The sequence below is a fragment of the Erwinia sp. 2186 genome (assembly GCF_057812255.1).
This window is the reverse complement of the sequence record NZ_CM173824.1, coordinates 917712-973322: the sequence shown is the minus strand read 5'-3', so window position 1 is coordinate 973322 and position 55611 is coordinate 917712. Positions and strand designations below refer to the sequence as shown.

58 protein-coding genes and 1 other RNA gene (2 of these 59 running past the window's edge) are annotated in these 55611 nt (G+C 55.7%); 27 read left to right on the top strand and 32 right to left on the bottom strand.

Annotation, left to right across the window (positions count from 1 at the left end; genetic code table 11):
* On the bottom strand, nt 1-144 hold the 5' portion of the coding sequence (xerD, locus tag ACXKZG_RS04530; RefSeq protein ID WP_151036640.1) for a site-specific tyrosine recombinase XerD. 750 nt of this gene lie to the left of the window's left edge; only the first 144 of its 894 coding nucleotides appear in the window; the start codon lies at nt 142-144; the stop codon falls past the left edge of the window.
* A 98-nt stretch (nt 145-242) separates the two neighbouring features.
* Between xerD and fldB the strand changes: the two genes are divergently transcribed.
* Nucleotides 243-761 (top strand): flavodoxin FldB, encoded by a 519-nt coding sequence (fldB, locus tag ACXKZG_RS04525; RefSeq protein WP_151036639.1) that lies wholly within the window; start codon nt 243-245, stop codon nt 759-761.
* A 106-nt stretch (nt 762-867) separates the two neighbouring features.
* Here fldB and ACXKZG_RS04520 read toward each other — a convergent pair whose 3' ends face one another.
* The 3 genes from ACXKZG_RS04520 to ACXKZG_RS04510 are packed head-to-tail and all read right to left on the bottom strand — an operon-like array spanning nt 868 to nt 1706.
* Nucleotides 868-1266, bottom strand: coding sequence for a protein YgfX (locus ACXKZG_RS04520; protein WP_053143651.1), 399 nt, complete (start codon nt 1264-1266; stop codon nt 868-870).
* Nucleotides 1247-1513 (bottom strand): FAD assembly factor SdhE, encoded by a 267-nt coding sequence (gene sdhE, locus ACXKZG_RS04515; protein ID WP_013203646.1) that lies wholly within the window; start codon nt 1511-1513, stop codon nt 1247-1249. The genes ACXKZG_RS04520 and sdhE overlap by 20 nt, the downstream gene beginning before the upstream one ends.
* A 19-nt stretch (nt 1514-1532) precedes the next feature.
* Nucleotides 1533-1706, bottom strand: a complete 174-nt coding sequence (locus tag ACXKZG_RS04510) for a hypothetical protein (protein ID WP_157868033.1) — start codon at nt 1704-1706, stop codon at nt 1533-1535.
* 24 nt (nt 1707-1730) lie between these two features.
* On the opposite strand from ACXKZG_RS04510, the gene ygfZ reads away from it, so the two are divergent.
* Entirely contained in the window at nt 1731-2714 is a 984-nt protein-coding gene (gene ygfZ, locus ACXKZG_RS04505) for a tRNA-modifying protein YgfZ (RefSeq protein WP_053143646.1), read from the top strand.
* Between the two features lie 40 nt (nt 2715-2754).
* On the opposite strand, the gene trhA is transcribed toward ygfZ, so the two are convergent.
* A complete protein-coding gene (trhA, locus tag ACXKZG_RS04500; RefSeq protein ID WP_013203648.1) occupies nt 2755-3408 on the bottom strand; it encodes a PAQR family membrane homeostasis protein TrhA in 654 nt (217 codons plus the stop codon).
* 261 nt (nt 3409-3669) lie between these two features.
* Here trhA and ACXKZG_RS04495 point away from each other — a divergent pair, with 261 nt between their 5' ends.
* The 4 genes from ACXKZG_RS04495 to ACXKZG_RS04480 all read left to right on the top strand — a co-directional run bounded on the left by ACXKZG_RS04495 (nt 3670) and on the right by ACXKZG_RS04480 (nt 8159).
* Nucleotides 3670-4278 carry an HD domain-containing protein gene (locus ACXKZG_RS04495; RefSeq protein ID WP_013203650.1) on the top strand — a complete coding sequence of 203 codons (609 nt, stop codon included), beginning with the start codon at nt 3670-3672 and terminating at the stop codon, nt 4276-4278.
* Nucleotides 4278-5006, top strand: coding sequence for a MurR/RpiR family transcriptional regulator (locus ACXKZG_RS04490; RefSeq protein ID WP_013203651.1), 729 nt, complete (start codon nt 4278-4280; stop codon nt 5004-5006). The genes ACXKZG_RS04495 and ACXKZG_RS04490 overlap by 1 nt, the downstream gene beginning before the upstream one ends.
* Before the next feature lie 148 nt (nt 5007-5154).
* Nucleotides 5155-6663 (top strand): PTS transporter subunit EIIC, encoded by a 1509-nt coding sequence (locus ACXKZG_RS04485; RefSeq protein WP_488875773.1) that lies wholly within the window; start codon nt 5155-5157, stop codon nt 6661-6663.
* 56 nt (nt 6664-6719) lie between these two features.
* Nucleotides 6720-8159: a 6-phospho-beta-glucosidase gene (locus ACXKZG_RS04480; protein ID WP_134822671.1), complete on the top strand. Its 1440-nt coding sequence runs from the start codon at nt 6720-6722 to the stop codon at nt 8157-8159.
* A 47-nt stretch (nt 8160-8206) separates the two neighbouring features.
* On the opposite strand, the gene ACXKZG_RS04475 is transcribed toward ACXKZG_RS04480, so the two are convergent.
* The 8 genes from ACXKZG_RS04475 to ACXKZG_RS04440 all read right to left on the bottom strand — a co-directional run bounded on the left by ACXKZG_RS04475 (nt 8207) and on the right by ACXKZG_RS04440 (nt 18276).
* Complete coding sequence (locus ACXKZG_RS04475) at nt 8207-8950, bottom strand: SDR family oxidoreductase (protein WP_013203654.1); 744 nt, start codon at nt 8948-8950, stop codon at nt 8207-8209.
* A gap of 66 nt (nt 8951-9016) precedes the next feature.
* Nucleotides 9017-11890, bottom strand: a complete 2874-nt coding sequence (gcvP, locus tag ACXKZG_RS04470) for an aminomethyl-transferring glycine dehydrogenase (RefSeq protein WP_488875772.1) — start codon at nt 11888-11890, stop codon at nt 9017-9019.
* A 71-nt stretch (nt 11891-11961) separates the two neighbouring features.
* The gene (gene gcvH / locus ACXKZG_RS04465; RefSeq protein WP_013203656.1) at nt 11962-12348 is read right to left on the bottom strand and encodes a glycine cleavage system protein GcvH; all 387 of its coding nucleotides are present in this window, start codon (nt 12346-12348) and stop codon (nt 11962-11964) included.
* 29 nt (nt 12349-12377) lie between these two features.
* On the bottom strand, nt 12378-13472 hold the full coding sequence (gene gcvT / locus ACXKZG_RS04460; RefSeq protein WP_346567083.1) for a glycine cleavage system aminomethyltransferase GcvT: 1095 nt from the start codon (nt 13470-13472) through the stop codon (nt 12378-12380).
* Nucleotides 13473-13964: 492 nt separating this feature from the next.
* Nucleotides 13965-15167, bottom strand: a complete 1203-nt coding sequence (ubiI, locus tag ACXKZG_RS04455; RefSeq protein WP_105760116.1) for an FAD-dependent 2-octaprenylphenol hydroxylase — start codon at nt 15165-15167, stop codon at nt 13965-13967.
* 13 nt (nt 15168-15180) lie between these two features.
* The gene (gene ubiH, locus ACXKZG_RS04450; protein ID WP_488875771.1) at nt 15181-16359 is read right to left on the bottom strand and encodes a 2-octaprenyl-6-methoxyphenyl hydroxylase; all 1179 of its coding nucleotides are present in this window, start codon (nt 16357-16359) and stop codon (nt 15181-15183) included.
* Nucleotides 16359-17672, bottom strand: coding sequence for a Xaa-Pro aminopeptidase (pepP, locus tag ACXKZG_RS04445; RefSeq protein ID WP_488875770.1), 1314 nt, complete (start codon nt 17670-17672; stop codon nt 16359-16361). The genes ubiH and pepP overlap by 1 nt, the downstream gene beginning before the upstream one ends.
* Nucleotides 17673-17697: 25 nt before the next feature.
* On the bottom strand, nt 17698-18276 hold the full coding sequence (locus ACXKZG_RS04440) for a YecA/YgfB family protein (RefSeq protein ID WP_013203661.1): 579 nt from the start codon (nt 18274-18276) through the stop codon (nt 17698-17700).
* A gap of 171 nt (nt 18277-18447) precedes the next feature.
* On the opposite strand from ACXKZG_RS04440, the gene zapA reads away from it, so the two are divergent.
* The 3 genes from zapA (at nt 18448) to ACXKZG_RS04425 (ending at nt 19688) form a co-directional block, all read left to right on the top strand.
* Nucleotides 18448-18777 carry a cell division protein ZapA gene (gene zapA / locus ACXKZG_RS04435; RefSeq protein WP_013203662.1) on the top strand — a complete coding sequence of 110 codons (330 nt, stop codon included), beginning with the start codon at nt 18448-18450 and terminating at the stop codon, nt 18775-18777.
* Between the two features lie 42 nt (nt 18778-18819).
* Nucleotides 18820-19003: non-coding RNA, 6S RNA (ssrS, locus tag ACXKZG_RS04430), on the top strand.
* 97 nt (nt 19004-19100) lie between these two features.
* Nucleotides 19101-19688 carry a 5-formyltetrahydrofolate cyclo-ligase gene (locus tag ACXKZG_RS04425; protein ID WP_013203663.1) on the top strand — a complete coding sequence of 196 codons (588 nt, stop codon included), beginning with the start codon at nt 19101-19103 and terminating at the stop codon, nt 19686-19688.
* 89 nt (nt 19689-19777) lie between these two features.
* On the opposite strand, the gene serA is transcribed toward ACXKZG_RS04425, so the two are convergent.
* A complete protein-coding gene (gene serA, locus ACXKZG_RS04420; RefSeq protein WP_013203664.1) occupies nt 19778-21013 on the bottom strand; it encodes a phosphoglycerate dehydrogenase in 1236 nt (411 codons plus the stop codon).
* Between the two features lie 303 nt (nt 21014-21316).
* The gene (gene rpiA, locus ACXKZG_RS04415) at nt 21317-21976 is read right to left on the bottom strand and encodes a ribose-5-phosphate isomerase RpiA (protein WP_013203666.1); all 660 of its coding nucleotides are present in this window, start codon (nt 21974-21976) and stop codon (nt 21317-21319) included.
* A 204-nt stretch (nt 21977-22180) separates the two neighbouring features.
* Here rpiA and ACXKZG_RS04410 point away from each other — a divergent pair, with 204 nt between their 5' ends.
* Nucleotides 22181-23077 carry a LysR family transcriptional regulator ArgP gene (locus ACXKZG_RS04410; protein WP_013203667.1) on the top strand — a complete coding sequence of 299 codons (897 nt, stop codon included), beginning with the start codon at nt 22181-22183 and terminating at the stop codon, nt 23075-23077.
* A 79-nt stretch (nt 23078-23156) separates the two neighbouring features.
* Here the strand turns inward: ACXKZG_RS04410 and ACXKZG_RS04405 are convergent, their stop codons facing one another.
* The 7 genes from ACXKZG_RS04405 to tkt form a co-directional block, all read right to left on the bottom strand.
* A complete protein-coding gene (locus ACXKZG_RS04405; protein WP_013203668.1) occupies nt 23157-23882 on the bottom strand; it encodes an oxidative stress defense protein in 726 nt (241 codons plus the stop codon).
* Nucleotides 23883-24068: 186 nt separating this feature from the next.
* Nucleotides 24069-24689: an arginine exporter ArgO gene (argO, locus tag ACXKZG_RS04400; RefSeq protein ID WP_013203669.1), complete on the bottom strand. Its 621-nt coding sequence runs from the start codon at nt 24687-24689 to the stop codon at nt 24069-24071.
* Between the two features lie 144 nt (nt 24690-24833).
* The gene (gene mscS / locus ACXKZG_RS04395) at nt 24834-25748 is read right to left on the bottom strand and encodes a small-conductance mechanosensitive channel MscS (protein ID WP_134822678.1); all 915 of its coding nucleotides are present in this window, start codon (nt 25746-25748) and stop codon (nt 24834-24836) included.
* A 197-nt stretch (nt 25749-25945) separates the two neighbouring features.
* Nucleotides 25946-27025 (bottom strand): class II fructose-bisphosphate aldolase, encoded by a 1080-nt coding sequence (fbaA, locus tag ACXKZG_RS04390; protein ID WP_488875769.1) that lies wholly within the window; start codon nt 27023-27025, stop codon nt 25946-25948.
* 94 nt (nt 27026-27119) lie between these two features.
* Nucleotides 27120-28280 carry a phosphoglycerate kinase gene (gene pgk, locus ACXKZG_RS04385; RefSeq protein WP_013203672.1) on the bottom strand — a complete coding sequence of 387 codons (1161 nt, stop codon included), beginning with the start codon at nt 28278-28280 and terminating at the stop codon, nt 27120-27122.
* 50 nt (nt 28281-28330) lie between these two features.
* Nucleotides 28331-29350 carry an erythrose-4-phosphate dehydrogenase gene (gene epd, locus ACXKZG_RS04380; RefSeq protein ID WP_013203673.1) on the bottom strand — a complete coding sequence of 340 codons (1020 nt, stop codon included), beginning with the start codon at nt 29348-29350 and terminating at the stop codon, nt 28331-28333.
* A 293-nt stretch (nt 29351-29643) separates the two neighbouring features.
* Nucleotides 29644-31635, bottom strand: a complete 1992-nt coding sequence (gene tkt, locus ACXKZG_RS04375) for a transketolase (protein WP_346599086.1) — start codon at nt 31633-31635, stop codon at nt 29644-29646.
* Between the two features lie 284 nt (nt 31636-31919).
* On the opposite strand from tkt, the gene loiP reads away from it, so the two are divergent.
* Complete coding sequence (gene loiP, locus ACXKZG_RS04370; protein WP_013203675.1) at nt 31920-32672, top strand: metalloprotease LoiP; 753 nt, start codon at nt 31920-31922, stop codon at nt 32670-32672.
* A gap of 63 nt (nt 32673-32735) precedes the next feature.
* On the opposite strand, the gene speB is transcribed toward loiP, so the two are convergent.
* The 3 genes from speB to ACXKZG_RS04355 form a co-directional block, all read right to left on the bottom strand.
* Nucleotides 32736-33656: an agmatinase gene (gene speB, locus ACXKZG_RS04365; protein WP_151036622.1), complete on the bottom strand. Its 921-nt coding sequence runs from the start codon at nt 33654-33656 to the stop codon at nt 32736-32738.
* Between the two features lie 160 nt (nt 33657-33816).
* Nucleotides 33817-35793 carry a biosynthetic arginine decarboxylase gene (gene speA, locus ACXKZG_RS04360; RefSeq protein ID WP_053143608.1) on the bottom strand — a complete coding sequence of 659 codons (1977 nt, stop codon included), beginning with the start codon at nt 35791-35793 and terminating at the stop codon, nt 33817-33819.
* Entirely contained in the window at nt 35786-35887 is a 102-nt protein-coding gene (locus ACXKZG_RS04355) for a virulence promoting factor (protein WP_225309839.1), read from the bottom strand. The genes speA and ACXKZG_RS04355 overlap by 8 nt, the downstream gene beginning before the upstream one ends.
* Nucleotides 35888-36224: 337 nt before the next feature.
* Here ACXKZG_RS04355 and metK point away from each other — a divergent pair, with 337 nt between their 5' ends.
* The 8 genes from metK to ruvX all read left to right on the top strand — a co-directional run bounded on the left by metK (nt 36225) and on the right by ruvX (nt 43473).
* A complete protein-coding gene (gene metK / locus ACXKZG_RS04350) occupies nt 36225-37379 on the top strand; it encodes a methionine adenosyltransferase (RefSeq protein WP_013203678.1) in 1155 nt (384 codons plus the stop codon).
* A gap of 413 nt (nt 37380-37792) precedes the next feature.
* Nucleotides 37793-39190: a sugar porter family MFS transporter gene (locus ACXKZG_RS04345; RefSeq protein WP_013203679.1), complete on the top strand. Its 1398-nt coding sequence runs from the start codon at nt 37793-37795 to the stop codon at nt 39188-39190.
* A gap of 69 nt (nt 39191-39259) precedes the next feature.
* Nucleotides 39260-39784, top strand: coding sequence for a SprT family zinc-dependent metalloprotease (locus tag ACXKZG_RS04340; RefSeq protein ID WP_013203680.1), 525 nt, complete (start codon nt 39260-39262; stop codon nt 39782-39784).
* A 105-nt stretch (nt 39785-39889) separates the two neighbouring features.
* Nucleotides 39890-40603: a deoxyribonuclease I gene (gene endA, locus ACXKZG_RS04335; RefSeq protein ID WP_134822683.1), complete on the top strand. Its 714-nt coding sequence runs from the start codon at nt 39890-39892 to the stop codon at nt 40601-40603.
* A gap of 74 nt (nt 40604-40677) precedes the next feature.
* Nucleotides 40678-41409, top strand: coding sequence for a 16S rRNA (uracil(1498)-N(3))-methyltransferase (rsmE, locus tag ACXKZG_RS04330; protein ID WP_013203682.1), 732 nt, complete (start codon nt 40678-40680; stop codon nt 41407-41409).
* 39 nt (nt 41410-41448) lie between these two features.
* On the top strand, nt 41449-42393 hold the full coding sequence (gene gshB, locus ACXKZG_RS04325) for a glutathione synthase (protein WP_013203683.1): 945 nt from the start codon (nt 41449-41451) through the stop codon (nt 42391-42393).
* A gap of 94 nt (nt 42394-42487) precedes the next feature.
* Nucleotides 42488-43051, top strand: a complete 564-nt coding sequence (locus ACXKZG_RS04320) for a YqgE/AlgH family protein (protein WP_013203684.1) — start codon at nt 42488-42490, stop codon at nt 43049-43051.
* Complete coding sequence (gene ruvX / locus ACXKZG_RS04315) at nt 43051-43473, top strand: Holliday junction resolvase RuvX (protein ID WP_013203685.1); 423 nt, start codon at nt 43051-43053, stop codon at nt 43471-43473. Before ACXKZG_RS04320 ends, ruvX begins: the two co-directional genes overlap by 1 nt.
* Nucleotides 43474-43490: 17 nt before the next feature.
* On the opposite strand, the gene ACXKZG_RS04310 is transcribed toward ruvX, so the two are convergent.
* Nucleotides 43491-44498, bottom strand: a complete 1008-nt coding sequence (locus tag ACXKZG_RS04310; protein ID WP_488875768.1) for a type IV pilus twitching motility protein PilT — start codon at nt 44496-44498, stop codon at nt 43491-43493.
* Between the two features lie 16 nt (nt 44499-44514).
* Between ACXKZG_RS04310 and ACXKZG_RS04305 the strand changes: the two genes are divergently transcribed.
* The 4 genes from ACXKZG_RS04305 to hemW are packed head-to-tail and all read left to right on the top strand — an operon-like array spanning nt 44515 to nt 47541.
* Complete coding sequence (locus tag ACXKZG_RS04305; protein WP_346595759.1) at nt 44515-45222, top strand: YggS family pyridoxal phosphate-dependent enzyme; 708 nt, start codon at nt 44515-44517, stop codon at nt 45220-45222.
* A gap of 8 nt (nt 45223-45230) precedes the next feature.
* The gene (locus ACXKZG_RS04300) at nt 45231-45785 is read left to right on the top strand and encodes a YggT family protein (protein ID WP_013203688.1); all 555 of its coding nucleotides are present in this window, start codon (nt 45231-45233) and stop codon (nt 45783-45785) included.
* Between the two features lie 21 nt (nt 45786-45806).
* Nucleotides 45807-46400 (top strand): XTP/dITP diphosphatase, encoded by a 594-nt coding sequence (locus tag ACXKZG_RS04295; protein WP_134822686.1) that lies wholly within the window; start codon nt 45807-45809, stop codon nt 46398-46400.
* On the top strand, nt 46393-47541 hold the full coding sequence (gene hemW, locus ACXKZG_RS04290) for a radical SAM family heme chaperone HemW (RefSeq protein ID WP_105760128.1): 1149 nt from the start codon (nt 46393-46395) through the stop codon (nt 47539-47541). The genes ACXKZG_RS04295 and hemW overlap by 8 nt, the downstream gene beginning before the upstream one ends.
* Before the next feature lie 55 nt (nt 47542-47596).
* Here hemW and ACXKZG_RS04285 read toward each other — a convergent pair whose 3' ends face one another.
* From ACXKZG_RS04285 to trmB, 3 genes are all read right to left on the bottom strand, one after another.
* Nucleotides 47597-48310, bottom strand: coding sequence for a YggN family protein (locus ACXKZG_RS04285; protein ID WP_013203691.1), 714 nt, complete (start codon nt 48308-48310; stop codon nt 47597-47599).
* Between the two features lie 97 nt (nt 48311-48407).
* On the bottom strand, nt 48408-48734 hold the full coding sequence (locus ACXKZG_RS04280; protein ID WP_013203692.1) for a YggL family protein: 327 nt from the start codon (nt 48732-48734) through the stop codon (nt 48408-48410).
* Nucleotides 48734-49453: a tRNA (guanosine(46)-N7)-methyltransferase TrmB gene (gene trmB, locus ACXKZG_RS04275; RefSeq protein ID WP_013203693.1), complete on the bottom strand. Its 720-nt coding sequence runs from the start codon at nt 49451-49453 to the stop codon at nt 48734-48736. Before trmB ends, ACXKZG_RS04280 begins: the two co-directional genes overlap by 1 nt.
* Nucleotides 49454-49604: 151 nt before the next feature.
* On the opposite strand from trmB, the gene mutY reads away from it, so the two are divergent.
* The 3 genes from mutY to mltC are packed head-to-tail and all read left to right on the top strand — an operon-like array spanning nt 49605 to nt 52096.
* Nucleotides 49605-50693, top strand: a complete 1089-nt coding sequence (gene mutY / locus ACXKZG_RS04270; protein ID WP_488875767.1) for an A/G-specific adenine glycosylase — start codon at nt 49605-49607, stop codon at nt 50691-50693.
* Nucleotides 50693-50965 (top strand): oxidative damage protection protein, encoded by a 273-nt coding sequence (locus ACXKZG_RS04265; protein WP_013203695.1) that lies wholly within the window; start codon nt 50693-50695, stop codon nt 50963-50965. The genes mutY and ACXKZG_RS04265 overlap by 1 nt, the downstream gene beginning before the upstream one ends.
* A gap of 51 nt (nt 50966-51016) precedes the next feature.
* Complete coding sequence (mltC, locus tag ACXKZG_RS04260) at nt 51017-52096, top strand: membrane-bound lytic murein transglycosylase MltC (protein WP_053143936.1); 1080 nt, start codon at nt 51017-51019, stop codon at nt 52094-52096.
* Between the two features lie 76 nt (nt 52097-52172).
* Here mltC and ACXKZG_RS04255 read toward each other — a convergent pair whose 3' ends face one another.
* Complete coding sequence (locus ACXKZG_RS04255; protein ID WP_013203698.1) at nt 52173-53000, bottom strand: phosphoenolpyruvate hydrolase family protein; 828 nt, start codon at nt 52998-53000, stop codon at nt 52173-52175.
* Between the two features lie 2 nt (nt 53001-53002).
* Nucleotides 53003-54217 (bottom strand): Tm-1-like ATP-binding domain-containing protein, encoded by a 1215-nt coding sequence (locus tag ACXKZG_RS04250; protein ID WP_488875766.1) that lies wholly within the window; start codon nt 54215-54217, stop codon nt 53003-53005.
* Nucleotides 54218-54530: 313 nt separating this feature from the next.
* Between ACXKZG_RS04250 and ACXKZG_RS04245 the strand changes: the two genes are divergently transcribed.
* Entirely contained in the window at nt 54531-55142 is a 612-nt protein-coding gene (locus ACXKZG_RS04245; protein WP_206403555.1) for a TetR/AcrR family transcriptional regulator, read from the top strand.
* A 63-nt stretch (nt 55143-55205) separates the two neighbouring features.
* Here the strand turns inward: ACXKZG_RS04245 and ACXKZG_RS04240 are convergent, their stop codons facing one another.
* Nucleotides 55206-55611 carry the 3' end of an ornithine decarboxylase gene (locus ACXKZG_RS04240; protein ID WP_488875765.1) on the bottom strand. 1745 nt of this gene lie beyond the right edge of the window, so the window shows 406 of its 2151 coding nt (coding positions 1746-2151); its start codon lies off the right edge, out of view; its stop codon occupies nt 55206-55208.

Sequence of the window (55611 nt, the reverse complement as noted above, 5' to 3'; positions counted from 1 at the left end):
CCGCAGCAAATTTGATTCATTGTGCTGTAGCCACCCCGCCAGAGACATTAAATCCAGCCGGTAAGACGCCACGGTATTCTCAGCCAGATTGCGCTCTATCCACAAGGCATCCAGAAATTGCTCAATCAGATCGCTGTCCTGCACCTCTTCCCCTTTTGCTGGCTGCGGTTGCTGACTGCGCCGCAGAGGCTCAATTCTGATATAATCTGCGCCATTGCACCAAGTAAATTGAGTTATCAGATATGAATATCGGGCTTTTTTATGGTTCCAGCACCTGTTACACCGAAATGGCAGCTGAGAAGATCCGCGATTTTATTGGCGAAGACCTTGTTACCCTGCACAATCTGAAGGATGACGCTCCGCAGCTGATGGAGCAGTACGATATGCTGATCCTCGGCATCCCAACCTGGGACTTCGGCGAGTTGCAGGAAGACTGGGAGGCGATCTGGACCGAGCTGCCTGCGCTGAATCTGCAGGGCAAAGTCGTGGCGCTTTATGGAATGGGCGATCAGGGCGAATACAGCGAGTGGTTCCTTGATGCGCTGGGCATGCTGCATGACGTGCTGATGCCATCAGGCGTGAAGTTTGTTGGGTACTGGCCGAATGAAGGCTATGAGTTCACCAGCAAAAAACCGCTGACCTCAGACGGCAGCCACTTTGTCGGGCTGGCGCTCGATGACATCAATCAGTTTGATGCCACCGAAGAACGCATTGCCCAGTGGTGCGAGCAAATCCTGACCGAAATGGCCGAATCGCTGTAAAGGCCGGATCGCTGTAATGGCCGAATAGCTACAAAGGCCGGAGCGTTGTAATGGTCGAATCGCTATAATGGCCGGATCGCCGTAATGGTCGAACAGCTATAGTCTGTTAGCCCGGCGTCAGCAACTGCTGACGCAATGCCCGCCAGTCGTCTTCATCCATGCTGTCGCGGCACAACCACAGTTTTTCCTTCTCGCCTTTCGCTGAGCTTAATTTCAGGAAAATCGCCTGGCGGGTCATCCACGGGCGGCCACAAATCTGCCAGCGCTTCTGCCGCCACTGCATTTGCTGATGCTCAAGCAGCGAAATCACGCCTTCACGACTGCGGATCCGCCGCTGGCTGCGCACGCATTCAAACACCACCAGCGTCAGCAGCAGCATCCACACCAGGGTGAAACTGGCAGGCCAGGGCGCGAGTAACAGCGCAAGGATCACCACGCCGTGCAGCAACAGAGAAATCCACTGGGCACGCCATGAGATCCGTAAATCAGAGTGCCACAGGGCCACGTTGCTGATTTCGCTGTTGGATCAAATTGACTATCCGCTTCAGCTCAGCATCATCCGGCTCACCGTGATTCATCAGCCAGTTAAAGAGGTCAGGATCGGGGCTTTCGAGCAGACGCACGAACTGCTGTTTGTCATTATCGTCCAGCGTATCGTACTCAAACTTGAAGAACGGCATGATGGCGATATCCAGTTCAAGCATGCCACGGCGGCACGCCCAGTGAACCCGTGCTCTGTTACTAATATCCATTTTATCCATCGTCAGTCAGTCAAACATGGCGGCTAGTGTAGCGCTTTTTTCCGCTGATGTTGATGCCGTCGTGATCGGCATGCGGCCGGGTGCGCAAAGCAGTCGCATCTGTTGCAGGGTTATCACGCGATTTGTGCCTCGTTTCCAGAAAACTGGTTGCAATGCCAGTGGGCTCTTTTAACATGAACAGCATAGCTCCCACATTCAGGATGGAATCATGCCGACACTCTCTTTCCCACCCCGTCATCCCACGGCCTCTTCACGCCTGCCGCTTACGCTGATCTCTTTAGAAGAGTGGGCGCTGGTCACGGTGACCGGTGCCGATCGCGTTAGCTATCTGCAAGGCCAGGTGACGCTGGATGTTGCTGCGCTGGCCAGCAATGGCCATCTGCCTGCCGCCCACTGCGATGCCAAAGGGAAAATGTGGAGCAACCTGCGCCTGTTCCATCGCGGCGAAGGTCTGGCCTATCTGGAGCGCCGCAGCCTGCGTGACAACCAGATTACCGAACTGAAGAAGTATGCGGTGTTCGCCAAAGTGGCCATCCAGCCGGATGACGAAGCGGTGCTGCTTGGCGTGGCCGGTTTCCAGGCGCGTTCGGCGCTGAGCGGTTTCTTCAGCACGCTGCCGGACGCTGAAAACCCGGTGATCCAACAGGACGACACAACGCTGCTGTGGTTTGCCGCGCCTGCGGAGCGTTTCCTGCTGGTGACCAGCCGTGAAAAAGCCGACGCGGTGCGGAAAGGACTGGAAGGCGAAGCGCAGCTCAATGACAGCACGCAGTGGTTGGCGTTGAATATTGAAGCCGGTCTGCCGGTGATTGATGCCGAAACCAGCGCGCAGTTTATTCCGCAGGCCACTAACCTGCAGGCACTGGACGCCATCAGCTTTAAGAAAGGCTGCTATACCGGCCAGGAAATGGTGGCTCGCGCTAAATTCCGCGGTGCCAATAAGCGCGCGCTTTACTGGCTGGCGGGTGCGGCAGGACGTGTTCCGGCTGCCAACGACGCGCTGGAAATGAAGCTGGGTGAAAACTGGCGTCGTACCGGCACTATTCTGACTGCCTGTCAGTTAGACAATGGCGAGGTCTGGGTACAGGCGGTATTGAATAACGATCTGGAACCTGACACCGAACTGCGCGTGCAGGGTGATGAAGGCGGCAAGCTGGCGATCCAGCCGCTGCCCTATTCTCTGACCGAATAGCGATTGCGAACTAAGTAAAAGGGGCCATTCGGCCCCTTTTTCACATCACGTAGAAATAAATTGCCAGGAAGTGGCAGACGCTGCCGCCCAGCACAAACCCGTGCCAGATAGCGTGGTTGTAAGGAATACGCTTCGAGACGAAGAAAATGACCCCGAGCGAATAGATAATCCCGCCGATGGCCAGCAGCCAAATCCCGCCCGCCGACAGCTTCATCGCCAGCTGATAAACCACCACCAGCGACAGCCAGCCCATCATCAGATAGGTAATTACTGACAACGCTTCAAAACGGTGAACAAACGCCAGCTTAAACAGCACGCCGATCAGGGCCAGGCTCCAGATCACCACTAACATGCCGTGCGCCAGCGGCGAATTCAGGCCGACTAGCAGGAATGGCGTATAGGTGCCGGCAATCAGGATATAAATGGCGCAGTGATCCAGCCGTTTCAGCCAGAATTTGGCGCGCGGATTGGGGATGGCATGATAAAGCGTGGACGCGAGGAACAGCAGGATCATGCTGCCGCCATACAGGCTGTAGCTGGTAATCGCCACAGGCGAAGCCTGCATGGCGACGGCCTGAACCAGCAGGAGCACCAGGCCCACAATCCCGAAGATTAAACCAATGCCATGACTGATGCTGTTCGCCACTTCTTCAGCCAGCGAATAACCCTCAGCCATCAGAGTCTTGTTACTCATAAATATGTTTTCTCCCTGCCCGCAACGGGCCTGAAATCCTTTCTTAACGGGGCTCTAACCGTCATTCATTAAACGGGTTATCGGCCAGTGCGCCCGAAAAATGAGCAGAAACAGAGTAACTGAGAATAATTTCAGAGTACACATGTAAGCCTAAAAATAAACGGTGATGCGGTGTAACGCCCATTTTTAGGAAAGACCTCCCTCACGCTTTGTCTTACACTGGTTGCCAAATTTTTTATCAGGGAAGTGAAGAGGCCAGCCATGTCAGAGAGCGTATCCGCAGTAGATTTCGGTGAAATGACAGACGTTTTTCAATTTTTAATGGAACTGGATAAGTTGAAAAGCGTTGAAAGGCGCACCCGAGTGATTGGCACGGATCGTCATGAAAACTCGGCTGAACACAGCTGGCATCTGGCGGTGGCGGCGATGAGCCTTGCGCCGTATTGCGGTTTTCCGGTCGACGTGCAGCGCGTGGTGCAGATGGCGCTGCTGCATGATGTGGTGGAGATTGATGCCGGTGATGTGCTGGTGTATGACCTGGCCGCCCGCGAAGCCATACACGCACAGGAAGTGGCCGCCGCCGATCGCATCTTCGCCCTGTTACCGCCAGCGCAGCGCGATCGGTTCCGCGCGCTGTGGGACGAGTATGAAGCGGGCGAGACGGCTGATGCACGCTTCGCCAATATGCTTGACCGTGCGCTGCCGATTATCCAGAACCTGCACAATCAGGGCCAAAGCTGGAAGGAAAACGGCATTCGCCTGGAACAGGTGGTCAGCCGCAATGCGGTGATTGCCCAACAGTGGCCGACGCTGTGGGGACACCTGAAGCAGCATCTGCATCGCGCGCAGCAACAAGGCTGGCTGCTGTAATGTTTACCCACCATAACCTGGCCACCCTCAATAGCCTGGAACTGCAGGTGTATAATTTCGCCATTAAGAATCGCGATAAGGTCATGTATATGACCATTCGCGAGCTGTCTGATGCCGCACAGGTGTCCACCACCACGGTGCTGCGCTTTTGCCGCAAAATGAATTGCGATGGCTATTCCGAATTTCGCATCCGTTTTAAGCTCTATCTTGAGCAGGAACAGCAGCAACCGGGTTATTCCGGCGTCAGTGAAATCGTCAGCTTTTTTAAAAGCATTAACAATGAAGAGTTCGAAAGCTTAATTGATCAGGCGGTAAAACATCTGGTCCGTGCGGAAAGGATCATTTTTGTCGGTGCCGGCACCTCAGGAACCCTGGGGAAATATGGCGCCCGCTTCTTTTCCAACGTCGGCAAGTTCAGTAATTATATCGATGACCCTTACTATCCGGTTAATAGCGACATGTATAAGGATGCCGTCGCCATTATATTATCGGTGTCTGGCGAAACGCCGGAAATATTACGTCTTGCCAGCCAGTTTAGTTTGCATCAGTGTCAGGTGATCTCGATCACTAATAATGACAATTCGTCGCTGGCGAAGATGGCAGACTTTAACCTCTCCTATCATATGCCACAGCTGCTGGTCTCCGGCGAGTATGATGTCACCACGCAGGTGCCGGTGATCTATATTCTGGAAACTATTGGCCGCAGACTGGCCAGTAAACTGAAATAAAAAACGCCCTGTTTTTTTCATGTGACAAATCACATCGCCGGTGATTTGTTATATCGTGACAATATTCGGTTCCTTGTTAAACTCGCGGTAATAATAATAAACCTATGACTCCAGTCAGGAGCAAAGGTACCCTACCGAGGAGTAAGACATGGCGTTGAATTATGCTCAGTCTGCAGTGGAAATTGTCGCGTTGATTGGCGGCAATGACAATGTGATCAATGTCACACATTGCGCTACCCGATTACGTTTTATATTAAAAGATGGCGCGAAGGTTAATAAGGATCAATTAAAGCGGGTTAAAGGGGTCATTACCGTTATTGAAGCCGGCGGTCAGCTTCAGGTGGTGATTGGCAATCACGTCGGCGACGCCTATCAGGAAGTGTTGAAGTTGGTCAGCGTTGATGAGAATGCGCCGGTCTCTGCCCCCAACGTCGGGCTGGTCAGCCGCCTGATGGATATCATCTCCAGCATCTTCGCGCCCTTCCTCTATCCGCTTGCCGCCTGCGGCGTGTTGCAGGGAATTTTATCGCTGGTCACCGCCCTTGGCTGGATGGATCAGGCCAGCGGCGCCTATCGCATTCTTAACTTCGTCTCCTGGACGGGCTTCACCTTTTTACCGGTGATGGTGGCCTTTACCGCCGCGAAGAAATTCAACGTCAATCCTTTCACCGCGGTAATTGCCGCCTGCGCGCTGGTCAGCCCGGACTATATGAACATGCTGACCGCCAATAAAATCCTGCTGGCTAACTCGGCGGATCCGGCCCTGCAACAGCTGATGAAAGAAGCTGTCGGTAACCCGGAAATGGTGAAGATCCTGGCGGAGGTTGCGGGCGTGCCGGTTAACGCCGCGCCGCTGGATTTCTTCGGCATCCCGGTTAAGTACCTCAGTTATACCGCCTCGGTGATCCCGATCATCCTGATGGTGTGGATCATGTCCTATATCCAGCATTTCTTTGAACGCATCCTGCCGCTGGTGATCCGCAACCTGTTCACGCCGATGTTCTGCATCGCGATTATGGTGCCGTTGACGCTGCTGGCCTTCGGCCCGATTGGCAATGCGATTGGCGGCGCCATTGGTGGCGTTTATAACACCCTGTATTCCCTCAGTCCGGTGATTGCCGGCTTCGTGGTGGGCGCGGTGTGGATGCCGCTGGTGACGCTGGGCGTGCACTGGGGCATTACCCCGGTAACGGTCGGCAATTACGCCACGCTGGGCTATGACACCTTCACCGGCCTGCAGGCTTCAGCCGTGTTCGCCATGGCGGGCGCCACCTTTGGCGTCTGGCTGAAAACCCGCGATATGGAGATGAAGCGCGTTTCGCTTTCTGCCGGACTGACCGCGCTGTTCGGCATTACCGAACCGGCCTTGTATGGCGTGGCGCTCAGGCTGAAACGTCCAATGATTTGCGGCTGTCTGGCCGGCGCGATTGGCGGCTCGGTGGCGGGCTTCTTTAACGCCGTGTCGTGGAGCTATTGCCTGCCGGGCATCGCCGTGCTGCCGGTGTTCTTTAAAGAGGGCCATATGCCCCAGTTTATTGGCTTCATGATGTCGATAAGCATCGCCTTTGTGCTTGGCGTGGTATTTACCTGGTTTGCCGGGTTCAAGGAGCAGCCGGTGGTGGTTGACCCCGCGCAGCTGAAGCCAGCCAAAGCCTGATTCAACGGGCGGCGCTCGCCGCCCGACAGCATACATTTACCAAAAGGACGGGATTGATGAGCAAACATCAGCAGTTACCAGCAGATTTTCTGTGGGGAGGCGCGGTTGCCGCGCATCAGGTTGAAGGCGGTTGGGATCAGGGCGGCAAAGGCGTCAGCATTGCGGATGTACTCTCCGGCGGTGCGCATGGCGTCGATCGGGTGATGACCGACGGCGTGCTGGACGGCTACAGCTACCCGAATCATCAGGCCGTCGAGTTTTACTCGCACTATAAAGACGATATCGCCCTGTTTGCCGAGATGGGGTTCAAATGCTTCCGCACCTCGATTGCCTGGACGCGCATCTTCCCCAACGGCGACGAACAGCAGCCCAACGAGGCCGGTCTGCAATTTTATGACGACCTGTTTGATGAACTGCTGAAGCACAATATCGAACCGGTGATCACCCTTTCCCACTTTGAAATGCCTTATCACCTGGTGAAAGAGTACGGCGGCTGGCTGAATCGCAAAGTGGTGGATTTTTTTGTGCGTTTCAGTGAGGTGGTGCTGGATCGCTACAAAAATAAAGTGAAGTACTGGATGACCTTTAACGAGATCAATAACCAGCGCAACTGGAAGTATCCGCTGTTTGGTTACTGCTGTTCAGGCGTGGTATTTACCGACCATCCCCAGCCTGAGCAGGCCATGTACCAGGTGCTGCATCACCAGTTTGTCGCCAGCGCCAAAGTGGTCAGCCTCGGTCACAAGATTAATCCCGAGCTGCAGATAGGCTGCATGATTGCCATGGTGCCGCTCTATCCCTTCTCCTGCCATCCCGATGACGTGATGCTGGCGCAGGAAGCGATGCGCGAACGCTATCTGTTTGGCGATGTGCATATGCGCGGCTATTACCCGTCCTACATCCTCAACGAGTGGGCCCGCAAGGGATATCATATTGAGATGGAGAATGAAGATGAACAGGTGCTGCGCGAAGGCTGTGCAGATTATATCGGCCTGAGCTATTACATGAGCAACGCGGTGCAGGCCAACGCCGAAGGCACCGGCAGCGCGGTTTCAGGCTTTGAGGGCAGCGTGCCGAATCCGCATGTGAAGGCGTCTGACTGGGGCTGGCAGATTGATCCGGTGGGGCTACGCTACTCGCTGGCCGCGCTGTACGAGCGTTACCAGAAGCCGCTGTTTATTGTTGAAAACGGCTTTGGTGCCATCGATAAGCCGCAAGCCGATGGGCAGATCAACGATGACTATCGCATTGCCTATCTTAAAGCGCATATCGAACAGATGAAGCTGGCGGTGTTCTACGATGGCGTCGAGCTGATGGGCTATACGCCGTGGGGCTGCATTGACTGCGTGTCCTTTACTACCGGCCAGTACAGCAAACGTTACGGCTTTATCCATGTTGATAAAAACGACGACGGCAGCGGCACCCTGAAACGTTCAAAGAAGAAGAGCTTCGGCTGGTATCAGCAGGTGATTGCCAGCCAGGGTGAAAAGCTCTGACGGTAAATCGCCGGGGTGGATCGTTAGCGGTTCACCCCGGCCTTCAGTTAGCGCCCACCGGCGGCATCAATAAAGGTGCCGGTGATATAGGAGGCCTCATCGCTTAGCAGCCAGCAAATGGCCTGGGCGATCTCCTCAGGATGACCGCCACGCTTCATCGGGATCGCCGACGCCACCCGATCAACACGGCCGGGTTCGCCGCCGTCGGCATGCATCTCGGTGTAGATAAAGCCCGGCCGGACGCAGTTTACCCGGATACCTTGCGCCGCCACTTCCAGCGAAAGACCTTTAGTCAGCGTATCCATCGCCCCTTTCGACGCCGCGTAATCGACGTATTCGCCGGGCGCGCCCAAGCGGGAAGCTGCCGACGAGACGTTGACGATCGCACCGCCCTGCCCGCCATGATTCAGCGCCATGCGTTTTACCGCTTCGCGACAGCAGATAAAACAGCCGGTGACGTTGGTGGCAAATACCCGGTTGATGCGCTCTGCGGTCAGCTGCTCCAGCGTGGTCTGCTGAAAGAGAATGCCGGCATTGTTGACCAGCGCGGTCAGCGTGCCCGGTTGGCGGTCGATCAGCGCAAACATCGCTTCCACCTGCTGCTCTTGCGCAATATCCGCCTGCACGCTGAATGCCTGTCCGCCCTGCCGTGTGATTAACGTCACCACCTCTTCTGCCGCCGCCGCGTTCTGATGATAATTCACCGCAACCTGATATCCCCGCTGCGCCAGCAACAGCGACGTTTCTCTGCCGATGCCGCGTCCACCGCCGGTCACTAAAGCCGTTTTCATCACTTCACTCCCATAAAAAAAGGGCACCTCATGTGCCCTTTCTACTGTAGCCAATTTGCCGGATAACTACTCGTATTCGCTCATCGGCACGCAGGAACAGAACAGATTACGGTCGCCGTAGACGTCATCAAGACGCTTCACGGTCGGCCAGTATTTGTTGTCGCTGCCTGCCGGGAACACCGCCAGCTCACGGGTATACGGATGATCCCAGTCACCGACGATTTCCATCTGCGTGTGCGGCGCGTTGACCAGCGGGTTATTGTCGGCAGGCCATTCACCTGCCGCAACACGGTCGATTTCCATGCGGATCGCCAGCATCGCATCAATAAAGCGGTCGAGCTCAATTTTGCTTTCTGATTCGGTCGGTTCAACCATCAGGGTTCCCGCCACCGGGAAGGACATAGTCGGCGCGTGGAAACCGTAGTCGATCAGGCGTTTGGCGATATCCAGCTCGCTGATCCCGGTCTGCTCTTTCAGCGGACGGATATCCAGAATACATTCGTGCGCGACGCGGCCATCACGTCCGGTGTAGAGGATGGGATAGGCCGACTGCAGACGCGTGGCGATGTAGTTGGCATTGAGGATAGCCACAGAACTGGCCTGCTTCAGCCCTTCTGCGCCCATCATGCGGATATACATCCAGCTGATGGGCAGAATCGATGCGCTACCGAACGGAGCCGCAGAGACCGCGCCGTTCTGGGTTAACACGCCATCAATCTGCACCACGCTGTGACCCGGCACAAACGGTGCCAGGTGCGCTTTCACGCCGATAGGTCCCATACCCGGACCGCCACCGCCGTGTGGGATACAGAAGGTTTTATGCAGGTTAAGGTGGGAAACGTCCGCGCCAATATAGCCTGGCGTGGTGATCCCCACCTGGGCATTCATGTTTGCGCCGTCCAGATAAACCTGGCCGCCGAACTGGTGCACAATCTGACAGACTTCACGGATGGTTTCTTCGTAAACGCCGTGCGTCGACGGGTAGGTGACCATGATGCAGGAGAGCGCATCGCCGGTCTGCTCGGCCTTAACCCGCAGATCGTGCAGATCGATGTTGCCTTGTTTATCACAGGCGACCACCACCACCGACATGCCCGCCATCTGCGCAGAGGCCGGGTTGGTTCCGTGCGCGGAGCTTGGGATCAGGCAGATATTACGCCCGCCTTCGTTACGGCTTTCATGGTAGTGACGGATAGCCAGCAGTCCGGCATATTCACCCTGCGCACCCGAGTTTGGCTGCATGCACAGTGCGTCGTAACCGGTTAACTGCACCAGCCACTGGGAAAGCTGGCCAATCATCTGCAGGTAACCCGTTGCCTGGTCGGCCGGACAGAATGGGTGCAGCTCAGAGAACTCAGGCCAGGTGATGGGGATCATCTCGGCCGCCGCGTTCAACTTCATGGTGCAGGATCCCAGCGGGATCATCGCCTGGTTCAACGCCAGATCTTTACGCTCCAGGCTGTGCATATAACGCATCATCTCAGTCTCGCTGTGATGACGGTTAAACACCGGATGGGTCAGGATCGGATCCTTACGCAGCAGCGCAGCAGGCACCGACGTGCTTTCTGCCGCGACCGATGCATCCAGCGCATCAATATCCAGACCGTGATTTTCGCCCAGCAGAATCGAGAACAGCGCGACGACATCTTCACGCAGCGTGTTTTCAGCAAGCGTAATGCCGACGGCATTAAGAATATCGGTACGCAGATTCACGCCGAAGCTTAACGCACGATCCAGTACGGCCGCTTTATCACTGACTTCCACGGTCAGCGTATCGAACCAGCTGTGGTGACGCAGCGTCAGGCCGCCTTTTTGCAAACCGGCGGCAAGAATGTCGGTCAGACGATGAATACGGGAGGCAATGCGCTTCAGCCCTGCCGGTCCGTGGAACACCGCATACAGGCTGGCGATGTTGGCCAGTAAGACCTGCGAGGTACAGATGTTGGAGTTCGCCTTCTCGCGGCGGATATGCTGCTCGCGGGTCTGCATCGCCATACGAAGCGCGGTATTGCCTGCGGCATCGCGCGAGACGCCGATAATGCGGCCTGGCATGGAGCGTTTGTGTTCATCACGGGCGGCGAAGAAGGCCGCGTGTGGACCGCCGTAGCCCATTGGCACGCCAAAGCGTTGCGCGGAACCAAAGACGATATCCGCACCGATTTTACCCGGCGCCTGCAAAAGCACCAGGGTCATAAAGTCCGCCGCGACGCTGACGATCACCTTGCGGTTTTTCAGCTCGGCAATCAGATCGCTGTACTCATGCGCTTCACCGGTGGTGCCGACCTGCTGCAACAGCACACCGAACAGGTCCTGATGATCGAGCACCTTTTCGGCTTTATCGACCAGTACCTCAAAGCCGAAAGTTGCCGCACGGGTGCGCACCACGTCGAGGGTTTGCGGGTGAATATCGTCAGCCACAAAGAAGCGGTTGGCATTTTTCAGCTTGCTGACGCGTTTGGCCATCGCCATCGCTTCAGCGGCGGCGGTGGCTTCGTCCAGCAACGAGGCGGAAGCAATATCCAGACCGGTCAGGTCCAGCGTCAGCTGCTGGAAGTTCAGCAGCGCTTCAAGACGCCCCTGAGACACTTCCGGCTGATAAGGGGTGTAAGCGGTGTACCAGCCTGGGTTTTCCAGCATGTTGCGCAGGATAACCGGCGGCGTCAGCACCGGGGTATAGCCCATGCCGATATAGGATTTGTAACGCAGATTCTGACTGGCGATCGCCTTCAGCTCCGCAAGAGCCTGATGTTCAGTCAGGGCATCCCCCACCGCGGGCGGGCTCGGCAGCTGAATATCTGCCGGCACGATCGACGCGATCAGGTCATGGAGTGAGCTGGCACCGGTGGCATTGAGCATCGCAGCTTGCTGCTCCTGCGAAGGACCAATATGGCGCTCGATAAACGCGCCGGTGTGTTCAAGCTGGCTGAGAGTCTGAGTCATTAGCGGTAAATCCTGAATCGGGCATGGTAAGCAGAAGCGGGACGAATGGGCTCGTCCCGCAGGGCAATGATTTATTCGTCGATGCTGCCTTTGTAAGCATCGGCATCCAGCAGCGAATCCAGTTCAGATTCATTGCTGGCTTTGATTTTGAACAGCCAGCCTTCGGCGTACGGGGCGCTGTTGACCAGCTCCGGTTCGCCGTCCAGCGCGCTATTCACCTCGATAATTTCGCCGCTGATGGGCGCGTAAATATCCGACGCTGCTTTCACTGACTCGGCCACGGCGCAGTCGTCGCCCTGGCTGTAGGTGTTACCCACATCCGGCAGGTCAACAAACACCATATCGCCCAGCAGCTCCTGCGCGTGCTCGGTGATGCCTACGGTGTAAGTTCCGTCGGCTTCTTTGCGCACCCATTCGTGGCTGTCACGGTATTTCAGTTCATTTGGCACATTGCTCATCGCCAGGCTCTCCTGAGAGGTTATTGTTATCAGACGACCGGTTTACCGGCGCGTACAAAAATCGGTTTAGTGACCTTAACCGGCATTTCCCGGTTACGGATCTGCACGATAGCCTGCTCGCCAATGCCAGCAGGAACGCGTGCCAGGGCAATACTGCACCCTAAAGTCGGGGAGAAAGATCCGCTGGTGATCACACCTTCACGCAGATTGCCTTCGCCGTCGGTAAAGCGTACCGGCAGTTCATTACGCAGCACGCCTTTTTCAGTCATGATCAGGCCGACCAGCTGCTCGGTGCCTTTTTCACGCTGGGATTCCAGCGCTTCACGGCCAATAAAATTGCGCTCTTCCGGCAGCCACGCCACGGTCCAACCCATATTGGCGGCCAGCGGAGAGACGCCCTCGTCCATCTCCTGACCATACAGATTCATGCCGGCTTCCAGACGCAGCGTATCGCGTGCGCCCAGGCCCGCAGGCTTCACGCCTGCCGCCAGCAGCTTCTGCCAGAAATCCGCCGCCTGCTCATTGGGCAGCGCAATCTCGTAGCCTGCTTCGCCGGTGTAACCGGTGGTGGCGATAAACAGCTCACCGGCCTGCACGCCAAAGAACGGCTTCATGCCGGCTACGGCCTGGCGCTGCGCTTCGTCAAACAGCGTCTGCGCCTTTTCCTGCGCCTGCGGACCCTGTACGGCAATCAGCGACAGGTCGTCACGCAGCGTCAGCTCAACGCCGAACGGTGTCGCGTGCTCGCCAATCCACGCCAGGTCTTTCTCACGGGTGGCAGAGTTAACCACCAGACGGAAGAAGTCCTCGGTCATAAAGTAAACAATCAGATCGTCAATTACGCCAGCCGATGCGTTAAGCATGCCGGTATAAAGGGCTTTGCCCGGAACCGTGAGTTTGGCAACGTCGTTGGCAAGCAGATAGCGCAGGAATTCCCGGGTGCGCGCACCTTTGAGATCGACAATGGTCATGTGGGAGACGTCAAACATGCCGGCATCAGTCCGGACCGCGTGGTGCTCATCCATCTGGGAGCCATAATGCAGCGGCATCATCCAGCCATGGAAATCCACCATGCGCGCACCGCAAGCCTGATGCTGTTCGAATAAGGGGGTCTGCTGAGTCATATCATTCCTGTGCTTTACAAGTTGTCATGCGCCTGGTCACAGCCTGTGACGACCGGAACGCAAACGATACCCTGGCTCTGAACTTACCACCGAATGCGGCCATTAACCATAAGTTAAACGGGGGTGAATCTTTTCAGTGCAGGGCGGAACGGCAACAGAGTTTCCAGCATTTTTCACCAGATTTCCGCGGCAAACCGCACATAAACGGCAATCAACCAGCAAAAAGTCAGTTTAAAAGTAAGGGTTTCAGGCGAAACAGATAAAAAATAACTTCAGGTTATCAATTTATCCATTATTAAAAGTAATGCGAAGTGGGCAGTAAAATTAGAATTTTTCAAACGATGGGCCAAAATGGGGCAGCCGTTGCACTCACCTGAAAAAGCGCTTCTGTGGGTAAATAAGTTGGTTTAAAGATTAGCAGCAACAGGGGAAAAGCAGAGGAGGGAAAACGTTCAGGGCAAGGCGAACTTCGCCCTGAACGGCATCGCAAGGTTACCGCAACCACTCGGGAAGATCGTTCAGCCCCATCGCCTGCTTCAGCAGACGTGGCTTCACGCCAGGCAGATTATCGGCCAGGCTCAGACCAATATCCCGCAGCAGCTTTTTCGCCGGGTTATTGCCGTTAAACAGCTCACGGAAGCCCTGCATTCCGGCCAGCATCATCGCCGCACTGTGCTTGCGGCTGCGTTCGTAGCGACGCAGATACAGGTGCTGTCCGATATCTTTGCCCTGCTGGTGCAGGCGCTTCACTTCACCAATCAGTTCGGCGGCATCCATAAAACCGAGGTTAACGCCCTGACCTGCCAGCGGATGAATGGTATGCGCGGCATCGCCGACCAATGCCAGACGGTGCGCGGCAAAGTTGCGGGCATAACGCCCCATCAGCGGGAAGCTTTTGCGCTCACTTTCCACCTTACACAGCCCCAGTCGCAGATCGAAGGCCACCGACAGCTGCTGATTGAAGAGATCTTCCGGCATCGACTGCAAACGTGTCGCTTCCTGCGGCGAAACCGACCAGACAATCGAGCACAGATGCGGATCGCTCAGCGGCAGGAACGCCAGAATGCCGTCGCCGTGGAAGACCTGACGGGCTACCGCGTCGTGCGGCTGCCCGGTGCGGATATTGGCCACCAGCGCATGGTGGTCGTAATCCCAGAACGCCAGCGGAATATCCGCTTTGTTGCGCAGCCAGGAGTTGGCGCCATCGGCCGCCACCAGCAGACGGGCACTCATCATGCTGCCATCTTTCAGGGTGACAAAGGCTTCGTTGTCGCCAAAGGCCACCTGCTGGAGCTCTGCCGGTGCAATCAGCGTGATGTCGCTCAGCTCGCTGGCTTTCTTCCACAGCGCCTGATGAATAATCGGGTTCTCGATAATGTGGCCGAGGTGCGCCAGCCCTTGTTGACCATCGTCAAAAGCGATGTGACCAAAGCTGTCGCGGTCCCAGACTTCCATACCGTGATAGGCGCTGGCGCGTGCTGCCAGAATCGAGGTCCAGACATCAAGATGCTGCAGCAGACGTTCGCTGGCGGCGTTGATGGCGGACACCCGCAGCGCAGGCTGCTCAGCCACAGACGGTTCTGCGGCAGGTTCACGCTCCAGTACCGCGATTTTCATGCCGCTGCCCTGCAGGCCACAGGCGACCGCCAGTCCAACCATACCGCCGCCTGCGACGATAACATCATAGGTTTGCATTACTGCTTTCTCCTTAGCGCTCAACCCAGCCTAACGTGCGCTCGGCGAGCAAATTACGCACCAGCGGCAGCGAGTCCATCGCCATCAGGCCAAGACTCCTTCCTGCCACCAGCGGTGTATAGCGGTTAGCAAACAACCTGACCAGCGTGTCGGTAATGCCAATGGTCGCCGCGGCATCCGGCTGTCGGCGCCGCTGATAGCGCTGCAGCGTGGCATAACTTCCCACATCTTCGCCAGCGCGCCAGCTTGCCGCTACCGTTTCGGCAAGCGACATTACGTCACGCAGCCCTAAATTAAATCCCTGACCGGCGATCGGATGCAGCGTTTGCGCGGCATTGCCGACCAGCGCCAGCCGGTGTGAAACATGTTGAGAGGCAGCCTGCAGCTGCAGCGGATAGCTGTGGCGCTGCCCGACCTGGGTAATGCGGCCTAAGCGCCAGCCAAACGCCTGCTGAAGCTGGTGAATAAACTGCCGATCGCTCCAGCCATCGATTCGGGCTTTATCGTCCAGCGGATGGCACCACACCAGCGAACTTCTGCCCGCAGACATCGGCAATAACGCTAACGGGCCATGCTCGGTGAAGCGCTCATAAGCCCGGCCCAGATGGGGTTGTTGAGTTGCCACGTTGGCGATCACCGCCACCTGTTGATAATCCTGCGACTGCCACTGCACGCCGCAGGACGCCGCCACCGAGGAGCGCGAACCGTCGGCCGCCACCAGCAGCTGAGCCGGCAAGGTTTCGCCATTGCTGAGCGTCACCTGCACGTCTTGCTGATTGCGCACCAGCCCGGTAACTTTTGCCGGGCAACATACGCGCACGCCGGGCGCCTTCTTCAGCAGCGTAAACAGCCGCTGGCCGATATCGTGCAGCTCAACCACCTGACCCAACGCAGAAATGCCATGGTCGGCAGCATCCAGCGAGACAAAACTGGCATGGCCGCGATCGCTGACGTGAACATGGGTGATGGCGGTGGCGCAATCCTTCAAGTACGGCCAAAGATTAATGGCCGCCAGCTGCTGACAGGTTCCCGCCGCCAGCGCAATCGCCCGGCCATCAAAGCCAGGATGGGATCGGCTGGCGGGTTCGGTGGCTTCCACCAGCGTAACCGGCACCTGTCCCTGCGTCAGATGAGAAATGGCCAGCGCCAGCGTGGCTCCCGCCATTCCTCCGCCTGCAATTACGATGCTCATCAGGCTTTCGCTGCCGCCATCAACGCTTCGATCTCGTCCGCCTCTTTCACCACCGTCGCCGTCAGGTTTTCGTTACCTTCAGCGGTGATAATGATGTCGTCCTCGATGCGAATGCCGATGCCGCGATATTCGGCAGGCACATCCGCATCCGGCGCGATGTACAGACCCGGCTCGATGGTGATCACCATGCCTGGCTCAAGCGTGCGGTCGCGATCGTTGCCGTACACGCCGACGTCATGCACGTCCAGCCCCAGCCAGTGGCTCAGTCCGTGCATAAAGAACTGGCGATGGGCCTGCTCTTCGATCAGCGTATCGATATCGCCTTTCATCACGCCCAGCTTCACCAGCCCGGTCACCATGATGCGCACCACGACCGCATTCACTTCACGGATGCTGGTGCCGGGACGGAACAGTTCCAGCGAGGTGTTTAATGATTCCAGCACGATGTCGTAAATCGCGCGCTGAGGTTTGGTGAACTTGCCGTTGACCGGGAAGGTACGCGTGATATCGCCGGCATAGCCTTTCAGTTCACACCCGGCATCGATCAGCACCAGATCGCCATCGCGCATCTGGCACTCATTTTCGGTGTAGTGCAGGATGCAGCCGTTTTCACCGGCGCCCACAATGGTGTTGTAGGACGGGAAGCGTGCGCCATGCTGGTTGAATTCGTGCTGGATCTCACCTTCAAGCTGGTATTCGTACATGCCAGGGCGGCATTTCTGCATGGCGCGCGTATGTGCCAGCGCGCTGATGCGGCCCGCTTCGCGCAACACAGCCTGCTCTTCCGCAGATTTAAACAGGCGCATTTCATGCACCACAGGACGCCAGTCGGTGATCGTAGCAGGCGCCGTCAGGTTCTGGCGCGAGCCGCGACGCAGCTTGTCCAGCGCCGCGAAGACCAGCGAATCGGCCTCAGGGTAAAGTCCCTGCGCGTGATACACCACGTCCAGCCCGTTCAGCAGCAGCGGCAACTGCTCGCCGATATGGTCGTAAGGCAGCGCGCGATCGACAGAGAGCTTCTCGGGTGCGGCATCCTGGCCCAGACGGCGGCCAAACCAGATTTCTGCGGTCAGGTCACGCACGCGATTAAACAGCACGCTGTGATTGTGGCTCTCGTCGCTTTTGATGAGCACCAGCACGGCTTCGGGTTCGTTAAAGCCGGTGAAGTACCAGAAATCGCTGTTCTGGCGATAAGGATATTCACTGTCGTTGCTGCGCGTGGCTTCCGGCGCAGCGAAAATCACCGCGGCGCTGGCCGGCGCCATTTTGCTGAGCAATGCAGCGCGTCGACGTAAAAATTCTTGCTGGGTCATCAACTTCTCCTGAGTGTGCGCCCGCTTAGTGCAGGGTCGGTTTTTGTACTTCCACAGCGGTTGGCAGCACATGGGTGAAGGTATCGTGGCAGAGTAACGCCGCAACGCGAACGTACTCGATCACCTCTTCCAGTGACTGCTCAAGCTCTTCCTGATCTTCGTCTTCATCATAGCCAAGCTGAGCGATGGTGCGCAGATCGTCGATCGCTTCGCCGGTCTCGCCTTTCACCTTGTCCAGTTTAGGCTGGGAAACGCCCAGACCCAGCAGGAAGTGGTTCACCCAACCCGCCAGCGCATCGGCGCGATCGAACACGGTGATGTCATCATCTTCTGGCAGATAGAGCTGGAACAGGAAGCCCTCTTCCGCCAGCGTATTCCCGATGGCTTCATGCAGCTGTTGCAGCGGCAAAGCCAGCGACTGGGAAAACGCCATGCCTTCGTTGGTCAGCTCATGAACCAGGGTTTGCCAGCTGCTGTCCTGCGTGCCGCCACAGATCATCCCGCTGAGTAAACCGTGCATTTCGGCAGGTGTCATCCCTACGCCCTGCTGCGTCAGTGCTGAAGCCAGCGCATCATAGCCCGGCATTGTGTTTGATAGTGACATACGTTTTGGTCATCGTTGGCTGGATAAGTTCGTGTTATGCTACCACCAGGTGCCTCAACGATTCCAGAAAAGGGGTTGTTTCTTCTATAAGGCGTAGTTATAGTTGCGCCCCTCCCAACCCATTGAGCGGTAAGGGAGATTGGCGGCGAAGTAATCAGTCAGGATGGTGGCATGTCTGCTCAACCCGTAGATATTCAAATTTTTGGTCGTTCGTTAAGAGTAAATTGTCCGCCTGAACAGCAAGATGCGCTGAATATGGCTGCCGAAGACCTTAATCAACGGTTGCAAGATTTAAAAGTTCGCACTAGAGTCACTAACACAGAGCAGCTGGTATTTATCGCTGCACTCAATATTTGCCATGAGCTGGCTGCGGAGAAATTGAAAACCCGCGACTATGCCAGTAACATGGAGCAGCGCATCCGGATGCTGCAACAGACCATTGAACAGGCGTTGCTTGAACAGGGTCGCATTACGGACCGGACCGGCAGTAAGTTCGAATAACACCTCATCGTTATCTGTGTTAGAGTGACGGTGAAGTACAAAATTTCTCTGAGATGTTTGCAAGCGGGCCAGTCCCCTGAGCCGATATTTAATACCATCAGAGTCTGACGCTCTGTAACCTGTGTGCAAGCTCGGTTCGTCCGAGAAGCCTGATGGTTACGACGGCAGTCTCACCTTGAACCAAGGGTTCAAGGGTTACAGCCTGCGGCGGCATCTCGGAGATTCCACTTCTTTACAGCAGTTCCTTTCTGGTACGATCCTGTCCAACACCCAGCGTGTGATTTCTGTGTTTACCCCTGTCCAGTCTTACTACACGGTGAGCTATGAACCTGAATCTTCTCGATCGCCAGGATATCCGCACCCATGTTCGTCACCTCCGTCGGGCGCTGACACCCGAGCAGCAACAGCTCGCCGCCGTGCAAGCCGCCGAACGCGCGCTTAATTTTGCTCCGATACAACAAGCCAAAAAAATCGCCCTGTTTCTCTCTTTCGACGGTGAGCTGAATACCCGTCCGCTGATTGCCAAACTCTGGCAGCACAAGCAACAGGTGTACCTGCCGGTGCTCCATCCGTTCTCCGAAGGCCAGCTGTTGTTTATTCGTTATGACGAGCACACGACGCTTACACCCAACCGGCTGCGTATTCCTGAGCCGCCGTTGGATATCCGCAATCTGGCCACGCTTAGCGAGCTGGATGTGCTGTTGGTGCCGTTAGTGGCCTTTGATAAGCAGGGACAACGGCTGGGGATGGGCGGTGGTTTTTACGACCGCACGCTGCAAAATTGGCAGCAGCACGGATTTTTACCCGTCGGTCTTGGGCATGATTGCCAGCGGGTTGATGATCTGCCCGTTGCGGAGTGGGATGTGCCGCTTCCAGCGATGATCACGCCGTCGAAAATCTGGCAGTGGTAAGGCTGAATCGCTATAAAAAAAAGCCCCGGGCAATTGCCGGGGCTTTTTTTAGGGTGATTACTGGAGCGGGCGTTAACCCGCCAGCTTAATCAGTACAGCAGACGAGCACGGATGGTGCCCGGAATGGCTTTCATCAGCTGCAGCGCTTTGTCCGCCACATCCTGCGGTGCATCGACATCAATCACCACATAACCCATCTGTGGGGTAGTTTGCAGGTACTGTGCGGCGATGTTGACGCCCTGGTCTGCAAAGATGTTGTTGATTGCGGTCAGCACGCCGGGACGGTTCTCGTGGATGTGCAGCAAACGGCTCTGGTCGCCATGCATCGGCAGAGAGACTTCCGGGAAGTTAACCGCAGACAGCGTTGAACCGTTATCCGAGTACTTAGCCAGCTTGCCCGCCACTTCGATACCGATATTTTCCTGCGCTTCCTGCGTTGAGCCACCGATGTGTGGCGTCAGGATCACGTTATCAAACTCGCACAGCGGCGACAGGAACGGATCGCTGTTGGTCGCAGGCTCTTCCGGGAACACGTCAATTGCCGCGCCCGCCAGATGCTTGTCCGCCAGCACTTTACACAGGGCCGGAATATCGACCACGGTGCCACGTGAGGCGTTAATCAGCAGTGAGCCTGGCTTCATCATCGCCAGCTCTTCTGCGCCCATCATATTCTGCGTAGAGAGCGTCTCTGGCACATGCAGGCTGACCACATCACTCATATTCAGCAGATCAGACAGATGGCGAACCTGCGTGGCGTTACCCAGCGGCAGCTTGCTCTCGATATCATAGAAGAACACGTGCATACCCAGGCTTTCCGCCAGCACGCCCAGCTGCATGCCGATATGGCCGTAGCCGATGATGCCCAGCTTCTTACCACGGGCTTCAAAAGAACCCACGGCCAGTTTGTTCCAGATGCCACGGTGTGCTTTGGCGTTCGCGGCAGGCACGCCGCGCAGCATTAACAGCAGCTCGCCGATGACCAGCTCAGCAACGGATCGGGTATTGGAGAAAGGTGCATTAAATACCGGGATGCCACGGCTGCCAGCAGCAGTCAGATCAACCTGGTTGGTTCCGATACAGAAGCAGCCGACCGCCACCAGTTTTTCCGCCGCAGCGAAAATGTCTTCAGTGAGGTTGGTGCGCGAGCGGATACCGATAAAGTGCGCGTCGCGAATGGACTCTTTCAGAGCGTCGCTGTCCAGCGCGCCTTTATGAAATTCGATGTTGGTGTACCCTGATGCGCGCAAATTCTCGACCGCGCTCTGGTGGACGCCTTCCACCAACAGGAACTTAATCTTGTCTTTCTCCAGTGATACTTTTGCCATTTCCCGACCCTATTTTTGCGACTTCAGAAGTGCCAGCTTACCCCTATCTACATCCGGGTATAAGATAGCCTTCTGCCAAAATATCAAAATTTACGGCTGCGGCAATACAAACGATTGCCTGGATGCCAGCACGGCTAACAGGCAAGGCAGCACAATTTGGCAGATAATCGGGGAATGGTGAAAAGGATTAGCAGGATACGCCTGCGCATGAAAGTTATGTGACATAAGTCACCAAATTTCATCGGGTTCAGAAAAGATGTTTTTTATCAGAAAATAACCGACGCCAGTGCGGCGCCGGTAAGATCATTTTACTATGGTCTTCACGCCGTTGGCGGTACCGATCAGCGCAACGTCGGCACAGCGTGCGGCAAACAGCCCCACCGTGACCACGCCTGGCAGCGCATTAATCGCTTTCTCCAGCGCAATCGGGTCCAGAATTTTCAGATTATGCACGTCGAGAATAATGTTGCCGTTATCGGTCAGCACATGCTGACGGTATTCCGGCAGGCCACCCAGCTTCACCAGTTCACGCGCCACAAAACTGCGGGCCATCGGGATCACTTCCACCGGCAGCGGGAAACCGCCCAGCACATCAACCTGTTTAGACTCATCCGCGATACAGACAAACTTATCCGCCACCGCAGAGATGATTTTCTCCCGCGTCAGCGCCGCGCCACCGCCTTTGATCATCTGCATCATGCCGTTGATCTCATCAGCGCCATCGACGTAGACCGACAGGGAGTCAATCTCGTTGAGGTCGAACACCTGAATACCCAGGCTTTTCAGCTTCTCTGTTGAAGCCTCAGAGCTGGAGACCGCACCGTCAATCTGGTGTTTGATCGAGCCCAATGCATCGATAAAGTGAGCGGCAGTGGAACCCGTTCCCACACCGACAATGGTGCCCGGGGTAACGTAGTCCAGCGCTGCCCAACCTACGGCCTTTTTCAGTTCATCCTGTGTCATGGTAAGTTTAGATTCCGTACAGCTACAGTGTGGCGCTAGTATAAAACAACCCGATGGAAATGACTGCCTTCACGCGGGCTTTGTTGGCACTTTGGAAGCCAGGCCACAAACCTGAAGCGGGATAATGTCGCCTTTGCCCAGGGCAAAGTGACAAAAATATGGCATAGTGCAGTTTCCACACCTGAAAGAGAGTTATCACCCACTATGAAACGCCCGGATTATCGCACGCTTCAGGCGCTGGATGCAGTGATTCGCGAGCGCGGCTTCGAACGCGCAGCACAAAAGCTTTGCATTACCCAGTCGGCAGTCTCACAACGAATCAAGCAGTTGGAGAACATGTTCGGCCAGCCGCTGCTGGTGCGTACCGTGCCGCCACGCCCAACCGAGCAAGGGCAAAAGCTGCTGGCGTTACTGCACCAGGTTGAACTGCTGGAAGAGGAGTGGTTGGGCGATGAGAACAGCGGCACCACGCCATTGCTGCTGTCGCTGGCGATAAACGCCGACAGTCTGGCAACCTGGCTGCTGCCCGCGCTGAAAACCGTATTAACCGACTCTCCGGTGCGTCTGAACCTGCAGGTGGAAGATGAAAGCCGCACGCAGGAACGCCTGCGTCGTGGCGAAGTGGTTGGGGCAGTGAGTATTCAGCCACAGCCTCTGCCAAGCTGCCTGGTGGATCAGCTCGGCGCGCTGGATTATCTGTTTGTCGGCTCAAAGGAATTTGCCGCGCGTTATTTCCCGAATGGCGTGACCCGCTCTGCCCTGCTGAAAGCACCCGCGGTGGCCTTCGACCATCTGGATGATATGCATCAGGCCTTTTTACAGCAGAACTTTGACCTGTCGCCGGGCAGCGTGCCCTGCCATATCGTTAACTCGTCGGAAGCGTTTGTGCAGCTGGCGCGTCAGGGCACCACCTGCTGTATGATCCCGCACCTGCAGATTGAGCGCGAGCTGGCAGAAGGCGAGCTGATTGACTTAACGCCGGGCCTGTTCCAGCGCCGGATGCTTTACTGGCACCGCTTCGCGCCAGAAAGCCGCCTGATGCGCAAAGTCACCGATGCGTTGATCGCTCACGGCCATCGCGTCCTGCGTCAGCCGGAATAGGCCATAAAAAAAGGCTCCCGTTGGGAGCCCTGAATGCAGCCTGCACAGGGCGTTGTCACCGACAACGCCCTTTTTGCGATTACGGGTTACGCTGCAGTTCAAACACCACATCAACCTGATCGTCGAAGTGAATGCTCTGCTTTTCATAGGTTTCCGCCGCAGAGGTCATCGGTGCGGCATCGGCCATTTTATACATGCGCGCGACCGGCATTGGCTGGTAGTTAGCAACGTGATAACGGATGCTGTAAACCGGGCCCAGCTTGGTATTAAAGCCTTTCGCCAGCTCGCCTGCCTGCTGCGTCGCGTCCTGAATCGCCGCCTGACGCGCCTTGTTGCGGTATTCATCCGGATGGGCCACGCCCAGCTCAACGGAGCGGATTTCGTTCAGGCCAGACTTCAGCGCACCGTCCAGCAGCTCGTTCAGCTTATCTAACTGACGCAGAGTCACCTGCACCTGACGCACCGCACGGTAGCCTTTCAGCACCGCTTTGCCTTCTTTGGTGTAGTCATATTCTGGCTGGGTACGCAGGTTAGCGGCATCAATATCTTTCTTCTCAATGCCATTTTTTTGCAGGAAATCAAAGTACTGCGCGACTCGCGTATCGGCCTGAGCCTTGGCTGTCGCGGCATCTTTCGCCGAAATGCTGACTTCAATAGCCAGCGTAGCGATATCCGGTGTGGCTTCAACACTGGACTGGCCAGACGTCACAACGTGTGGGCCATTCGGCAGCTCATCTGCCAGCGCCAGAGCCGGTACGGTTCCAAATCCAATCATTGCGGCCAGGGCCAATTTAGTAAGCTTCACTGGGTTCCTCCGTGGGGTATTTCAGTCACATCAAGGTTTACTGACGGGGAAAATTGCCTCACCGCCAGAGAAATGTTCCGTCAAAACGCAACAAGCTGGCATATGTTATTGCGTTTTCGGGTATCAGGCTATGACCTTTATTCCTGGAGTGAGTTCCTTGTGACTGAAATCATCCCCATCAGACAATTACTGGAAACCTGTTGCCTGCAGCGCCAGCTTTAACGCAATGCCCCACATCATTACCCCAACCAGCGCATTGATGATGCGTTGGGCTTTCGCCGTATTCAGCACCGGTGACAGCCAGGCGGCGAGTGACGCCAGGCCAAAGAACCACAGGATTGATGCGGTGACCGAGCCCAACGCAAACCAGCTGCGGGCTTCCGCCGGTAGCTGTCCGCCCAGACTGCCGAGCACCACAAAGGTATCGATATAGACATGCGGATTCAGCCAAGTCACGGCCATCATGGTGGCGACAATCCGCCAGCGTCCCTGCTTCATCGCGGCGGAGGAAGAGAGGTCAATGTTGCCGCTGAACGCGGTACGCAATGCTCCCCAGCCGTACCACAGCAGGAAAAGCACGCCGCCCCAGGTCACCAGATTGAGCAGCAGTGGCGATTGGGTCAGCAAGGCACTGCCGCCAAACACTCCGGCGCAAATCAGGACGATGTCGCTCAGGGTACAGAGTCCGGCGGTCATCAGATGATATTGACGACGCACGCCCTGATTTAACACCAGCGCATTTTGTGGCCCTAACGGCAGGATTAACGCAGCACCCAGAGCCATGCCCTGAAAGAAGATTGAAAACACGGGAAACACCTCGTCCTGAATAATTGCAGGCGAGTGTATAGCGGAAGGTTCATTAGAGGAAATGGAATAAACTAATGTTATATCAGTTTTACTAATAACGTTAAGGCAAGAAAGGCGAACCGTGGCTCGCCTTTAACTTACTGATTACTCTGGTTTAGGTAACGACGGCGCCACCTCTGGCGTCGCGGTTTTGGCTTCAGCCTGCTGATCTTCAGCGGACTTCACCTGATGCAGGTGAACGTCCATCTGCGGATAAGGAATACCAATCTGATGCGCGTCCAGCGTGCGCTTGAAGTTCTTCATCAGATCCCAGTAGACGTTCTGCAGGTCACCGGCATTACTCCAGCAGCGCACCACGAAGTTCACTGAAGAGGCGGCCAGTTCATTCAGGCCAATCTGGATGCCCATATCGCGCAGCACGCGAGGCTCGGCATCAACCACTTCCTGCAGCAGCTTAATCACCTGATCAACGTCGGCATCATAGGCCACACCGATAATGAACTCATTACGGCGCACCGGCTCCCGCGAGAAGTTAACGATATTCCCGGCGATGATTTTACCGTTTGGCACCACGACAATTTTGCCGTCGGCGGTTTTCAGGGTGGTAGAGAAGATCTGCACGCTCTGCACCGTCCCCATTACACCGATATCAATGAATTCACCGGTACGGAACGGACGGAAGGTAACCAGCAGCACGCCGGCCGCCAGGTTAGCCAGCGAACCCTGCAGCGCCAGACCAATGGCCAGGCCGGCGGCACCGAGCACCGCGATCACCGAGGCGGTCTGCACGCCTACCCTGCCCAGGGCGGCGATCAGCGTAAAGGCGATGACCCCGTAGCGCACCAGCGCTGAAAGGAAGTCGGCTACCGTGGCATCGATGTGACGCGCCAGCAGCACTTTATTCAGGGTGTTGGAGATGAGTCGCGCCACAATCATCCCGACGATGATAATCGCAATGGCCGCCACGATATTCACGACATAACTCAACAGCAGCTCCTGGTTGCGCACCAGCCAACCTCCTGCGTTGTTAATGCCATGTACCACGTTCAGATCTTCCATTTCGTTTTCCTGTTGTTGTTCCCCTGCGGGAAGTAAGCAGTTTTTTGCCAGACAAACTGACATCCCAAACTCAAAGGGTAACCAATAATGCCGCGCTCTGCCAAATAAGCAGTCAAATTAACAATTTGTTACCGGACAGGCAAAAAAAAAGGCCCCGGTTAAGGGGCCTTTTTCATACTGTCGTTAACGCGGCAAAATTACAGAACGTCGACTGCGTTCAGCTCTTTAAATGCCTGCTCCAGACGAACGATCATTGATGACTGGGATGCGCGCAGCCAGACTCGTGGATCGTAGTATTTTTTGTTAGGCTTGTCTGCGCCTTCCGGGTTGCCCAGCTGGGCCTGCAGGTAGCCTTCGTTCTTTTTGTAGTACTGCAGGATACCGTCCCAGGTTGCCCATTGGGTGTCGGTATCGATGTTCATTTTGATCACGCCGTAGCTGATTGACTCTTCGATTTCTGCAGCAGAAGAACCGGAACCACCGTGGAACACGAAATCCAGCGAGTTGTGTGGCAGGTTGTGTTTCTTGCTCACATAGTCCTGAGAATCACGCAGGATGGTCGGAGTCAGCTTAACGTTGCCTGGCTTGTACACGCCGTGCACGTTACCGAATGACGCAGCGATAGTGAAGCGCGGGCTGATGGCATTCAGTTTTTCGTAAGCGTAATCAACGTCTTCTGGCTGAGTGTACAGTGCAGAAGCGTCCATGTGGCTGTTGTCCACGCCGTCTTCTTCGCCACCGGTGCAACCCAGTTCGATTTCCAACGTCATGTTGAGCTTAGCCATACGGGCCAGATAGGTGCTGCAGATCTCGATGTTTTCTTCCAGTGACTCTTCTGACAGGTCGATCATGTGAGAAGAGAACAGTGGCTTACCGGTTTTCTCGAAGTGAGCTTCACCCGCGTCCAGCAGACCGTCGATCCATGGCAGCAGTTTTTTCGCGCAGTGGTCAGTGTGCAGGATAACCGGCACGCCGTAATGTTCTGCCATCTGATGCACGTGGTGCGCGCCAGAGATTGCGCCCAGGATTGCTGCAGCCTGTGGCTTGTCTGATTTCAGACCTTTACCGGCGATGAAGCCTGCGCCACCGTTAGAGAACTGAATGATGACCGGGGCTTTAACTTTCGCAGCGGTTTCCAGAACGGCGTTGATAGAGTCGGTGCCGACGCAGTTAACGGCTGGCAGAGCGAATTTGTTTTCTTTCGCTACTTTGAAGATCTTCTGCACGTCGTCGCCGGTGACAACGCCTGGTTTTACGAAATCAAAAATTTTAGACATGTTTTTTGTCCTGTTTCGTCGGTCGTATTAAGAGATTCGGAACCCGTCAAACGGGTAAATCATTCTGGCGGGAAGCAACTTCCCGCCCCAGTAATTACTGTTTTGCACGCGCTTCAAGCATGGCGACTGCTGGCAGTGTTTTGCCTTCCACGAACTCCAGGAAAGCACCGCCGCCGGTAGAGATATAAGAGATCTTATCTTCGATACCGAACAGATCGATGGCCGCCAGCGTATCACCGCCACCTGCGATAGAGAATGCGTCGCTGTCTGCAATCGCATTAGCAATGATTTCAGTGCCTTTGCGGAAGTTCGGGAATTCGAACACGCCAACCGGACCGTTCCACAGGATAGTTTTGGCTTCTTTCAAGATCTTAGCCATTGCCAGTGCGGTTTCATCGCCGAAGTCCATGATCTCTTCATCATCTTTCACTTCGCTGACTTTCTTCACGGTAGACGGTGCAGTTTCAGAGAATTCCGTGCCTACGCGGGAGTCGGTAGGAACCGGGATTTTAAATTCGTCACGCAGTTTTTTCGCCGCATCAACAAAATCAGGCTCATACAGAGACTTACCGACGTTGTTATCAATCGCCACGAAGGTGTTGGCAATGCCGCCGCCGACAATCACGGTGTCCGCGATTTTTACCAGCGAGTTCAGCACGTCAAACTTGGTAGAGACTTTAGAACCGCCAACCACCGCCACCATTGGGCGCTCTGGCGATTTCAACGCTTTACCCAGCGCGTCCAGTTCGTTAGCCAGCAGTGGGCCAGCACACGCGATTGGGGCAAATTTGCCGACGCCGTGGGTAGACGCCTGCGCGCGGTGCGCGGTACCGAAGGCATCCATCACGTAGATATCGCACAGGGCGGCATATTTTTTAGAGAGGGCTTCGTCGTCTTTCTTTTCGCCTTTGTTAAAGCGAACGTTTTCCAGAACGACCAGCTCACCTTCGGCAATGTCCAGGCCGTCAAGGTAGTCTTTCGCCAGGCGAACAGGAGAAGAGAGTTTGTCTTTCAGATAGTTAACAACTGGCAGGAGGGAAAACTCCTCGTTGTATTCACCTTCAGTCGGGCGACCAAGATGGGAGGTAACCATCACTTTCGCGCCCTGCTTCAACGCCGCTTCGATGGTCGGCAATGAGGCACGGATACGTGCATCCGACGTCACTTTCCCTTCTTTCACTGGCACGTTCAAATCAGAACGAATAAGTACGCGTTTGCCAGCAAGATCCAGATCGGTCATCTTAATTACAGACATGGTGAATCCTCTCGTTGATTCTCTAAGTTTTGACAGGCGCAAACCGCGCCCTACCTGAAACCGGTTGCGGCCATCGCTAACGTTGTGTCGATCATTCGGTTAGCAAAGCCCCACTCGTTGTCGCACCAGACAAGTGTCTTGATCAGGTGCTGACCGCTGACCCGCGTCTGCGTGCCGTCCACTATGGCACTGTGCGGATCGTGGTTAAAATCTATGGAGACTAACGGTAATTCCGTATAGTCAACTATACCACTAAATGCCCCTTCTGACGCGTTTCGCAACAAGGCATTAACCTCGCACGCCTGCACCGCCTCCCTCACGCTGACGCTCAAATCAATCGCCGTCACGTTTATTGTAGGGACACGTACCGCTATCGCCTCAAAACGGTCGTTAAATTTAGGAAAAATACGGGTAATGCCGGCGGCAAGACGCGTATCGACCGGAATAATCGACTGGCTGGCTGCGCGCGTGCGTCGCAGGTCGGGATGGTACGCATCTATCACCTGCTGATCGTGCATGGCTGAGTGGATAGTGGTCACGGTGCCCGACTCGATGGTGAAGGCATCATCCAGCAGTTTAATCACCGGAATAATACAGTTGGTGGTGCAGGAAGCGTTGGAGACGATCAGGTGGTCCGGTTGCAGCTCTTTCTCATTCACACCGAAAACCACGGTGGCATCCAGGTCGTTTCCGCCAGGATGGGAGAACAGCACTTTTTTCGCGCCGGCGGCCAGATGGGCTTCGCCATCTGCACGACTGCCATACACGCCGGTACAATCCAGCACCACATCGACATTCAGCTCCTGCCACGGCAGATCGCTGATTTCCGCACGATGCAGCAGACGAATGGTATCTTCGCCGACCCACAGCAGATCCCGCTCCTGGCGGACATCCCAGGCAAATCGCCCGTGGCTGGTATCGTACTTCAGTAAATGCGCCATTCCCGCCGCGTCAGCCAGCTCATTGATGGCCACCACGGTGATCTCTGCACGACGCCCGGTTTCATAAAGAGCACGCAACACGTTGCGCCCGATGCGACCAAAACCGTTTATGGCAATGCGAACCGTCATATCACTCCTGCATCCGAATTCGGTGTAAAACTGGAGCGTTAGCCTGAGCCAGACGTTCAAATTTGTACAGGGAATTCTTGCATCAGAAAAACTGTACTAAGCCCGTATATCTTCAGCAACTACGCAAACTGAAACGGTTCAGCGAGAATAATAGAATGGAGGAATAATAGGAATGACGAGGATCAATTGCTGCGACAATCTTTAGATCTAAGTCACAGATTTAGAAAATTCCACGGCCGGGGATGACGGCGGAAAAGTGAAAACGGGGCGGAAGCAATCCCGCCCCGCTGGGCTTACAGCAGTTCTTTCGCTTTAGCGACCACGTTATCCACGGTGAAGCCAAACATTTCAAACAGCTGCTCTGCAGGCGCTGACTCACCAAAGGTGGTCATACCGACGATTGCACCGTTCAGACCGGTGTATTTGAACCAGTAATCTGCGATACCGGCTTCAATCGCCACACGGGCGCTGACCGCTTTCGGCAGAACCGCTTCACGGTATGCGGCATCCTGTTTGTCGAAGGCATCGGTAGACGGCATCGACACCACGCGCGCCTTACGGCCTTCGGAGGTCAGCTTGTCATACGCGCCCACCGCCAGTTCAACTTCTGAACCGGTGGCGATCAGGATGATTTCCGGCTGACCATCACAGTCTTTCAGCACGTAACCACCGCGAGCCACATTGGCCAGCTGCTCAGCGGTACGATCCTGCTGCGCCAGATTCTGACGGGAGAAGATCAGTGCCGTTGGGCCGTCGAAGCGCTCGATAGCGTATTTCCAGGCAACCGCAGACTCAACCTGATCACATGGACGCCACAGGCTCATGTTCGGGGTGACGCGCAGGCTGGCCATCTGCTCAACCGGCTGATGCGTAGGACCGTCTTCGCCCAGACCGATGGAGTCGTGGGTATAGACCATCACCTGACGGATTTTCATCAGTGCAGCCATACGCGCAGCGTTACGCGCGTATTCAACAAACATCAGGAAGGTCGCGGTGTATGGCAGGAAGCCGCCGTGCAGCGTGATGCCGTTAGCGATGGCGGTCATACCGAATTCACGCACACCGTAATGGATGTAATTACCGGCCAGATCGTCGTTGATTGGCTTAGAACCAGACCACATGGTCAGGTTGCTTGGCGCCAGGTCAGCCGAGCCGCCCAGGTATTCTGGCAGCAGTTTACCGAAGGCTTCCAGCGTGTTCTGCGACGCTTTACGGCTGGCGATTTTTGCTGGGTTAGCCTGCAGCTGTTCGATGAACTTCTGCGACTCAGCCTGCCAGTTAGCCGGCAGCTCGTTGCCCATACGGCGTTTGAATTCTGCCGCCAACTCCGGGTGCGCTTTAGCGTAGGCCGCGAACTTCTCGTTCCAGCGGGCTTCTTTCGCCTGACCGGCTTCTTTCGCATCCCACTGCGCGTAGATATCCTGTGGGATTTCGAACGGCGCGTGGCTCCAGCCCAACTGCTTACGGGTCAGTGCTACTTCGTCATCACCCAGCGGTGCGCCGTGTGAATCGTGGGTACCGGCTTTGTTTGGTGAACCAAAGCCAATCACGGTTTTGCACATCAGCAGGGAAGGCTTGTCGCTAACCGCTTTCGCTTCTTCAACCGCTTGCTTGATTGCGGCTGCATCGTGACCGTCAACACCGCGCACTACGTGCCAGCCGTAAGCTTCGAAACGCTTGGCGGTGTCGTCAGTGAACCAACCGTCAATGTGACCGTCGATTGAGATACCGTTGTCATCATAGAAGGCAACCAGTTTGCCCAGCTTCAGCGTACCGGCCAGCGAGCACACTTCGTGGGAGATACCTTCCATCATGCAGCCGTCACCCATGAACACATAGGTGTTATGGTCAACAACATCGTGACCCGGACGGTTGAACTGCGCCGCCATCGTGCGCTCGGCAATGGCCATACCCACGGCGTTAGCCACGCCCTGACCCAGTGGGCCGGTAGTGGTTTCCACGCCTGCGGTGTAACCGAATTCCGGGTGACCTGGAGTTTTAGAGTGCAGCTGACGGAAGTTTGCCAGCTCAGCAATCGGCAGATCGTAGCCGGTGAGGTGCAACAGGCTGTAGATCAGCATGGAGCCGTGACCGTTCGACAGCACGAAGCGGTCGCGATCGGCCCACAGTGGATTCGTAGGGTTATGGTTCAGAAATTCACGCCACAGCACTTCGGCGATATCTGCCATGCCCATCGGGGCGCCAGGGTGGCCAGATTTGGCTTTTTGTACCGCATCCATACTTAATGCGCGAATGGCGTTAGCAAGCTCTTTACGAGAAGACATGTTCTACTCCAGGTCGGATTAAACGCTTCGCCGTCCTTAACCTATTTTAATCAATGAGTTATCAGGCAAAGTTGTAAAAGTCGACCCTCAATGTACATGAAAGACGGGTCTGCTGTACATGGCGAAACGTGCAAAATAGCAGGCGTAAACTTGCGGTTTGTGGCTATAACCACTATGCATTCGTAGATGCGCACGTTATAACGCTCTCTTTATAAGCAGCGTTTTTTTCTGCCGGTTTGGCAGGTTCTTGTTTTTATTACCTTGTTACTGATGGATGAAATAATATGAAATTACCCCTCTCTTTCGTTTCTCTGGGACTGATTACCGCACTTTCTGGTTGTCAGGGAGTAGACAGCAACGCGCTGATGCAGTCTGGTGCGCAGGCTTATCAGGCCGCCACCATTAGCGATGAACAGGTGAAAGAACTCAGCGTGAAATCCTGTGCGCAGATGGATAGCGAAGCGCAAATTGCGCCCGACTCCAGCCCGTATGCGCAGCGCCTGGCGAAAATCTCCGCCGCGCTGGGTGACAACATCAACGGCACGCCGGCCAACTACAAGGTGTATATCACCAAAGACGTCAATGCCTGGGCGATGGCGAACGGCTGTATCCGCGTTTACAGCGGATTGATGGATATGATGACCGATAATGAAGTCGAGGGTGTGCTGGGCCATGAAATGGGCCACGTGGCATTAGGCCATAGCCGTCGCGCGATGCAGGTTGCTTACAGCACCACTGCGGCCCGTACCGCCATTGGTTCCGTGGGCGGCATCGCCGGTACGCTGTCCCAGTCGCAGCTTGCAGACCTGGGTGAGAAACTGGTTAACGCGCAGTTCTCGCAGAAGCAGGAATCGCAGGCAGATGATTACTCTTTCGACCTGATGAAAAAGCGCAACATCGATCCTAACGGCCTGGTCACCAGCTTCGAAAAACTGGCGAAACTGGAAGGCAGCCATCAAAGCTCGATGTTTGACTCCCACCCGGCTTCCGAAGCGCGCGCTCAGCACATCAAAGAGCGTATCGCTGCCGGTAAATAACCGCGTGTTGCCATAAAAAAAGGGCGCCCATATCCGGCGCCCTTCTCATTTCTGCTGATGAAACTAGCCTTTGTTAACGGCCTGAACATGCAGCATATCCAGCGCCAGCGTGGCGGCAGCCAGAGCGGTCAGGTCGGACTGGTCATAGCCCGGTGCGACTTCCACCAGATCCATCCCGACGATGTTCAACCCCTGCAGACCGCGCACCAGCTTGGTGGCTTTATCGGTGGTCAGACCGCCGATCACCGGCGTGCCGGTGCCTGGCGCATGCGCCGGATCGAGGCAGTCGATATCGAAGGTCAGATAAACCGGCATATCGCCAACGATCTGCTTCACCTGAGCGAGGATGTCATCAACACTGCGGTCGTTAACCTGCGCCGCATCCAGCACGTTGAAGCCCAGTGAGGCATCAAATTCGGTACGGATACCGATCTGCACCGAGTGTGCCGGATCGATCAGGCCTTCCTTCGGCGCATGGTGGAACATGGTGCCGTGATCGAAGGTCGGGCCGTTGGAATAGGTATCGGTATGGGCATCAAAATGCACCAGCGCCATCTTACCGAAATATTTAGCATGAGCGCGCAGCAGCGGCAGCGTCACGTAGTGATCGCCACCGAAGGTCAGCATACGCTTGCCATTGGCCAGCAGTTTCTCGGCATGCGCCTGCAGCTTGTCGGTCAGATCCTGAGAATCGCCAAAGGCGTACACCAGGTCACCGCAGTCGATCACCTTTAAACGCTGACGCAGATCGAAGTTCCACGGCCAGCGGCAGCCTTCCCACGCCAGGTTAGTGGAGATCTGACGGATCGCGCCAGGGCCCAGGCGGCTGCCAGGACGACCGGAGGTCGCGGCATCGAAAGGAATACCGGTGATCACCCACTCAGCGTCGCTGTCGTAAGGCTGGAAGTTGACCGGAAAACGCATAAAACCAAAGGCGTTTGACACCAGCGAGTTGTCGTACTGGTTGCCCAGGGTGTTATTCATACCAAATCCTCTTTAACTGTGAAGCCGGACCAGGCCAGCTTTCGGCTGAAACAGAGATAAAAAAAATCCCCACCGCGTCGTTAAACCCGACGAGGAAGGGATTTTGCGGAGAATTGCCACGCCCACCATCGGCGTGGTCAACTCGTCCAGCAGGTGAAAATTATTCGTCTTCCAGATAAGTGTAGCCGTACAAGCCAGATTCGAACTCTTCGAGGAACTGCGCGCGCAGCTCTTCGTCCAAATCGCTCTCTTTAAGCTGGTTGCGGAAGTGCGTCAGCAGCTCCTGCGGATCCAGCTGCACGTATTCCAGCATGTCTGCAACGGTGTCGCCTTCGTCAGACAGATGCACGTCAACGCGGCCATCGGCATAGGCAAACACATCCACCGCTTCGGTATCGCCGAACAGGTTGTGCATGTTGCCGAGGATTTCCTGGTAAGCGCCGACCATAAAGAAGCCGAGCATCGGAGGATTATCCACATCGTACTGCGGCATCGGCATGGTGGTGGCAATGCCATCGCCATCAACATAGTGATCGATGGTGCCATCGGAGTCACAGGTGATGTCCAGCAGCACCGCGCGACGTTCAGGCGACTTGTTCAGCCCTTCCAGCGGCAGCACCGGGAACAGCTGATCGATACCCCAGGCATCCGGCATCGACTGGAACAGCGAGAAGTTGACGTAAATCTTGTCCGCCATACGCTCCTGCAGTTCGTCGATGATGGGACGGTGCGCGCGGTTGGTCGGGTCAAGATGCTGCTGAATATAGTGGCAGATGCTCAGATAAAGCTGCTCAGCCCAGGCGCGCTGCGTCAGGTCATAAGTGCCCTGCGAGTAGCCGGTATGAATATCAAACAGATCCATCTGACTGTCATGCAGCCATTCGCGCAGCGAGCGACGGTTGTTTGGCTGATGCATCTCCTGCCAGGTATCCCACATGCTGACAATCGGACGTGGCGAGTCCGCAGACGGCGTCTGTGGCTCGCTGAATTCGTTACGCTCTACGCCGATGATGTTCGACACCAGCACGGTGTGGTGCGCCGTGACGGCACGGCCAGACTCGGTGATCACCGTTGGGTGCGGCAGATTATGCTCTTCGCAGGCATCGCCGATCGCCCAGATCACGTTGTTGGCATATTCGTTCAGGCCGTAGTTAACGGAGCAGTCAGACTGCGAACGCGTTCCCTCATAGTCCACGCCTAAACCGCCGCCGACATCGAAGCACTGAATGTTGACGCCGAGTTTAGCCAGCTCAACATAGAAACGGGCCGATTCACGCACGCCGGTGGCGATGTCGCGAATATTGGACATCTGCGAACCGAGGTGGAAATGCAGCAGCTGCAGGCTTTCCATCCGGCCAGCTTCACGCATGATATCGACCAGCTTAAGCACCTGCGTCGCCGACAGACCAAACTTGGATTTTTCGCCGCCGCTGGACTGCCATTTACCGGAGCCCTGAGAAGCCAGACGCGCACGGATACCGAGACGCGGCACCACGTTCAGACGCTCCGCCTCTTCCAGCACCAGCTTCACTTCGGTCATTTTTTCCAGCACCAGATAGACCTTGTGGCCCATCTTTTCGCCGATCAGCGCCAGACGAATGTATTCACGGTCTTTATAGCCGTTACAGACAATCACCGAGCGGGTCTGGCCGGCATGTGCCAGTACCGCCATCAGTTCGGCTTTCGAACCGGCTTCCAGCCCCAGCGGTTCGCCGGAGTTGATCAGCGATTCGATAACGCGTTTGTGCTGGTTGACCTTAATTGGATAGACCAGGAAGTAATCGCCGCGATAGCCGTAAGATTCCCGCGCGCGTTTGAACGCGGCGTTAATCGAACGCAGACGGTGCTGCAGAATCTGCGGGAAGCAGAACAAGGCTGGCAGACGCTGGCCTTCGGCCTCGCGCTCTTTCACCAGCTTCGCCAGGTCGACCCGGGCTTCCGGGACGTCCGGATTCGGACAGACGCTGACGTGCCCTAACTCATTGACGTCGTAGTAGTTATTACCCCACCAGGCAATATTGTAGGTGCGCAGCATCTTGCTGGCTTCTTGATCGCTCATGGCCACCTCCTGCATAGAGCGGAGTCCACCTTGTTCGCCAGCTGACGAACCCTTCATTGTCTTAATGTCGTCAGACATTGCGAGCCTCAAATTTCAGTGATGCGGAACAGTTGACTACTATCGCAGGGATAACCCGCAACAACAAGCCATCGGCGAGCGGGATATTCAGCATAAAACGCTGAAAGGCCGCGCCAATCGGTCTCTCAAGTATAACATTATGCAATTCCTTAATGTGCGGAATGAGAAGCCTGTCATGAAAATGTTCCACTTTTTACCTGAGCTGAAAAAAGCTTTAAAGAAAAAAGGCTGGCAATCCGATTAATGAGTGACCTAAAATAGCCGTCCAGATGTTAATCCATCTAAATGGTTAACTTCTAAGCGTCACCTGTTATGTACTGCTCATGGCTTTGCCTGAGGGGGCGCTGGGAACCGAAGCCGGTGAGAACTGGCAAACAGTCTTTAGCGCTATGCAGTCGTTATCAACCCGTATTCAGTAAGGTAAAGAATTAATGGCTAAACACCTTTTCACTTCCGAGTCCGTCTCAGAAGGACATCCTGATAAAATCGCCGACCAGATTTCTGATGCTGTGCTCGATGCCATCCTCGAGCAGGATCCGAAAGCGCGTGTCGCGTGCGAAACGTATGTGAAAACCGGCATGGTGCTGGTCGGTGGTGAAATCACCACGTCGGCCTGGGTCGATATTGAAGAGATCACCCGTAACACCGTACGCGAAATCGGTTATGTCCATTCCGATATGGGCTTTGATGCCAACTCTTGTGCCGTACTGAACGCCATCGGCAAACAGTCACCTGATATCAACCAGGGCGTAGACCGTACCGATCCTCTGGAACAGGGTGCGGGCGACCAGGGTCTGATGTTTGGTTATGCCACTAACGAAACTGATGTGCTGATGCCTGCGCCGGTGACCTATGCTCACCGTCTGGTTCAGCGTCAGGCTGAAGTGCGTAAAAATGGCACCCTGCCATGGCTGCGCCCGGATGCAAAAAGCCAGATCACTTTCCAGTATGACGATGGCAAAATCGTCGGTATTGATGCCGTGGTTCTGTCTACTCAGCACGCGGAAGATATCTCGCTGAAAGATCTGCAGGAAGCGGTGATGGAAGAGATCATCAAGCCGGTTCTGCCCGCAGAGTGGATCAATGCCAGCACCAAATACCACATTAACCCGACGGGCCGTTTCGTCATCGGTGGCCCAATGGGCGACTGTGGTCTGACGGGTCGTAAAATCATCGTTGATACCTACGGCGGCATGGCGCGTCACGGCGGCGGTGCGTTCTCCGGTAAGGATCCGTCTAAGGTTGACCGTTCAGCGGCATATGCAGCGCGCTATGTGGCGAAAAACATCGTTGCGGCTGGCCTGGCTGACCGTTGTGAGATTCAGGTTTCCTACGCGATTGGCGTGGCTGAACCGACTTCCATCATGGTTGAAACCTTCGGTACTGAGAAAGTCTCTACCGAGCAGCTGACGCTGCTGGTGCGCGAGTTCTTCGACCTGCGTCCATACGGTCTGATTCAGATGCTGGACCTGCTGCACCCGATGTACCGCGAGACCGCGGCATACGGTCACTTCGGTCGTGAACATTTCCCTTGGGAAAAAACCGACAAGGCTGCACAGCTGCGTGAAGCTGCTGGCCTGAAGTAAGCACCAGCTTGCAGGACACAGGGCACCCGGTGGGTGCCCTTTTTGCTGTCTGACGCTGGCGGAATGGCTATCGCTGTCTACACTTTTTTTGGCTTCAGGCGCGTTGATTGTTAACGGTTACACTCAGAAATATTTACGAATATCTGATAATTAAGAATTAACTCTCTTAACAACCTGTAGCCTAATGCGCTATTTTCAGCGCTGTCTGATAGAAGGGCACTCGGGAACTAAGTGAAACTATTTACTACTATGACTAACTGGTTATAAAGCGTAAGCACGCGTGAAAATGCTGCATTTAGGAATGATCTGGTGTGTAACCGATTACACCAATGTGATCTGCAGCACAGTCTTGTGGGCAAAGGTTTTCTAACATTTATAACAACAATAAGCAGTACCACTTTAATGGAGGCGTTATGCCTGATAATAAGAAAAAGAGCAGGACATCAAACAAGGCGATGACCTTCTTTGTTTGTTTCCTCGCAGCACTGGCCGGCCTGCTGTTTGGTCTGGATATCGGCGTTATCGCCGGTGCCCTGCCATTCATCGCGAAAGATTTTAACGTTACCGCACATCAGCAGGAGTGGATCGTCAGCTCAATGATGTTTGGTGCCGCTGTCGGTGCCGTTGGTAGCGGCTGGATGTCTTCCCGCCTGGGCCGTAAAAAAAGCCTGATGATCGGTGCCATTCTATTTGTGATTGGCTCGCTGTGGTCAGCGATGTCATCCAACCCGGAAATGCTGATCTTCGCCCGCGTTCTGCTGGGTCTGGCCGTCGGCGTTGCCTCCTATACCGCGCCGCTGTACCTCTCTGAGATCGCACCAGAGAAGATTCGCGGCAGTATGATTTCCCTGTACCAGCTGATGATCACCATCGGTATTCTGGGTGCGTATCTGTCTGATACCGCGTTCAGCTACACCGGCGAATGGCGTTGGATGCTGGGCGTGATCACCATCCCGGCCGCGCTGCTGCTGGTTGGCGTTTGCTTCCTGCCTAACAGCCCACGCTGGCTGGCCGCCAAAGGTGATTTCCGTACCGCTCAGCGCGTACTGGACCGTCTGCGTGACACCAGCGAGCAAGCGAAACGCGAGCTGGACGAAATTCGTGAAAGCCTGAAGATCAAACAGTCCGGCTGGAGCCTGTTTAAAGGCAACAGCAACTTCCGTCGCGCGGTTTACCTGGGCGTACTTCTGCAGATCATGCAGCAGTTCACCGGGATGAACGTCATCATGTATTACGCGCCGAAGATTTTTGAAATTGCGGGCTTCACCAACACCACCGAGCAGATGTGGGGCACGGTGATTGTGGGTCTGGTTAACGTACTGGCGACCTTTATTGCTATCGGTCTGGTTGACCGCTGGGGCCGTAAGCCAACGCTGAAACTGGGCTTCCTGGTGATGGCGGTCGGTATGGGTATCCTCGGCACCATGCTGCACGTGGGCATCCACTCTTCAACCGGTCAGTACTTCGCTATCGCCATGCTGCTGATGTTTATCATCGGTTTTGCGATGAGTGCCGGTCCGTTGATCTGGGTTCTGTGTTCTGAAATTCAGCCGCTGAAAGGCCGCGATTTCGGTATCACCGTGTCTACGGCAACCAACTGGATTGCCAACATGATTGTCGGCGCCACCTTCCTGACCATGCTCAACACCCTGGGCAACGCGAACACCTTCTGGGTTTACGCCGGTCTGAACGTGCTGTTTATCATCCTGACCATTGTGCTGATCCCGGAAACCAAAGGTATTTCGCTGGAACACATTGAACGTAACCTGTTGGGCGGCAAGAAGCTGCGCGATATCGGTCATCGTGACTAAGACTCTCTGGCCGGGGAAACCCGGCCAGCTTTATTGAATTCCCCCCTGCCACATCGTATTCTCTGCCGTATGAAATCCCTCAGACTTCCCATTGCCCTGCAACAAGCCGTAATGCGCTCACTGCGTGAAAAATTGCAGCTGGCAAACCATCGCCTGGAACGCAGCTACCCTGAACCCAAGTTGGTCTACCAACAACGCGGCACGGCAGCGGGCACCGCGTGGCTGCAACACTGGGAGATCCGCCTGAATCCGGTGCTGTTACTGGAAAATCAGCAGGCGTTTATTGATGAAGTGGTGCCGCATGAACTGGCGCATCTGCTGGTGTGGAAACACTTTGGCCGGGTCGCGCCGCACGGCAAAGAGTGGAAGTGGATGATGGAAAGCATTCTGGATGTGCCGGCGCAGCGCACCCATAAGTTTGAGATTGAATCGGTGCGCAGTCGCTCTTTCCCCTACCGTTGTGGCTGTCAGCAGCATCAGCTGACGGTACGCCGCCATAACCGTGTCGTCAGGGGCGAAAGCGAGTATCGATGCGTCCGCTGCGGCGATCGCCTCTCTCCCGGCGAGTTCCAACAATCCGAAAAATCGTCCTGATGGCCAATTATTCAGCAATAACTCGCTGATTTTCTGGCACTGATTTCCCGAAGCGAATCGCATCTGTTACTCTCGCCGCCTCGTTTATCAGGCCAGGCCCGCAACATGCTTCGCAAAATTTTTTACTGCTTGTCACTCTCCCTGTTTTTACCGACTTTTTTCGCTCACGGCCTCAGCCTGGATAACTATCACCAGAACAGCTTTGGTCAGGCCAAAGAATATGCGGCTCAAATCAACGCCGATGCGCCAGGATCGTTCTATTGCGGCTGTAAAATCCACTGGAAAGGGAAAAAAGGCGTGCCTGACCTCGCCTCCTGTGGCTATCAGGTGCGTAAAAATGCCAACCGGGCGAAACGCATCGAGTGGGAACACGTGGTGCCGGCCTGGACGTTCGGCCACCAGCGTCAGTGCTGGCAAAATGGCGGCCGCAAACAGTGCGCGAAAGATGCCGGTTACCGCCAGATCGAGACCGATCTGCACAACCTTCAGCCTTCGATCGGCGAAGTGAATGGCGACCGTGGAAACTTTATGTACAGCCAGTGGAATGGCGGCGAGCGCCAGTATGGTCAGTGTGAAATGAAGATCGATTTCAAAAACAAACAGGCCGAGCCCCCTGCGCGTGCGCGCGGCGCCATTGCCCGCACCTGGTTCTATATGCGCGATCGCTATCAGATCGACATGTCCAGGCAGCAAACCCAGCTGATGACCGTCTGGAACAAGCAGTATCCGGTCACTTCATGGGAGTGCGAACGGGACAATCGCATCGCGCGCGTACAGGGCAACCACAATCCCTATGTACAGCAAGCTTGCCAGCGGTAAAATCACTGACCTAAACTAGAGCCCATCTTCAGGCCGGATCTGTTTTCCGGCCGCTAACATTTATCAGGATTTCCATGCGTATACCCCGCATTTTTCATCCCGAATTGCTTACCGCGGGCAGCGAGATTGCTCTCTGCGACGAGGCCGCTAACCATGTTGGCCGCGTGTTGCGAATGGGTGCCGGACAGGCCCTGGAATTGTTCGATGGCAGTAATCTGACTTTTGCCGCTGAGATCGTGCAGGCCGACAAAAAAAGCGTCCGCGTTTCCCTCGGCGAAAGCCGCGAAGATAGCCGTGAATCCCCGCTTCACCTGCATTTAGGCCAGGTGATGTCGCGTGGTGAGAAGATGGAGTTCACCATTCAGAAGGCGGTAGAACTTGGGGTAAATGTGATCACCCCCTTGTTTTCTGAGCGCTGTGGCGTAAAGCTTGATGCTGAGCGGCTGGCGAAAAAACACCAGCAATGGCAAAAAATTGTGATTGCTGCCTGTGAACAGTGCGGCAGAAACAGCGTGCCTGAGGTGCGTGAAGCGATGATGCTGGAGCGCTGGAGTGCTGAGCAGGACGATGGCCTAAAGCTGAACCTGCATCCCCGCGCCAGCCAGAGCATCAATACTCTGCCGCTGCCCGTTGAACGGGTACGCCTGCTGATTGGCCCGGAAGGCGGCTTAACCGCTGATGAAATCAGCATGACAGCACAATATGGCTTTACAGATATTCTGTTAGGCCCAAGAGTGCTCAGAACAGAAACGACGGCCCTGACGGCGATTACCGCCCTGCAGGTCCGGTTTGGCGATTTGGGCTAACCCATCCGCAAAAAAAAAGAGCTCACTGGAGAAGCAATAATGATTAAGCTTGGCATTGTGATGGACCCGATTACCTCCATCAATATTAAAAAAGACAGCAGCTTCGCCATGTTGCTGGAAGCACAGCGCCGTGGGTACGAAATTCATTACATGGAAATGAACGATCTCTACCTGCGTGGCGGCGAAGCGCGTGCGCGCACCCGCACCCTGAGCGTGGAGCAGAACTACGACAAGTGGTTCGACTTCGGCAGCGAGCAGGACATCGCGCTGGCCGATCTGAACGTGGTATTAATGCGCAAGGATCCACCGTTCGATACCGAATTCATCTACGCCACCTACATTCTTGAACGTGCAGAGGAAAAAGGCACGCTGATCGTCAACAAGCCGCAGAGCCTGCGCGACTGTAACGAAAAGCTGTTCACCGCCTGGTTTGCCGAGCTGACGCCGGACACGCTGGTGACGCGCAGTGCGCAGAAGATCCGCGAATTCTGGCAGGAGCATGGCGACATCATTCTTAAGCCGCTGGACGGCATGGGCGGCGCGTCAATTTTCCGCATCAAGAAAGAAGACCCGAATCTGTCAGTGATCATTGAAACCCTGACCGAGCACGGCAACTTCTACTGCATGGCGCAAAACTACATCCCGGCGATCACCGAAGGCGATAAGCGCGTGCTGGTTGTGGATGGCGAGCCGGTGCCTTACTGCCTGGCGCGTATTCCAAAGTCCGGCGAAACCCGTGGCAATCTGGCGGCCGGTGGCCGTGGCGAAGCCCGCCCGCTGACCGAAAGCGACTGGGAAATTGCCCGTCGCGTTGGCCCAACGCTGAAAGCCAAAGGACTGATTTTTGTCGGTCTGGACATTATTGGCGACAAGCTGACCGAAATTAACGTGACCAGCCCAACCTGCATCCGTGAGATCGAGGCAGCATTCCCGGTTTCAATTACTGGTATGCTGATGGACGCGATTGAAAAGCGTCTGGCCTGACAGATCGAATGGGGTCAACGGGCCCCTTTATTAACCCGTTAATTACGCCCGGGGCGCCAGCCCTGGGCGGTTAACCCTACTACAGAATCCTGATATGAATTTACAGCATCATTTTTTGATTGCGATGCCCACGCTGCAAGACCCGTTGTTTAAGCGCTCGGTGGTTTACATCTGCGAGCACAATGATGATGGGGCAATGGGCGTGATTGTGAATAAGCCAATGGACAATCTGACCGTTGACGGCATTCTCAAGAAGCTAAAAATCAGCCCTACCCCACGCGAAGCCGAGGTCAAACTCGACAAGCCGGTCTTTTCTGGCGGCCCGCTGGCGGAAGATCGGGGTTTTATCCTGCATTCAGCCCAGCGTACCTTTGCCTCCAGCATTCGTGTTTCTGACAACACGGTGATCACCACCTCCCGTGACGTGCTGGAAACGTTGGGAACCCCGGAGCAGCCAAAAGACGTGCTGGTCGCGTTGGGTTATTGCGCCTGGGAAAAAGACCAACTGGAAAGTGAGCTGCTGGAAAATGCCTGGCTCACCACCCCGGCCAACAGCAATATCCTGTTCAAAACCCCGATCGCGGAACGCTGGCGTGAAGCGGCAAAAAGCATCGGCGTGGATATTCACAATATCGCCAGCGATGCAGGTCACGCCTGATGAGCCATATGACCTTGCTTGCGTTTGATTTTGGTACCAAAAGCATCGGCGTCGCGATCGGCCAACAGTTAACCGGCACCGCCAGGCCGCTGGCGGCATTGAAGGCCCAGGACGGCACGCCGGACTGGAACAAGATTGAAGCGTTGCTGAAAGAGTGGGAACCCGATCGCGTGGTGGTTGGACTGCCGCTGAACATGGACGGCACCGAGCAACCGCTGACGGCCCGGGCACGTAAGTTTGCTAACCGCATTCATGGCCGTTTTGGCGTGCAGGTTGACCTTCATGACGAGCGCCTGAGCACGGTAGAAGCCCGCGCCGAGCTGTTCGAGCGCGGGGGTTTTCGTGCCCTGAGTAAAGGCAGCGTCGACTCCCTTTCCGCCGTGATCATCCTCGAAAGCTGGTTTGAAAACAGCTGGTCCTGAGATCGCACAATCCCCCCTTAATCCCATGCCAGCTGGAGCAGCAATCCCGCTTGTTGCCGTTGCTTGAGGCACTGAGCAAAGGTTTGCATGCCGACCTGCGATCCCGTTTCCAGTAATCCGCCAAGCTGATGGGTTTTGCCCTCACGGATCAGGTTCGCGACCGCTGGCGTATTGACCAACACTTCGAACAGTGCGATGCGGCCCTCGCCTTCCGGCTCCAGCCGTTGCGCGATCACCGCCTTCATGCTCCCGGCCAGCTGGCTGCGGATCAGGTTTTTCTCCGCTCCCGGAAACACGTCCACCAGCCGGTCCACGGCCTGCGTTGCGCCTCGCGTATGCAGCGTTGCCAACACCAGATGCCCGGTTTCCGCGGCGGTTAATGCCTGCTGAATGGTATCGCCGTCGCGCAGTTCGCCCAGCAGGATGACATCGGGATCTTCACGCAGCGCGCTGCGCAACCCTTCGCTGAACGACGCGCAATGCGTGCCTATTTCGCGCTGCTGGATCAGCGAGCGTTGGCTGTGATGCAGAAACTCGATGGGATCTTCCAGCGTCAGAATATGCCGCGCCTGCTGTTGGTTGATGGCGGTAATCATTGACGCCAGCGTGGTGGACTTTCCGCTGCCGGTTGCCCCGGTGACCAGCACCAGCCCGGCCTGCAGCTGAAGCAGCGAGCGGGTAATTTCCGGCAGCTTTAGCGCGGCCATATCCGGGCTTTCGCTGGCGATCGCTCGCAACGCCAGCGACAGCCCCTGCCGCTGGCGGAACAGGTTGGCACGCAGCCGCGTTCCGTCCGTCATGGTCAGGGCAAAGTCCAGCTGCCCGGCCTGTGCGAATGCCGCCTGCTGGGCGTCGGTCAGCCAGTGCCGCGCATGGCTTTCCAGCATCGCGCTGGTGACCACCGGTGAAGCGCCGATCGGCTCCAGTTGGCCGCAACGGCGCCAGAATGGAGAATGACCACTGCAAAGGTGCAGATCCGAGGCGTTATGCTTTACACTAAGGGCCACCATGTCCTCAATATCCATATAATACTCCCTGACTATGACCTCGATTCAGCACAACCTACAGCAAGTCCGCGAGCGAATCTCCGCGGCAGCCGCAAAGTGCGGGCGCGATCCGGCAGAGATTACTTTGCTTGCAGTCAGCAAAACAAAACCCCAGAGCGCGGTCGGAGAAGCTATTGCTGCGGGCCAGCGGTGTTTTGGTGAAAACTACGTGCAGGAAGGCGTGGATAAGATCCTGGCGCTGGGGAATTCCGCCCTGGAGTGGCACTTTATCGGTCCGCTGCAATCCAACAAGAGCCGACTGGTGGCGGAGAACTTTGGCTGGTGCCACACCGTGGACCGGCTGAAAATTGCCACCCGGCTTAACGAACAGCGTCCGGCTGATTTGCCGTCGCTGAATGTGCTGATTCAGATAAACATCAGTGACGAAAACAGTAAATCTGGCATCATGCTGGAGGCACTGAGCGAACTGGCAAAAGAGATCGCCCTGCTGCCGCGCTTAACGCTGCGTGGCCTGATGGCCATCCCGGCACCCGAAGCGGAGTATGCGCGGCAGTTAGCGGTGTGCCAGCAGATGGCAGAGGCGTTTAACGCACTGAAAAAAGACTATCCCGCTGTCGATACGCTTTCTCTGGGAATGAGCGACGACATGGATGCTGCAATCGCGGCAGGCAGTACCATGGTGCGCATTGGCACCGCTATTTTTGGCGCGCGTGATTACAGCGCCGCTCACAACAATAACTGAGGAACCCCATGCTGACGTTGACTTTCCTGGTCAAAACCCTGATCGATCTGTACGTAATGGTGCTGTTATTACGTATCTGGATGCAGTGGTCACGAGCCGATTTCTATAACCCACTGGCGCAGTTTGTCGTTAAAATTACCCAACCGGTGGTGAAACCGTTGCGACGGATCCTGCCCTCCATTGGCCCGGTAGATACCGCGTCACTGTTGCTGGCGTTTGTGCTGACGACGCTGAAATACCCGATTTTGTTGCTGATTCAGGTGGGTGCCTTCTCGGTTGACCCGATGAATCTGCTGGTGGGTCTGTTATCGCTGCTGAAGTCAGCGGGCAACCTGGTGTTCTGGGTGATCATCATCCGTTCACTGATGAGCTGGATCAGCCAGGGCCGTGGCCCGGTGGATCAGGTGCTGATCCAACTGACCGAGCCGCTGATGTCCCCTATCCGCCGGATACTGCCCGCGATGGGCGGTATCGACTTCTCGGCCATGGTAGTGATTTTGATCCTCTATATGCTGAACTACCTGGGCATGGACCTGTTCCCTGGCCTCTGGTATCTGCTGTAACCTGAAAATTCTGGACCTGATATGCAAAAAGTAGTGCTCGCCACCGGCAATCCCGGCAAAGTTCGTGAAATGGCTGATTTACTGGCCGCCTTTGGCCTCGACATTGTGGCGCAAACCGAACTGGGCGTGGAGTCAGCTGAAGAGACTGGCCTGACGTTTATTGAAAACGCCATCCTGAAAGCGCGTCATGCGGCGGCGATAACCGGCCTGCCGGCAATTGCCGATGACTCCGGGCTGGCGGTCGATGCGCTGGGCGGCGCACCGGGCATTTACTCGGCGCGCTATGCCGGGGAAGACGCCAGCGATCGGCAGAACCTGCTGAAGCTGTTGGCGGCGCTGGAAAACGTGCCTGACGATAAGCGTCAGGCGCAGTTCCATTGCGTGCTGGTTTATCTGCGTCACGCAGAAGACCCGACGCCACTGGTGTTCCATGGCAGCTGGCAGGGTGAAATCACCCGCAGTGCCGTGGGCGAAGGCGGCTTCGGCTATGACCCGATCTTCTTTGTTCCAGAGCTGGGTAAAACCGCCGGTGAGATGACCAAAGCCGAGAAGCACGCGGTTTCCCACCGCGGCAAAGCCATGACGCTGCTGCTGGAAGCGATGCGCAATGCGTAAGCTGCCACCACTCAGTCTGTATATCCATATTCCCTGGTGCGTGCAGAAGTGCCCCTACTGCGACTTCAACTCGCACGCGCTGAAAGGGGACGTGCCGCACCAGGAGTATGTGCAGCACCTGCTGGCGGATCTGGATGCCGACCTTCACCTGACCTCCGGGCGCGAAGTCAGCACCATTTTCATCGGCGGCGGTACGCCCAGTTTGTTAAGCAGTGAAGCCATGCAGATGTTGCTGGATGGCGTTCGCGCCCGCCTGCCCCTTTCTGCCACGGCGGAAATCACCATGGAAGCCAATCCCGGTGCCGTGGAAGCAGACCGCTTCAGCGGCTACCAGCGCGCCGGAATCAACCGCATCTCAATTGGGGTGCAGAGTTTCAGCGCGCAGAAACTGGAGCGTTTGGGACGCATTCACGGCCCGGAAGAGGCAAAGCGTGCGGCTCAACTGGCAACAGATTTGAATCTGCGCAGCTTTAACCTCGATTTGATGCACGGTTTGCCGGATCAGTCCCTTGAAGAGGCGCTGGACGATTTACGCCAGGCGATTGCGCTGAACCCCCCGCATCTGTCGTGGTATCAGCTGACTATCGAACCCAACACGCTGTTTGCCTCACGTCCGCCAAAACTGCCGGATGATGACGCGCTGTGGGATATCTTCGAACAGGGCGATCGGCTGCTGACGGCGGCAGGTTACGTGCAGTACGAAACCTCGGCCTATGCCAAACCGGGTTATCGCTGTGAGCACAACCTCAACTACTGGCGCTTTGGTGACTACTTAGGGATTGGCTGTGGCGCACACGGCAAGCTGACCCAGACCGACGGTCGCATTATCCGCACCACCAAAACCCGTCATCCACGCGGGTTTATGGCCGGAAAGTATCTCGACCGTCAGCAAGACGTCAGCGACAGCGACAAGCCGTTCGAATTCTTTATGAACCGCTTCCGGTTGCTGGAAGCGGCGCCACGTGCCGAATATCCGCTGTATACCGGCCTCGATGAGAGCAGCATCCGCCCGCAAATCGATCGCGCCCTCAGCGAAGGCTATCTGACGGAAACGGCGGAAAGCTGGCAGGTGACGGAAAAAGGGAAGCTGTTCCTCAACTCGCTGCTTGAGCTGTTCCTTGCAGAAGAAGAGACGCCATAAAAACAAAACGCCTGATGAACTTCATCAGGCGTTTTTTTATCGTGCACGGTTGGGCTTACTTCAGGCCGGCAATCATCGCCTGGCGCTGATCTTCCAGCACCGTCACCCGGTTACAGACTTCATGACCGAAGTTCTGGAAATCCTGCTCCTGCCCTTTCCACTCGTCCTGTAACGACTGCTGTAAACCGCCGAGATTGCCCATCAGCGCCTGCAGCGGATTCCCGCCGTTACCGGCCTGCTTGCTGCCCATCTCGTTCAGGCTGTCCTGCACCACGCCGCCCATCGCACTCTGCACCAGCGCCTCGCCATCTTTGCGCACCTGATCGATGGCCTGATGATGGAAGGTCAGCCCATCGCTGCGATGCTCAATAATTCGGTTCATCTGCTGTTTCAGCTGCGTATCCAGCGAGGTCAGACGGTTACGCACGTTGCTGTCCTGCCCGAGCTTTTCAACAATCACTTTATCCAGCGCAACGCGGCCTTTTTCCAGACGCTGACGTGCACCCTGATCGATCCACGGCAAATCACGACGTAATGCGGTCTGGTAATCAATCGCTTTCTGGCGCGTGGCGGTGTCAACCGTGGCCGCTTTGCCGTTTTGCTGCACGTCGCCGGTTGGGGTGATCACCAGATTGCCGCTGGCACCCACCACCTGCACAGTCTGCGGGGAGATCACGATGTCATCCTGGGGTTTCACGCTACATTGATAGTCAGCCTGAGCCTGACCCGCTGCCAGCAACAGCGCTGCCACCATCATCGCTTTACGCATTTTGCATTCTCCTGAGAAAGAAAAGGCCACGCATGCGTGGCCCCAACAAACATCCGTTTATCCCGACATCCTTTCAGATGCGACGAGGGATACTGACTTAGTCCCACCAGACATCGAAAAGTTCGGTGACCTGAATGTTGTTCAGTTTACGTTCTTCCAGCCATTTGCGCACCAGCTCGCGGTGCTCATCGGTGCATTTGCCGGTCTGCTGCAGGCAAATCAAACCTTCCCAGTGCAGGTAGCCGCTGCCATCAAAGGCCAGGCCGTTCGGGTCGATCACTTCTTCGATCAGCGCATCAACACTTTTGTCGATGGTCTCTTCGCTGGTACCTTCCGGGAAGGAGAAACCAATTGAGAAACCTAATTCCTGAAACTCATCGATATGCATTTTCTTGCGTAAGCGACGACTGCGTTGGGTAGCCATTATTTAATCCTCTCAAACATCAGATCCCAAACACCGTGACCAAGACGCTGGCCACGCTGCTCAAATTTCGTTAACGGACGCGACTCTGGGCGCGGCACGTAGTCTTGTGTTTCTGACTGGTTTTTATAGCCAGCAATGCTGTTCATCACTTCCAGCATGTGCTCGGCATAGGCTTCCCAGTCGGTAGCCATGTGGAACACGCCGCCCAGCTTCAGCTTGCGCATCACCAGCTCGGCAAACGGGGCCTGCACGATACGGCGTTTGTTATGACGCGCTTTGTGCCACGGGTCCGGGAAGAACAGCTGCACCATACGCAGCGAATTATCCGGGATCATCTTCTCTAACACGTCGACCGCATCGTGGCACATCACGCGCAGATTCTCCACGCCGGCTTCCTGCGCGCTGCTCAGGCAAGCGCCGACGCCGGGTGAATGCACTTCAATTCCGAGGAAGTCCTGCGCCGGATTATTTTGCGCCATGGTGACCAGAGAAGCCCCCATGCCGAAACCGATCTCCAGCACCACCGGTGATTCACGGCCAAATAAGCTGACCAGATCAACAGGTTCAGGCTGATACTCAACACCCATTACCGGCCAGTAATTGTCCAGCGCGTGCTGCTGGCCTTTCGTCAGACGACCCTGACGACGAACGAAGCTGCGAATACGGCGCATTGGGCGACCGTTCTCATCAAACTCCGGGGAAATGACATCACTCTTCATATTTCTGCCTGCTGGTCTGCAATCTCTGGAAAGGGGGCATTATGCAAAGTTACAGCGGTTAAGCAAGCCCCGGTAACTTCCGGTTTACAGCATAGTTGGTCTGTGCTGGAATCCCAGCCTGATTTTCACTTATCCAGGATATTTCTCTGACATGATGCAAGCGCCGCAGTTCTCACGGCAGGTACTGGAGTGGTATCAGCGCTTTGGCCGCAAAACTCTGCCCTGGCAGCTGGAAAAAACGCCGTATAAAGTCTGGCTTTCGGAAGTGATGCTGCAGCAAACGCAGGTCGCGACGGTTATCCCTTATTTCGAACGCTTTATGGCGCGCTTCCCTGAAATCAGCGATTTAGCCAACGCCCCGCTGGATGAAGTTCTGCATTTATGGACCGGCCTCGGTTACTACGCCCGCGCGCGCAATCTGCATAAAGCGGCGAAAACGGTGGCGGAGAAGCACAACGGCATTTTCCCGCAGACCTTTGACGAGGTGATGGATTTGCCCGGCGTCGGCCGGTCGACGGCGGGCGCGATCCTCTCTTTATCTCTCGGGCAGCATTATCCGATCCTCGACGGCAACGTTAAGCGCGTGTTGGCCCGCTGCTATGCCGTCTCCGGCTGGCCGGGTAAAAAAGAGGTCGAGAAGCGCCTGTGGGAGATCAGTGAAGAGGTCACGCCGGCTGAAGGCGTCAGCCAGTTTAATCAGGCGATGATGGATTTAGGGGCGATGGTCTGTACCCGCTCAAAACCTAAATGCGAAATCTGCCCACTGAATCTGGGCTGCATCGCCTATGCCGACGGCAGCTGGGCCAGTTACCCCGGCAAAAAGCCAAAACAGACGCTGCCGGTGCGCACCGGCTGGCTGTTGATGATGCAGCAGGATCAGGAAGTCTGGCTGGAACAGCGCCCGCCGGTCGGCCTGTGGGGCGGGCTGTTCTGTTTCCCGCAGTTTGCCACCCTGCCCGAGCTGCAACAGTGGCTGAGCGACAAACGCATTGATAGCGCAACGCTGCAACAGAGCATCGCGTTTCGTCACACCTTTAGCCATTTCCACCTGGATATTGTCCCAATGTGGCTGGAACTGCCTCCGGCAGGCGCGGTAATGGATGAAGGCGCTGGTCTCTGGTATAACTTAGCGCAGCCACAGTCCGTTGGGCTGGCCGCGCCGGTGGATCGCCTGTTACAACAGCTGCGTCAGCCACAACAGAAAGCGCTGAACATCCGCGCGACAGAAGAGGAAGAGTAATGAGCCGAATGATTTTTTGCACGTTCCTGCAACGTGACGCCGAAGGGCAGGATTTCCAGCTGTATCCGGGTGAGACGGGCAAACGTATCTATAATGAGATTTCGAAAGAAGCCTGGTCACAGTGGATGAGCAAACAAACCATGCTGATTAACGAGAAGAAGCTCAGCATGATGAACCCCGACGATCGTAAGCAGCTTGAGCAGGAGATGATCAAATTCCTGTTTGAAGGGCATGAGGTCCATATCGAAGGTTACACCCCGCCAGAAGAATAATCGTTGGGCCTCACAGATGAGGCCCTCTCAATGTGGGCGAAGCACGACAAGATGAATAAGAAACTACTTAGTTTGCTGGTAATAGCGCCGCTGCTGATTTCCTGCTCAGGCAACAAAAAGCCGGCTTTCCACGAAGAGTGGGTTAAAGACACCAACGGATTCGATATTCTGATGGGACAGTTTGCCCATAACATCGAGAATATCTGGGGCATCAACGAAGTGCTGATCGCCGGCCCCAAAGACTACGTGAAGTACAGCGATCAATATTACACCCGCAGCCACATCAACTTTGAGTCTGGATCGATCACCATCGAGACCATTGCCGGGACCGATCCGATGACCAGCCTGCGTCAGGCGATCATCACTACCCTGTTGATCGGTAACGATCCGGGGAATGTCGACCTGTACTCGGATGCCAATGATATTAAGCTTGGTACCGAGCCGCTGCTTTACGGCCAGGTGCTGGATAACACCGGACAGGCGATCCGCTGGCAAGGCCGTGCGGCCACCTTCGCGGACTATCTGATCCAGAACAAGCTGCAGCGCCGCACCTCCGGGCTGCATGTGATCTACTCGATCACCATTCCGATGGTGCCAAACCATCTGGATAAGCGTGCCCATAAATACCTGCCGATGGTGCGCGAAGCCTCCGCGAAGTATGGCGTCGATCAGTCGCTGATCCTGGCGATTATGCAGATTGAATCAAGCTTTAACCCGTATGCGGTCAGTAATGCCGATGCGCTGGGACTGATGCAGGTGGTGCAGCATACCGCCGGGGTTGACGTGTTCCGCATGAAGGGCAAATGGGGCAAGCCGAGCCGCAGCTATCTGCTGGATCCGGAAAACAACATTGATGCCGGTACCGCCTATCTGTCGATCCTGCAGGGCAGTTATCTGGCCGGGATCACCAACCCAACCTCGCGGCGTTATGCGGTGATCACTGCCTATAACGGTGGCGCGGGCAGCGTGTTGAAAGTGTTCTCCAGCGATAAAACGCGGGCGTTTAACACCATCAACAATCTGTCGCCAGCCGAGGTGTATCAGACGCTGACCACCAACCATCCGTCAGCGGAATCCCGTCGTTATCTGTACAAAGTGAGCAGCGCGCAGAAGAGCTACCACTCGTACTGATGCTGAGATGAAAAAAAGGGCAGCTCCTCAGGAGCTGCCCTTTTTTATGGTTGATACGCCCTACTGTGGGCAAAAATTAACGACTGATATTTTTGAATTGTTTTGTGGTGTCGGTCAGTGCGGTTTCGGTTGGCAGACGCTCCATTGAGCTGGCCCCGTAAAAACCGTCGCACTGCGGGCAGTTATCCAGAATGTACTGGGCATCTTCCGGGCTGGAAATCGGCCCGCCGTGGCACAGCACAATCACGTTTTCCCGCACGCTTTTCGCCGCCGTGGCCCACTGATTGATCAGTGGCACGCAATCCGCTAACTTCAGCGCGGTTTCTGCACCAATATTCCCACCGGTGGTCAGCCCCATATGCGGCACGATAATATCGGCACCGGCTTCGGTCATGGCGATGGCATCGGCTTCGCTGAACACATACGGCGTGGTCAGCATCTCTTTCTGGTGCGCCAGACGGATCATATCGACTTCCAGGCCGTAGCCCATGCCGGTCTCTTCCAGATTGGCGCGGAAGTTACCATCGATCAGCCCGACGGTCGGGAAGTTTTGCACGCCCGAAAAGCCCAACGCTTTCAGCTCGTCCAGAAAACGATCGAACTGGCAGAACGGATCGGTGCCGTTGACGCCGGCCAGAACCGGGGTATTTTTCACCACCGGCAGTACTTCCTTCGCCATATCCACCACAATCTCATTGGCGTTACCGTAGGCCAGCAGTCCGGCCAGCGAACCGCGTCCTGCCATGCGATAACGGCCTGAGTTGTAAATGACGATAAGATCGATGCCGCCTGCCTCTTCGCATTTCGCAGAGAGGCCGGTGCCGGCACCGCCGCCGATAATCGGCTCGCGGCGGGCAATCATCTGGTTAAATTTTGTCAGTATTTCCTGACGGGTAAAAGCCATTCTCAGTACTCCTTTGCCAGTTGGCGGAACTGCTCCACAGCAATCTGTGCAAATTCCCGGTCGTTAATGTTATAGGGTACGCGAAGTATTTTACGCTTTGCCGTCTGCACTAAACGGTCTTCCAGCGTGGTGATAAAGGCCCGATCGGCGTCCGGAGACCAGAATGCCTGGCCTGGCGCATCCAGTGCCGAGAATCCGCCTTCCGGGATCAGGAACACAATTTTCCCCTGACACCGGTTCAACTTGTCGGCGATCCAGGTTGCCAGCGCCACATTCTCCTCAACCGTGGTGCGCATCAGCGTAACCTGCGCATTGTGATGATAGAAGAGACGCCCGGCATATTTTTCCGGCACGCTGTCGGCATGGCCGAAGTTGACCATATCCAGCGCACCGCAGGAGATCACGCAGGGCACCTCTGAGCTGGCCAGCGCATCAAAGCGGGTATCATCACAGGCCAGCACGCCACCAAACAGCAGATCGCACACTTCGGTGGTGGTCAGATCGAGCAGGCCGGACAGCATATAGCTGGCGGTGAGTTTTTCCATCGCCATGCCGCCACTGCCGGTGGCGTGGAACACCACGCAGTCATAGTCCTTTTCCAGCGCGGCGCTGACGTGCTGAATACAGGGCGTGGTCACGCCGAACATGGTCAGCCCCAGCGCCGGATTTTCATTCGGATCCTCTTCGACGTCCCATAACACGGCACCCGCGACCTGGTGGGCGGCGTTGGCCAGCACCCGGCGGGAGATGCGGTTCAGGCCCGCCACATCGGTTACGGAATTCAGCATGGTGATATCGCTGGCGCCGACATAGCCGGAGACGTCGCCGGAGGCCATGGTAGAAACCATCACTTTCGGGATGCCGATGGGCAGTGCCTGCATCGCCGGGGTGATCAGCGCCGTTCCGCCGGATCCGCCCAAACCAATCACGCCGAGCAGGTCGCTTCTTTTGCTGAGGAAATTCTTAAATGCCAGCGCCATGGCATCAATGGCTCTGCCGCGGTCGCCGCAGAACACCGCGTTGCGTCCATCGGGATGAAAGTCGGCGATCAGTTCCGGGGGGAAATCCGCTTCAGAAGGCATAACTGGTTGAGTTGACAGATCAACTGTTAACACGTCTGCACCGGTTTTGGCGATGCAATCACTGACGTAAAACAGTTCCCTTCCTTTAGTATCTGCTGTAGCAACAGCGTAGATATAACCTGCGTTTATACTCATAGTCGTAACAACACCCTGTTATCAGACGAAATAAGAACTTGAAAAACCAGTAATAAAAACGTACATAACCTGTACGCCTCATTATTTTCAAGGCCACGAGATTACAGTACCACCTTCATTATTGGTAAATCAATTGAATGAAATATGCGTCTCACAGAGATGTTGACTATGCTTACGGCTGAGGTCTGGCTTTTAGATTTGCCCCGAAGTCATCGCGATTTCTTCCGGGCATTATTCGTCAATCGCTTGAATTTCAAGCCGAATTAATTGAACAAATGAGGTTATTGTGGAGCAAAGGGATTCCGCTGGGGTTATGACATTAACCGCTACAAGGGCAAGAACACGACGCTTACTGATTGAAACAGCAATGAAGATGTTCGACAGTGGTGCCTTCCCGTCGATCACCGAAGTGGCTCAGGAAGCACAGCTTTCGCGGGCGACTGCCTACCGTTATTTTCCCACTCAGAGCGCGCTGGTTTCGGCCATCGTGACTGAGACGCTCAGCCCGATCAAAAACTGGCGTCCGACTAAACAAGACACCGGCGACCGCATTGATGAGATGCTGGGATTTGCCTTCCCGCGCATGCTGGAGCATGAAGGCACGCTGCGTGCTGCCCTGCACCTTTCTCTGACGCAGTGGGCACAGTCACGTTCCAGCGAACGGCCTGAAAAAGAGAAGCTGATCAGGGGTAACCGCAAGGCGATGCTGCAGCATGTGGTTGAGCCGTTAAACCAGGAGATGTCGCCGAAGATGGTGGAGCGCGTGGTTCAGTCGCTGTCGCTGGTGTACGGCTCGGAGATTTTTCTGGTGATGAAGGATATCTGGGGCTGCGATAACGTGCAGCTGGAAGATATTGGCAAGTGGATAGCCAAAGCGATCGTCCGTCAGGCGCGCGAAGATGAAAAAGCGCTGACGGCGGAGTGAGCTGCCGCAAAAGCACAGGGGCCACAATCGCGGCCCCTGATACTCACCTGTTACTGACAGCCGTTACGCGTTAAGCATGTAGCCAAACAGACGCTTCACGCCATTCTCATCGGCTTCGGCATAGACGCCCTGCAGTTCTGGCGAGAAGCCAGGCAGCAGATTAAGCCCTTCTTCCAGTGCCAGGAAGTAGCGTTGAACCGCCCCGCCCCAGGCTTCGCCAGGCACAACACAGAGCACGCCCGGAGGATAAGGCAGTGCGCCTTCCGCCGCGATGCGTCCTTCCGCCTTCGCAATCGGCACCAGCTCGACGTTGCCACGAATAAATTCGATATTGGCATCCTGCGGGTTCATCATCACTTTTGGCAGGCTTTCCTGACGGAACATCGCCTTCTGCAAATCCTTCACGCCATAGCTGACGTACAGCTGATGCATCTCCTGACAGAGACGACGCAGGGTGTAGCCTGCGTAG

What these genes read in the sequence shown, in the direction of transcription:
- ACXKZG_RS04355 (WP_225309839.1), bottom strand. Translation starts at nt 35,887, where the DNA reads ATGCTGAATATCCCGCTCGCCGATGGCTTGTTGTTGCGGGTTATCCCT.
- fbaA (WP_488875769.1), bottom strand. Translation starts at nt 27,025, where the DNA reads ATGTCTAAAATTTTTGATTTCGTAAAACCAGGCGTTGTCACCGGCGAC.
- rsmE (WP_013203682.1), top strand. Translation starts at nt 40,678, where the DNA reads ATGCGTATACCCCGCATTTTTCATCCCGAATTGCTTACCGCGGGCAGC.
- pgk (WP_013203672.1), bottom strand. Translation starts at nt 28,280, where the DNA reads ATGTCTGTAATTAAGATGACCGATCTGGATCTTGCTGGCAAACGCGTA.
- ruvX (WP_013203685.1), top strand. Translation starts at nt 43,051, where the DNA reads ATGAGCCATATGACCTTGCTTGCGTTTGATTTTGGTACCAAAAGCATC.
- ACXKZG_RS04250 (WP_488875766.1), bottom strand. Translation starts at nt 54,217, where the DNA reads ATGAGTATAAACGCAGGTTATATCTACGCTGTTGCTACAGCAGATACT.
- ACXKZG_RS04345 (WP_013203679.1), top strand. Translation starts at nt 37,793, where the DNA reads ATGCCTGATAATAAGAAAAAGAGCAGGACATCAAACAAGGCGATGACC.
- gcvH (WP_013203656.1), bottom strand. Translation starts at nt 12,348, where the DNA reads ATGAGCAATGTGCCAAATGAACTGAAATACCGTGACAGCCACGAATGG.
- ubiI (WP_105760116.1), bottom strand. Translation starts at nt 15,167, where the DNA reads ATGCAAACCTATGATGTTATCGTCGCAGGCGGCGGTATGGTTGGACTG.
- ACXKZG_RS04285 (WP_013203691.1), bottom strand. Translation starts at nt 48,310, where the DNA reads ATGCGTAAAGCGATGATGGTGGCAGCGCTGTTGCTGGCAGCGGGTCAG.
- trhA (WP_013203648.1), bottom strand. Translation starts at nt 3,408, where the DNA reads ATGAGTAACAAGACTCTGATGGCTGAGGGTTATTCGCTGGCTGAAGAA.
- loiP (WP_013203675.1), top strand. Translation starts at nt 31,920, where the DNA reads ATGAAATTACCCCTCTCTTTCGTTTCTCTGGGACTGATTACCGCACTT.
- ACXKZG_RS04510 (WP_157868033.1), bottom strand. Translation starts at nt 1,706, where the DNA reads ATGCTGTTCATGTTAAAAGAGCCCACTGGCATTGCAACCAGTTTTCTG.
- pepP (WP_488875770.1), bottom strand. Translation starts at nt 17,672, where the DNA reads ATGACCCAGCAAGAATTTTTACGTCGACGCGCTGCATTGCTCAGCAAA.
- ACXKZG_RS04245 (WP_206403555.1), top strand. Translation starts at nt 54,531, where the DNA reads ATGACATTAACCGCTACAAGGGCAAGAACACGACGCTTACTGATTGAA.
- ACXKZG_RS04280 (WP_013203692.1), bottom strand. Translation starts at nt 48,734, where the DNA reads ATGGCTACCCAACGCAGTCGTCGCTTACGCAAGAAAATGCATATCGAT.
- speA (WP_053143608.1), bottom strand. Translation starts at nt 35,793, where the DNA reads ATGTCTGACGACATTAAGACAATGAAGGGTTCGTCAGCTGGCGAACAA.
- mutY (WP_488875767.1), top strand. Translation starts at nt 49,605, where the DNA reads ATGATGCAAGCGCCGCAGTTCTCACGGCAGGTACTGGAGTGGTATCAG.
- ACXKZG_RS04305 (WP_346595759.1), top strand. Translation starts at nt 44,515, where the DNA reads ATGACCTCGATTCAGCACAACCTACAGCAAGTCCGCGAGCGAATCTCC.
- trmB (WP_013203693.1), bottom strand. Translation starts at nt 49,453, where the DNA reads ATGAAGAGTGATGTCATTTCCCCGGAGTTTGATGAGAACGGTCGCCCA.
- fldB (WP_151036639.1), top strand. Translation starts at nt 243, where the DNA reads ATGAATATCGGGCTTTTTTATGGTTCCAGCACCTGTTACACCGAAATG.
- ACXKZG_RS04300 (WP_013203688.1), top strand. Translation starts at nt 45,231, where the DNA reads ATGCTGACGTTGACTTTCCTGGTCAAAACCCTGATCGATCTGTACGTA.
- hemW (WP_105760128.1), top strand. Translation starts at nt 46,393, where the DNA reads ATGCGTAAGCTGCCACCACTCAGTCTGTATATCCATATTCCCTGGTGC.
- ACXKZG_RS04440 (WP_013203661.1), bottom strand. Translation starts at nt 18,276, where the DNA reads ATGTCACTATCAAACACAATGCCGGGCTATGATGCGCTGGCTTCAGCA.
- ubiH (WP_488875771.1), bottom strand. Translation starts at nt 16,359, where the DNA reads ATGAGCATCGTAATTGCAGGCGGAGGAATGGCGGGAGCCACGCTGGCG.
- ACXKZG_RS04485 (WP_488875773.1), top strand. Translation starts at nt 5,155, where the DNA reads ATGGCGTTGAATTATGCTCAGTCTGCAGTGGAAATTGTCGCGTTGATT.
- rpiA (WP_013203666.1), bottom strand. Translation starts at nt 21,976, where the DNA reads ATGACACAGGATGAACTGAAAAAGGCCGTAGGTTGGGCAGCGCTGGAC.
- ACXKZG_RS04490 (WP_013203651.1), top strand. Translation starts at nt 4,278, where the DNA reads ATGTTTACCCACCATAACCTGGCCACCCTCAATAGCCTGGAACTGCAG.
- ACXKZG_RS04295 (WP_134822686.1), top strand. Translation starts at nt 45,807, where the DNA reads ATGCAAAAAGTAGTGCTCGCCACCGGCAATCCCGGCAAAGTTCGTGAA.
- ACXKZG_RS04255 (WP_013203698.1), bottom strand. Translation starts at nt 53,000, where the DNA reads ATGGCTTTTACCCGTCAGGAAATACTGACAAAATTTAACCAGATGATT.
- sdhE (WP_013203646.1), bottom strand. Translation starts at nt 1,513, where the DNA reads ATGGATATTAGTAACAGAGCACGGGTTCACTGGGCGTGCCGCCGTGGC.
- serA (WP_013203664.1), bottom strand. Translation starts at nt 21,013, where the DNA reads ATGGCAAAAGTATCACTGGAGAAAGACAAGATTAAGTTCCTGTTGGTG.
- ACXKZG_RS04310 (WP_488875768.1), bottom strand. Translation starts at nt 44,498, where the DNA reads ATGGATATTGAGGACATGGTGGCCCTTAGTGTAAAGCATAACGCCTCG.
- ACXKZG_RS04340 (WP_013203680.1), top strand. Translation starts at nt 39,260, where the DNA reads ATGAAATCCCTCAGACTTCCCATTGCCCTGCAACAAGCCGTAATGCGC.
- mscS (WP_134822678.1), bottom strand. Translation starts at nt 25,748, where the DNA reads ATGGAAGATCTGAACGTGGTACATGGCATTAACAACGCAGGAGGTTGG.
- zapA (WP_013203662.1), top strand. Translation starts at nt 18,448, where the DNA reads ATGTCTGCTCAACCCGTAGATATTCAAATTTTTGGTCGTTCGTTAAGA.
- ACXKZG_RS04265 (WP_013203695.1), top strand. Translation starts at nt 50,693, where the DNA reads ATGAGCCGAATGATTTTTTGCACGTTCCTGCAACGTGACGCCGAAGGG.
- gshB (WP_013203683.1), top strand. Translation starts at nt 41,449, where the DNA reads ATGATTAAGCTTGGCATTGTGATGGACCCGATTACCTCCATCAATATT.
- gcvP (WP_488875772.1), bottom strand. Translation starts at nt 11,890, where the DNA reads ATGACTCAGACTCTCAGCCAGCTTGAACACACCGGCGCGTTTATCGAG.
- ACXKZG_RS04410 (WP_013203667.1), top strand. Translation starts at nt 22,181, where the DNA reads ATGAAACGCCCGGATTATCGCACGCTTCAGGCGCTGGATGCAGTGATT.
- ACXKZG_RS04480 (WP_134822671.1), top strand. Translation starts at nt 6,720, where the DNA reads ATGAGCAAACATCAGCAGTTACCAGCAGATTTTCTGTGGGGAGGCGCG.
- epd (WP_013203673.1), bottom strand. Translation starts at nt 29,350, where the DNA reads ATGACGGTTCGCATTGCCATAAACGGTTTTGGTCGCATCGGGCGCAAC.
- ACXKZG_RS04425 (WP_013203663.1), top strand. Translation starts at nt 19,101, where the DNA reads ATGAACCTGAATCTTCTCGATCGCCAGGATATCCGCACCCATGTTCGT.
- ACXKZG_RS04495 (WP_013203650.1), top strand. Translation starts at nt 3,670, where the DNA reads ATGTCAGAGAGCGTATCCGCAGTAGATTTCGGTGAAATGACAGACGTT.
- endA (WP_134822683.1), top strand. Translation starts at nt 39,890, where the DNA reads ATGCTTCGCAAAATTTTTTACTGCTTGTCACTCTCCCTGTTTTTACCG.
- mltC (WP_053143936.1), top strand. Translation starts at nt 51,017, where the DNA reads ATGAATAAGAAACTACTTAGTTTGCTGGTAATAGCGCCGCTGCTGATT.
- ygfZ (WP_053143646.1), top strand. Translation starts at nt 1,731, where the DNA reads ATGCCGACACTCTCTTTCCCACCCCGTCATCCCACGGCCTCTTCACGC.
- ACXKZG_RS04320 (WP_013203684.1), top strand. Translation starts at nt 42,488, where the DNA reads ATGAATTTACAGCATCATTTTTTGATTGCGATGCCCACGCTGCAAGAC.
- gcvT (WP_346567083.1), bottom strand. Translation starts at nt 13,472, where the DNA reads ATGACTCAGCAGACCCCCTTATTCGAACAGCATCAGGCTTGCGGTGCG.
- tkt (WP_346599086.1), bottom strand. Translation starts at nt 31,635, where the DNA reads ATGTCTTCTCGTAAAGAGCTTGCTAACGCCATTCGCGCATTAAGTATG.
- metK (WP_013203678.1), top strand. Translation starts at nt 36,225, where the DNA reads ATGGCTAAACACCTTTTCACTTCCGAGTCCGTCTCAGAAGGACATCCT.
- ACXKZG_RS04475 (WP_013203654.1), bottom strand. Translation starts at nt 8,950, where the DNA reads ATGAAAACGGCTTTAGTGACCGGCGGTGGACGCGGCATCGGCAGAGAA.
- speB (WP_151036622.1), bottom strand. Translation starts at nt 33,656, where the DNA reads ATGAATAACACCCTGGGCAACCAGTACGACAACTCGCTGGTGTCAAAC.